At 59.2% G+C, this 50,761-nt stretch carries 42 protein-coding genes (1 of these 42 running past the window's edge); 14 read left to right on the forward strand and 28 right to left on the reverse strand.

The features are described 5' to 3' along the window. The 5 genes from lon to cmoB all read left to right on the forward strand — a co-directional run. Positions 1–2,377: the 3' portion of an endopeptidase La gene (lon, locus tag ACIF4X_RS09185; RefSeq protein WP_397481865.1), read on the forward strand. The gene continues 41 nt to the left of window position 1, outside the view; 2,377 of the gene's 2,418 nt are visible here — the last part of the coding sequence; its start codon lies beyond the left edge, outside the window; it ends in the stop codon at positions 2,375–2,377. Between the two features lie 217 nt (positions 2,378–2,594). Continuing rightward, complete coding sequence (locus ACIF4X_RS09190) at positions 2,595–2,987, forward strand: protease inhibitor I42 family protein (RefSeq protein ID WP_007916811.1); 393 nt, start codon at positions 2,595–2,597, stop codon at positions 2,985–2,987. 2 nt (positions 2,988–2,989) lie between these two features. Next, positions 2,990–3,625 carry a lysoplasmalogenase gene (locus ACIF4X_RS09195; RefSeq protein WP_397481866.1) on the forward strand — a complete coding sequence of 212 codons (636 nt, stop codon included), beginning with the start codon at positions 2,990–2,992 and terminating at the stop codon, positions 3,623–3,625. A 155-nt stretch (positions 3,626–3,780) separates the two neighbouring features. Next, positions 3,781–4,560, forward strand: coding sequence for a carboxy-S-adenosyl-L-methionine synthase CmoA (gene cmoA / locus ACIF4X_RS09200; protein WP_397481867.1), 780 nt, complete (start codon positions 3,781–3,783; stop codon positions 4,558–4,560). Continuing rightward, positions 4,557–5,513, forward strand: coding sequence for a tRNA 5-methoxyuridine(34)/uridine 5-oxyacetic acid(34) synthase CmoB (cmoB, locus tag ACIF4X_RS09205; RefSeq protein ID WP_397481868.1), 957 nt, complete (start codon positions 4,557–4,559; stop codon positions 5,511–5,513). Before cmoA ends, cmoB begins: the two co-directional genes overlap by 4 nt. Positions 5,514–5,768: 255 nt before the next feature. On the opposite strand, the gene tadA is transcribed toward cmoB, so the two are convergent. From tadA to treP, 7 genes are all read right to left on the reverse strand, one after another. Continuing rightward, the gene (tadA, locus tag ACIF4X_RS09210; RefSeq protein ID WP_397481869.1) at positions 5,769–6,269 is read right to left on the reverse strand and encodes a tRNA adenosine(34) deaminase TadA; all 501 of its coding nucleotides are present in this window, start codon (positions 6,267–6,269) and stop codon (positions 5,769–5,771) included. Beyond that, positions 6,269–7,645, reverse strand: coding sequence for a multicopper oxidase family protein (locus ACIF4X_RS09215; RefSeq protein WP_397481870.1), 1,377 nt, complete (start codon positions 7,643–7,645; stop codon positions 6,269–6,271). Before ACIF4X_RS09215 ends, tadA begins: the two co-directional genes overlap by 1 nt. A 117-nt stretch (positions 7,646–7,762) precedes the next feature. Further along, positions 7,763–8,053, reverse strand: coding sequence for a PTS glucose transporter subunit IIB (locus tag ACIF4X_RS09220; RefSeq protein ID WP_397481871.1), 291 nt, complete (start codon positions 8,051–8,053; stop codon positions 7,763–7,765). Between the two features lie 2 nt (positions 8,054–8,055). Beyond that, positions 8,056–10,584 carry a phosphoenolpyruvate--protein phosphotransferase gene (gene ptsP, locus ACIF4X_RS09225; protein WP_397481872.1) on the reverse strand — a complete coding sequence of 843 codons (2,529 nt, stop codon included), beginning with the start codon at positions 10,582–10,584 and terminating at the stop codon, positions 8,056–8,058. 62 nt (positions 10,585–10,646) lie between these two features. Further along, a complete protein-coding gene (locus tag ACIF4X_RS09230) occupies positions 10,647–11,870 on the reverse strand; it encodes a maltoporin (RefSeq protein ID WP_397481873.1) in 1,224 nt (407 codons plus the stop codon). A 106-nt stretch (positions 11,871–11,976) separates the two neighbouring features. Next, on the reverse strand, positions 11,977–13,626 hold the full coding sequence (treC, locus tag ACIF4X_RS09235; RefSeq protein WP_397481874.1) for an alpha,alpha-phosphotrehalase: 1,650 nt from the start codon (positions 13,624–13,626) through the stop codon (positions 11,977–11,979). Positions 13,627–13,647: 21 nt separating this feature from the next. Beyond that, the gene (gene treP, locus ACIF4X_RS09240) at positions 13,648–15,090 is read right to left on the reverse strand and encodes a PTS system trehalose-specific EIIBC component (protein ID WP_397481875.1); all 1,443 of its coding nucleotides are present in this window, start codon (positions 15,088–15,090) and stop codon (positions 13,648–13,650) included. 235 nt (positions 15,091–15,325) lie between these two features. On the opposite strand from treP, the gene treR reads away from it, so the two are divergent. The 5 genes from treR to ACIF4X_RS09265 all read left to right on the forward strand — a co-directional run bounded on the left by treR (position 15,326) and on the right by ACIF4X_RS09265 (position 25,119). Beyond that, entirely contained in the window at positions 15,326–16,030 is a 705-nt protein-coding gene (gene treR, locus ACIF4X_RS09245) for a trehalose operon repressor (protein WP_397481876.1), read from the forward strand. Between the two features lie 101 nt (positions 16,031–16,131). Further along, positions 16,132–19,227, forward strand: coding sequence for a membrane-targeted effector domain-containing toxin (locus tag ACIF4X_RS09250; RefSeq protein ID WP_397481877.1), 3,096 nt, complete (start codon positions 16,132–16,134; stop codon positions 19,225–19,227). A 310-nt stretch (positions 19,228–19,537) separates the two neighbouring features. Next, the gene (locus tag ACIF4X_RS09255; protein ID WP_397481878.1) at positions 19,538–20,269 is read left to right on the forward strand and encodes a hypothetical protein; all 732 of its coding nucleotides are present in this window, start codon (positions 19,538–19,540) and stop codon (positions 20,267–20,269) included. A 5-nt stretch (positions 20,270–20,274) separates the two neighbouring features. Continuing rightward, positions 20,275–21,903: a hypothetical protein gene (locus ACIF4X_RS09260; protein WP_397481879.1), complete on the forward strand. Its 1,629-nt coding sequence runs from the start codon at positions 20,275–20,277 to the stop codon at positions 21,901–21,903. A gap of 84 nt (positions 21,904–21,987) precedes the next feature. Continuing rightward, the gene (locus ACIF4X_RS09265; protein ID WP_397481880.1) at positions 21,988–25,119 is read left to right on the forward strand and encodes a membrane-targeted effector domain-containing toxin; all 3,132 of its coding nucleotides are present in this window, start codon (positions 21,988–21,990) and stop codon (positions 25,117–25,119) included. A 75-nt stretch (positions 25,120–25,194) separates the two neighbouring features. Here ACIF4X_RS09265 and guaA read toward each other — a convergent pair whose 3' ends face one another. The 4 genes from guaA to ACIF4X_RS09285 all read right to left on the reverse strand — a co-directional run bounded on the left by guaA (position 25,195) and on the right by ACIF4X_RS09285 (position 29,958). Next, positions 25,195–26,772 (reverse strand): glutamine-hydrolyzing GMP synthase, encoded by a 1,578-nt coding sequence (gene guaA, locus ACIF4X_RS09270; RefSeq protein ID WP_397481881.1) that lies wholly within the window; start codon positions 26,770–26,772, stop codon positions 25,195–25,197. Positions 26,773–26,871: 99 nt separating this feature from the next. After that, positions 26,872–28,341 carry an IMP dehydrogenase gene (gene guaB, locus ACIF4X_RS09275; RefSeq protein ID WP_064118939.1) on the reverse strand — a complete coding sequence of 490 codons (1,470 nt, stop codon included), beginning with the start codon at positions 28,339–28,341 and terminating at the stop codon, positions 26,872–26,874. 116 nt (positions 28,342–28,457) lie between these two features. Continuing rightward, a complete protein-coding gene (locus ACIF4X_RS09280; protein ID WP_397481882.1) occupies positions 28,458–29,006 on the reverse strand; it encodes a sugar ABC transporter ATPase in 549 nt (182 codons plus the stop codon). A 184-nt stretch (positions 29,007–29,190) separates the two neighbouring features. Next, complete coding sequence (locus ACIF4X_RS09285; RefSeq protein WP_397481883.1) at positions 29,191–29,958, reverse strand: sulfite exporter TauE/SafE family protein; 768 nt, start codon at positions 29,956–29,958, stop codon at positions 29,191–29,193. Positions 29,959–30,059: 101 nt separating this feature from the next. Between ACIF4X_RS09285 and ACIF4X_RS09290 the strand changes: the two genes are divergently transcribed. The 4 genes from ACIF4X_RS09290 (at position 30,060) to leuA (ending at position 35,435) form a co-directional block, all read left to right on the forward strand. Continuing rightward, positions 30,060–30,998, forward strand: coding sequence for a LysR family transcriptional regulator (locus tag ACIF4X_RS09290; RefSeq protein WP_397481884.1), 939 nt, complete (start codon positions 30,060–30,062; stop codon positions 30,996–30,998). Positions 30,999–31,087: 89 nt separating this feature from the next. Further along, positions 31,088–32,467, forward strand: coding sequence for an exodeoxyribonuclease VII large subunit (gene xseA, locus ACIF4X_RS09295; RefSeq protein ID WP_397481885.1), 1,380 nt, complete (start codon positions 31,088–31,090; stop codon positions 32,465–32,467). Between the two features lie 3 nt (positions 32,468–32,470). After that, complete coding sequence (locus tag ACIF4X_RS09300; RefSeq protein WP_397481886.1) at positions 32,471–33,292, forward strand: peptidoglycan DD-metalloendopeptidase family protein; 822 nt, start codon at positions 32,471–32,473, stop codon at positions 33,290–33,292. 463 nt (positions 33,293–33,755) lie between these two features. Then, positions 33,756–35,435: a 2-isopropylmalate synthase gene (leuA, locus tag ACIF4X_RS09305; protein ID WP_008082522.1), complete on the forward strand. Its 1,680-nt coding sequence runs from the start codon at positions 33,756–33,758 to the stop codon at positions 35,433–35,435. Between the two features lie 144 nt (positions 35,436–35,579). Here leuA and ACIF4X_RS09310 read toward each other — a convergent pair whose 3' ends face one another. The 17 genes from ACIF4X_RS09310 to iscU form a co-directional block, all read right to left on the reverse strand. Continuing rightward, on the reverse strand, positions 35,580–36,371 hold the full coding sequence (locus tag ACIF4X_RS09310; RefSeq protein ID WP_397481887.1) for an amidohydrolase: 792 nt from the start codon (positions 36,369–36,371) through the stop codon (positions 35,580–35,582). After that, positions 36,359–37,507, reverse strand: a complete 1,149-nt coding sequence (locus ACIF4X_RS09315; RefSeq protein ID WP_397481888.1) for a pyridoxal phosphate-dependent aminotransferase — start codon at positions 37,505–37,507, stop codon at positions 36,359–36,361. The genes ACIF4X_RS09310 and ACIF4X_RS09315 overlap by 13 nt, the downstream gene beginning before the upstream one ends. Before the next feature lie 154 nt (positions 37,508–37,661). After that, positions 37,662–39,131, reverse strand: a complete 1,470-nt coding sequence (gene der / locus ACIF4X_RS09320; RefSeq protein ID WP_008084638.1) for a ribosome biogenesis GTPase Der — start codon at positions 39,129–39,131, stop codon at positions 37,662–37,664. Between the two features lie 139 nt (positions 39,132–39,270). Next, entirely contained in the window at positions 39,271–40,422 is a 1,152-nt protein-coding gene (gene bamB, locus ACIF4X_RS09325; protein ID WP_141128386.1) for an outer membrane protein assembly factor BamB, read from the reverse strand. Continuing rightward, positions 40,415–41,056 (reverse strand): tetratricopeptide repeat protein, encoded by a 642-nt coding sequence (locus ACIF4X_RS09330; RefSeq protein WP_122599078.1) that lies wholly within the window; start codon positions 41,054–41,056, stop codon positions 40,415–40,417. The genes bamB and ACIF4X_RS09330 overlap by 8 nt, the downstream gene beginning before the upstream one ends. Before the next feature lie 41 nt (positions 41,057–41,097). Continuing rightward, complete coding sequence (gene hisS, locus ACIF4X_RS09335) at positions 41,098–42,387, reverse strand: histidine--tRNA ligase (protein WP_397481889.1); 1,290 nt, start codon at positions 42,385–42,387, stop codon at positions 41,098–41,100. A 36-nt stretch (positions 42,388–42,423) separates the two neighbouring features. Then, complete coding sequence (ispG, locus tag ACIF4X_RS09340; protein WP_397481890.1) at positions 42,424–43,533, reverse strand: flavodoxin-dependent (E)-4-hydroxy-3-methylbut-2-enyl-diphosphate synthase; 1,110 nt, start codon at positions 43,531–43,533, stop codon at positions 42,424–42,426. A gap of 3 nt (positions 43,534–43,536) precedes the next feature. Beyond that, positions 43,537–44,568, reverse strand: a complete 1,032-nt coding sequence (locus ACIF4X_RS09345; protein WP_397481891.1) for a RodZ domain-containing protein — start codon at positions 44,566–44,568, stop codon at positions 43,537–43,539. Continuing rightward, a complete protein-coding gene (gene pilW, locus ACIF4X_RS09350; protein WP_397481892.1) occupies positions 44,568–45,326 on the reverse strand; it encodes a type IV pilus biogenesis/stability protein PilW in 759 nt (252 codons plus the stop codon). The genes ACIF4X_RS09345 and pilW overlap by 1 nt, the downstream gene beginning before the upstream one ends. Before the next feature lie 12 nt (positions 45,327–45,338). Continuing rightward, positions 45,339–46,487, reverse strand: a complete 1,149-nt coding sequence (rlmN, locus tag ACIF4X_RS09355) for a 23S rRNA (adenine(2503)-C(2))-methyltransferase RlmN (RefSeq protein WP_397481893.1) — start codon at positions 46,485–46,487, stop codon at positions 45,339–45,341. Between the two features lie 28 nt (positions 46,488–46,515). Next, a complete protein-coding gene (gene ndk / locus ACIF4X_RS09360; RefSeq protein WP_007916882.1) occupies positions 46,516–46,941 on the reverse strand; it encodes a nucleoside-diphosphate kinase in 426 nt (141 codons plus the stop codon). 88 nt (positions 46,942–47,029) lie between these two features. Continuing rightward, positions 47,030–47,230 carry a Fe-S cluster assembly protein IscX gene (gene iscX / locus ACIF4X_RS09365; protein ID WP_008084655.1) on the reverse strand — a complete coding sequence of 67 codons (201 nt, stop codon included), beginning with the start codon at positions 47,228–47,230 and terminating at the stop codon, positions 47,030–47,032. Between the two features lie 14 nt (positions 47,231–47,244). Further along, a complete protein-coding gene (gene fdx / locus ACIF4X_RS09370; protein ID WP_007916885.1) occupies positions 47,245–47,586 on the reverse strand; it encodes an ISC system 2Fe-2S type ferredoxin in 342 nt (113 codons plus the stop codon). After that, complete coding sequence (gene hscA / locus ACIF4X_RS09375) at positions 47,586–49,451, reverse strand: Fe-S protein assembly chaperone HscA (protein WP_397481894.1); 1,866 nt, start codon at positions 49,449–49,451, stop codon at positions 47,586–47,588. Before hscA ends, fdx begins: the two co-directional genes overlap by 1 nt. A 50-nt stretch (positions 49,452–49,501) precedes the next feature. After that, complete coding sequence (gene hscB / locus ACIF4X_RS09380) at positions 49,502–50,023, reverse strand: co-chaperone HscB (RefSeq protein ID WP_053123537.1); 522 nt, start codon at positions 50,021–50,023, stop codon at positions 49,502–49,504. Between the two features lie 8 nt (positions 50,024–50,031). Then, entirely contained in the window at positions 50,032–50,355 is a 324-nt protein-coding gene (iscA, locus tag ACIF4X_RS09385; RefSeq protein ID WP_397481895.1) for an iron-sulfur cluster assembly protein IscA, read from the reverse strand. Positions 50,356–50,389: 34 nt separating this feature from the next. Then, the coding region (gene iscU, locus ACIF4X_RS09390) for a Fe-S cluster assembly scaffold IscU (RefSeq protein ID WP_397481896.1) at positions 50,390–50,761 on the reverse strand (372 nt) is incomplete at its 5' end.

Here is a 50,761-nt window from a genome sequence, read left to right on the forward strand (position 1 = left end):
CACCGAAGCCGAACACATCGAACACACCTCCTCCGGCAAAGGCCTCGCCCTGCCCGGCCAGAACCTGCCGGACAAGGTTTACATCATCCCGATCCACAACCGCCCGTTCTTCCCGGCCCAGGTCCTGCCGGTCATCGTCAACGAAGAACCCTGGGCCGAAACCCTCGAACTGGTCAGCAAATCCGAACACCACTCCCTGGCCCTGTTCTTCATGGACACGCCCCAGGAAGACCCGCGCCACTTCGATACCGGCGCCCTGCCGCAATACGGCACCCTGGTCAAAGTCCACCACGCCAGTCGCGAAAACGGCAAACTGCAATTCGTCGCCCAAGGCCTCAGCCGCGTACGCATCAAAACCTGGCTGAAACACCACCGCCCACCATACCTGGTCGAAGTCGAATACCCGCACCAGCCCACCGAGCCGACCGACGAGGTCAAGGCCTACGGCATGGCACTGATCAACGCGATCAAAGAGCTGCTGCCGCTCAACCCGCTGTACAGCGAAGAGCTGAAAAACTACCTCAACCGCTTCAGCCCCAACGACCCGTCGCCACTGACCGACTTCGCCGCCGCCCTGACCTCCGCCACCGGCCCCGAGCTGCAAGGCGTGCTCGACTGCGTGCCGATGCTCAAGCGCATGGAAAAAGTCCTGCCGATGCTGCGCAAGGAAGTCGAAGTCGCGCGCCTGCAAAAAGAGATTTCTGCGGAAGTTAACCGCAAGATCGGCGAGCATCAACGCGAGTTCTTCCTTAAAGAGCAACTCAAGGTCATCCAGCAGGAACTCGGCCTGACCAAGGACGACCGCAGCGCCGACCTCGAACAGTTCGAACAACGCCTGGAAGGCAAAGTCCTGCCGGCGCAGGTGCAGAAACGCCTCGATGAGGAAATGAACAAACTGTCGATCCTCGAGACCGGCTCGCCGGAGTACGCGGTCACCCGCAACTACCTCGACTGGGCGACGTCGGTGCCGTGGGGCGTGTATGGCGAGGACAAACTCGACCTCAAGCACGCGCGCAAAATCCTCGACAAACACCACGCCGGCCTCGATGACATCAAGGATCGCATCCTCGAATTCCTCGCCGTCGGTGCTTATAAAGGTGAGATCAGCGGTTCCATCGTGCTGTTGGTCGGCCCGCCGGGCGTGGGTAAAACCAGCGTCGGCAAATCCATCGCCGAATCCCTCGGCCGGCCGTTCTATCGCTTTAGTCTCGGCGGCATGCGCGACGAAGCCGAGATCAAGGGCCACCGCCGCACCTACATCGGCGCGCAGCCGGGCAAACTCGTGCAGGCGTTGAAAGATGTCGAGGTGATGAACCCGGTGATCATGCTCGACGAGATCGACAAAATGGGCCAAAGCTACCAGGGCGACCCGGCCTCGGCGCTGCTGGAAACCCTCGATCCAGAGCAGAACGTCGAATTCCTCGACCACTACCTCGACCTGCGCATGGACTTGTCGAAAGTCCTGTTCGTCTGCACCGCCAACACACTCGATTCGATCCCGGGCCCACTGCTGGACCGGATGGAAGTGATTCGCCTGTCGGGCTATATCACTGAAGAAAAAGTCGCCATCGCCAAGCGCCACCTGTGGCCGAAACTGCTGGAAAAGGCCGGTGTGTCCAAGGGCAGCCTGAGCATCAGCGACAGCGCGCTCAAAGCCCTGATCGACGGTTATGCCCGTGAAGCCGGCGTGCGCCAGCTGGAAAAACAGATGGGTAAACTGGTGCGCAAAGCGGTGATGAAGCTGATCGACGAGCCGAAAGCGCTGATCAAACTCGGGCCGAAAGACCTCGAAGCGTCACTGGGTCATCCGGTATTCCGCAACGAGCAAGTGCTCTCCGGTACCGGCGTCATCACCGGTCTGGCCTGGACCAGCATGGGCGGCGCGACTCTGCCGATCGAAGCGACGCGAATCCACACGCTCAATCGCGGTTTCAAACTCACCGGGCAACTTGGCGATGTGATGAAGGAATCGGCGGAGATCGCCTACAGCTACGTCAGCTCGCACCTGAAACAATTCGGCGGCGATGCGAAGTTCTTCGACGAAGCCTTCGTCCACCTGCACGTACCGGAAGGCGCGACACCGAAGGACGGCCCGAGCGCCGGCGTGACCATGGCCAGCGCCCTGCTCTCGCTCGCACGTAATCAGCCGCCGAAAAAAGGCGTGGCGATGACCGGCGAGCTGACGCTGACCGGGCATGTGCTGCCGATTGGCGGGGTGCGCGAGAAGGTGATAGCGGCAAGACGGCAGAAGATTTTCGAGCTGATTTTGCCGGAGCCGAATCGGGGTAACTTCGAGGAATTGCCGGATTATCTGAAGGAAGGGATTACTGTGCACTTTGCCAAGAAGTTTGCGGATGTGGCGAAAGTGCTCTTCTAACAATCATGTAGTGCCTGCTGTACCGCAATCGCTGGCAAGCCAGCTCCCACAGTGTCCGATGTGTTCACAAATCCTGTGATCACCACAGAACCTTGTGGGAGCTGGCTTGCCAGCGATGGCGTCAGTGCCGACAACACTGGACTCCCTGACTGTCACACTTTGTCTCATCTTCAGTTATGCTCGCCGTTCGTCGTGAACACCCGGAGCCGCTGACCTTATGTCCCCCACTCGCCTGTTTCTCCCCCTCGCCCTTTCGTTGCTGGCCGCGTGTGCCACGCAACCAAAACACAACGTGACCGTGGAAAAACAAAGCGAATGCCCCGTCCGGCTCACGAACGGGCAAAACCTCATCATCATGCTGCCAAGCAACCCGACCACGGGTTATCGCTGGGCCATTCAGGATTCCGCTGGCGGCGTACTCCGCGCACTCAGCCCCGAGGTCTACAGCAATCCGGAAGATGCCGGCGTGGTCGGCGCAGCGGGTTTGTCGACCTGGCGCTTTCAGGCCTTTGCCCCCGGCACCGGGCGCCTGCGTCTGACTTCGCAACAGCCGTGGGCACCGGAAGTGTTGCCAGTGGAAACCTTTGACTGCGCCATTTCGGTGAATTGATCGTGGGCTGGCTGATTCTGGCGCTGATGGGCGCGGTGACGTTTCTCTACGGCGTCAGCACGCATGCGGCGCTGCTGTGCTTGTTGGTTAAGCCGTTGCCGGTGCTCGCGTTGCTTGGCTGGCTGCATGATGCGCCACCCAGCGAATACCGGCGCTGGATCAGTCTCGGGCTGATTTTCTCGCTGCTGGGTGATGTGTTGCTGGCGTGGCCGGGCGACCTGTTTGTATTCGGCCTCGGCGCGTTTCTGGTCGCACATCTGGCTTATCTGAAGGCTTATCTGAGTGACTGCAAGCGTCTGGCGATATTGCCGCTGGTGCTTGCCCTCGCCGTCGGTGCGGTGCTGCTGGGGCTGCTGATATCCAGCGGTCTGGGGCCGTTGCTGGTGCCAGTGATCGTCTACGGCACGGCCATCAGCGCGATGCTCTGGCGCGCACTCGCACGCCTCGGCACCGACGTGCCCAAGCGTTCGGCGTTGCTGGCGGCGGGCGGTGCGCTGGCATTCGTGTTCTCTGACAGCGTGATCGGCATTGATCGCTTTGTATCGCCATTCCACGCCGCACCGTACGTCATCATTCTCAGCTACTGGCTAGGCCAGTGGGGCATCGCCGCCTCCGCGTTCTCCCAGACCAAACGCTAACCCTTGTGGCGAGGGAGCTCGCTCCCACAAGGACACCGCGATCACCTGTGGGAGCGAGCCTGCTCGCGAAAGCAATATCCCTGACAGCGATGATTCCAGCACCGTTGCGCCGCTTTATCTGACAACCCGCGCATCCCCGCGCCACTTTGGCTAAAATGCCGGCCTTTTCCACCGACACCGCCGGAACCGCCGTGAGCAAAGAACCCGATCGCATTTTCGCCAAGCCTTTGGCCCAGGTACCCGACTTCGCCTTCAACGAAGACGTGGTGCGGGTGTTCCCGGACATGATCAAGCGCTCGGTGCCGGGTTACCCGACCATCGTCGAAAACCTCGGCGTGCTCGCCGCGCAGTTCGCTCAGCCGAACAGCGTGCTCTACGATCTTGGCTCATCCTTGGGCGCGGTGACTCAAGCGTTGCGCCGTCACGTGCGCACCGACGGCTGCCGGGTGATCGCTGTGGATAACTCTGCTGCGATGGTCGAGCGCTGCCGCGAATACCTCAACGGTCAGGACTCGATGTCCCAGGAGTTGCTGCCGGTGGACGTGATCGAAGGCGACATCCTTGCCCTTGAGTTTCAGCCAGCCTCGGTGGTGGCGCTGAACTTCACCCTGCAATTCATCGCCCCGGATCAGCGCACCGCGTTGCTCGCGCGCATTCGCCAATCGCTGCTGCCGGGCGGCGCGCTGATTCTGTCGGAGAAGCTGCGCTTCAACGATGCCGAAGAACACGAATTGCTCACCGACCTGCACGTCGCCTTCAAACGCGCCAACGGCTACAGCGAACTGGAAATCGCCCAGAAGCGCAGCGCCATCGAAAACGTCATGAAGCCCGACAGCCTCGAAGAACACCGCGAACGCCTGTTGGCCGCCGGGTTCTCGAAAGTCGTGCCGTGGTTCCAGTGTCTTAACTTTGCCTCGTTGATTGCCTTGCCATGATTGATCTGTCCCCCCTCGCCCGCCGTCTGGCCGGCACACCGCTGGCCGAATGGGCCAATACCCTGCAGCGTCAACTCGACAAGAAAATGGAGAAGGGCCACGGCGATCTGGAGCGCTGGCAAAGTGCGCTCGACGCGCTGCCGAAGATCCAGCCGAGCGAAGTCGACCTGCTCAATGGCCTGAAACTCGACACCGAGTGCGACGATGAAACCCGCGCGCAGATGCACACCGCGTTGATGGGCCTGTCGCCGTGGCGCAAAGGTCCGTTCGATCTGTTTGGCGTGCACGTTGACACCGAATGGCGTTCGGACTGGAAATGGTCGCGCGTCGCTCCGCATCTGGATCTGAAGGGCAAACGCATCCTCGATGTCGGCTGCGGCAACGGTTACTACATGTGGCGCATGCTCGGTGCCGGCGCGAACAGCGTGATTGGCGTTGATCCAAACTGGCTGTTTTTCTGCCAGTTCCAGGCGGTACAGCGTTATCTGTCAGAGCCGAACGCGTGGCATTTGCCATTCCCGTTTGAAGACCTGCCGCCGAATCTGGAAGGGTTCGACACGGTGTTTTCCATGGGCGTGTTCTATCACCGTCGCTCGCCGATCGAACATTTGCTGGCGCTGAAGGATTGCCTGGTCAAGGGCGGTGAACTGGTGCTGGAAACGCTGGTGGTGGAAGGCGACAAGCATCAGGTGCTGGTGCCGGAAGATCGTTATGCGCAGATGCGTAACGTGTGGTTCCTGCCGTCGGTGCCGGCGCTGGAATTGTGGTTGCGTCGTGCGGGGTTCAGCGATATTCGTTGCGTGGATGTGAGCACAACCACGGTTGAAGAGCAGCGTGGTACGGAGTGGATGAAGTATCAGTCGCTGAGCGACTTTCTTGATCCCGAGGATCACAGCAAAACCATCGAAGGATTGCCAGCGCCGATGCGCGCGGTGATTGTCGCCAGAAAGTAATCCAGCCTCGCAGGCATCGCGGTGAGGCCACCCCTCACCCCGGCCCTCTCCCCAGGGAGAGGGAGCTGATCTTTGGGCTTTTCAAAACTTGAGTTCGGCTCGATATCCTGGTCGCCACATCACCTCCGTCAGTCCCCTTTCGCAGGGATGAGAGCCGATCTTTGGGCTTTTCTAAACTTGAGTTCAACTCGATAACTCAGGTCGGCGGACCTCGCCCATCCAATCCGGTCAGTCCCCTCTCCCTTTGGGAGAGGGTTAGGGTGAGGGGCTTTTCGCTCTTCGGGCGCGGAAGAATTCGGTCAACACCGCGCCACACTCCTCCGCCAACACCCCGCCTTCATACAACACCCGGTGATTCAAAAAGCCCTGGGTAAAAAACTGCCCCTGACTCTGCACAATCCCCGCTTTGGGCTCCAACGCGCCATAAACCACCCGCGCCACCCGCGAATGCACGATCAAGCCCGCGCACATGCTGCACGGTTCCAGCGTCACATACAGCGTGCTGCCCGGCAGCCGATAGTTATCCACCGCCTGCGCCGCCGCGCGAATGGCGACCATTTCTGCATGAGCACTCGGGTCGCTGGTACTGATCGGGCAATTGAAGCCACGACCGATGATCTCGCCGTCCTGCACCAGCACTGCGCCCACCGGCACTTCGCCGAGCGCTGCGCCTTGTGCGGCGAGTGTCAGGGCTTCAAGCATGAAGTCGCGGTCTCGGCTGCGATCAATGATTGCCGCGGGGCGAATCTGGCGCATCACTTCACCTCGATGGCGGCCATCAGGCCGGTTTCCATGTGGTCGATCACGTGGCAGTGGAACATCCACACCCCCGGATTATCGGCCACCAGCGCCACTTGCGCGCGCTCGTTCTTGCCCAGCAGATAGGTGTCGGTGAAGTACGGAATGATCTTGTGCCGGTTCGACGCGATCACCTTGAAGCTCATGCCGTGCAAATGGATCGGGTGCTGATACTGGGTCATGTTCTTCAATTCGAAGATGTAGCTCTGCCCCAGTTTCAGACTGGCAATCGGTCGGTCGGCGCAAGTCTTGTCGGTGATGTCCCAGGCCTTGCCGTTGATCTGCCACAGGCTCGGCGGCCTGCCGTTGTCGACGTTGACCGACACCGAGCCGACCCATTCGAAATTGAAGTTGAGTTTCTCGGCATTGGCCAGATCCGGCTCGGCCACCGGGTTCGCGGGTAAGGCTTTCGGCCAGTCGGTCGGTGCATCGTTGTTGGCCACCGAACGCAGCGTGCCGAGACGTACCGGGCCATTGCGCAGCGACAATTCTTCGCCCGCCGCCGGTGCCTTGATCGCCAGACAAATGCGCATGCCCGGGCCGAGCCAGTATTCCTTGCCCAGCGGCCGTGGCTCGACCGGATTGCCGTCCAGCGCATAGATCTGCGCTTCGACGCCGGGAATGTTAATGCGGTAAGTCAGCGTGTTGTCGAGGTTGAGCAACCGTACCCGGGTGATCTGCCCAGCCGGCAATTCGATCACTGGCGATGGCACGCCGTTGATGGTCGACAACCGCCCCACCGTGCCGCCACGCGCTGCTTCACGGGGAATGCTGAACTCGACGAAATTGCCTTCGTCATCGATGTGCCAGTTTTTCAGGCTCAAGGTTTTTTCGTACTTGAAACCGGTGGGCTCGCGCTCTTCGATGATCAGCGGCCCGACCAGCCCGCGCCCGAGTTCTTCGCTGCTGCTGACGTGCGGGTGATACCAATAGCTGCCGGCGTCCGGCACGCGGAATTTGTAATCGAAGTATTCACCCGGCAACACCGGCAATTGCGAGACGTACGGCACGCCGTCCATTTCCAACGGCAGACGAATGCCGTGCCAGTGAATGGTCGTTGCAACCGGCAAGTGGTTGATGAAGCGCACCCGCAGCCATTCGCCCTGGCGCACACGCAACTCGGTGCCCGGCGCCGACGGGCCGAAGGCCCAGGCCTCGGTCTTGTGCCCCGGCACCAGCTCGACGTCCAGTGGTGCGGCGATCAGTTCATAGTCGTGACCCGCCTCGGCGTCGGCCATTTTTCCAAGCCAATAACGCGACGCGCCCCCCGCCCCGACACCAACGACAACAAGACCGGCCAGGCCACCGAGGATTTGGCGACGGGTAAAGGACATGAACTCAACTACCTCACGTATCAGCGGCAGGCCCTGAAGGCCTGCAAAAGGCGAATACGATACACCTGCGGTTGAGAAACAGTAAGGGCGACCTGAGGCCGCACGCCACCTGTCGGCTTAAGGCCGCAGCCCGATAATCAAGTGCACCACACCCTCCGCCAAGGGCATCACACCCGCGACACCGGCGGCGCTCAACGCGTGTTGGTCCAGGTGCGACACATCACGCAACACTACCCGCACCCTCGTCAATGCCAGCGGTTGCTGGGACTCGAGGTTATCCACACCTCCCAGTGCCGCGACAATTTCGCCGCTCAATCCGTTGGTCGGCTCGGCCGCTGCTGCGGGAGTATCCACCACCAGATCCGGAGTCAGGGCCTTCCAGAATGCCTTCTGCAATTGATCGAACATGTTCAGTTCTCCAGAACCCGTAAAGTATCGACGGTGGCCTCATGAAAGCGCTGCAACGCCTCACGCACCTGCCCGGCGCTTTCCAGACCAAGTACCTGTTGCGCGATGCGCTGACAATCCGCCAGCGCCAGTTCGCGCACCGTTGCCTTGACCGGCGCAATCATCGGCACGCTCACCGACAGTTCATCCACGCCCAACCCCAACAACAGCGGCACCGCCAGACGTTCAGAGGCCATCGCCCCGCACACGCCAACCCATTTGCCATGGGCGTGCGCGGCCTTCACGGTCATGGCGATCAGGCGCAATACCGAGGGATGAAAACTGTCCGCCTGACTGGCCAGGCGCGGGTGATCGCGATCCATCGCCAGGGTGTACTGCGTCAGGTCATTGGTGCCAATCGAGAAGAAATCCACCAGCGGCGCAAACAGATCCGCCATCAACGCCGCCGCCGGCACTTCGATCATGATCCCCAGTTTCGGCCGTTGCGTTAGCCCCTGCGCGAGGATTTCCTCGTCGAGCATCTGCCGCGCCAGACGCAGCTCCGACAGCTGCGTGACCATCGGCAACATGATGTGCAAACGCGTCAGATCACAGCAGCCGAGCATGGCCCGGAACTGCTCACGCAACAGCTGCGGACGCTCCAGGCACAAACGAATGCCGCGCACGCCAAGGAACGGGTTGGTTTCGCTGTCCATCGGCACGTAGGCCAGCGGTTTGTCGCCGCCGACATCGAGGGTGCGCACCACCAGATTGTGCGCAGGTCCGACACAGCGAGCGATGGCGCTGTAAGTGGCGACCTGTTCGTCATGGCTCGGCGCGTGGTTGCGGCCCAGGTAGAGAAATTCTGAACGCAGCAAGCCGACGCCCGCGCCCCCCGAAGCCATGGCCTGCTCCGTTTCAGACAAAGAGGCGACGTTGGCCGACACCTCGACGTGATGGCCGTCACGGGTGCGCGCCGCGAGCGTTGCGTTGGCCAGGTCATGTTCATGGCGTTGGCGCTGTTGCGCGTGGCGAGCCTGCCACTGGCCGACGGCCGCAGGGTCGGGATGTACATGCAACTCCCCCTTGTCGGCATCGAGCAATATTGGAGTGCCGTTGCTCAGTGCGAGCATCTGCACCGGCACCCCGCAGATCGACGGCAGACCACAGGCACGGGCGAGTATCGCCACGTGACTGGTCGCGCCGCCCCCGACCGTAGCGAAGCCCAGCACCTTGCTGGTATCGATGCCGGCGGTCTGCGACGGCGTCAGTTGATCGGCGATCAGAATGCATCCATGCGGCAACTCCAGCGCGTGCTCGCCAATACCCAGCAGCAGTTTGAGGACGCGACGCCCGACATCGGTCAGATCCGCCGCCCGTTCAGCCAGAAGCGTACTGCCCAGTTGCCGAAACATCGTCGCTGTTTCTTCAGTCGCCGCACGCCAGGCGAACGCCGCGCTTTTGCCCTCGTCGATCAACGCTTGAGCCTGATCGAGCAGTCCCGGATCTTCGAGCAGTTGCTGATGGGCCTTGAAGATCTCGGCTTCGGCCTCGCCAACGGCGGTATCACACAAATGCTGCAAGGCCAGATCGGCTTCGATCAGGGCATTGGCGAGAGCTTCGCGCTCGACGTCCGCTGCGCCGCCGAATTCGCTGACGTCGAAGACCGGCTCGCTGATCTGCAGCACTTGGCCCAACGCCGAACCGGGTGATGCACAGATGCCCCGCAGAAGCGTCAGCGCCTCCGTGACGACGACCTCGGCGGGCGCTACTGCCGTAACCGTTTCACCGCAGCCCTCGGTTAACAACCGGGTCAGTGCGTCGATTGCAGCGTCAGCGTCTTCGCCCACCGCACTGAGCTGCACACTGTCGCCAAACGCGGTCTGCAACGCCATGATCGCCACCAGGGATTTGGCGTTGGCTTGAGTCTGCTGTTTATGCAGGTAAATCTTTGCCGAGAAACCCTTCGCCGCTTGCGCGAACACTGCCGCCGGGCGCGCGTGCAGACCATTGGGGTTAGGCAGTTTCAACGATCGTGAGAAAATGACCTGACCTTCTGCCGCGACGGCTTCCTCGCTGAATGCCTGCGCGCTGGCGAGTTCAAGCAACGGCTGGCCGCGTTCGACCCGTCCGCTCGACGCGACCAGCCAGGTAAACGGCTCACCGCTGACCACCAACATCAACGTCATCAGGCTGCGCGCATGTCGGGCAATGTAATCGGCGTCGAACTCGATCAGCGCCTGACCGGCGGCAACCCGCTGCCCCTCTTCGATCAGAGGAGTGAAACCTTGCCCGCCGAGGTTCACCGTATCGAGGCCGATGTGCATCAACAGCTGCACGCCATTGTCATCGGTGATACTCACGGCATGCCCGCTGGCCTGCACGTTACTGATGACCCCGGCCAAAGGCGCGCATAAGGTCGACGAGGTCGGGTCGATGCACAGACCGTCGCCGATCACGCGCCCGGAAAACACCGGATCGGGCACCTCGTCCAGCGCCATCAGGACACCGGACAAGGGAGCCAGCAGTTGCAAGGGTTGGGGTGTGGCCATGATGTCACCTGCAGTTTTATGCTTTGAAGTGCCCATGGAGCGCGACGCTCCATCAGCATCGCTTATTTCCACCAGTATTCGACCTGCAATCCGACATTCGCACCGTGGCGAGCGGTGCCGAATGCACCGGTATCGGAAAGAGCCGAGCCTTTGGCCAATTGGTTGGCCGCACGTTTGGCCGCTTCGTTCCAGGTGGCGTACGTGTAATACAGACGCACTTCGGGACGCGCCCAGAACTCGGGGCCTTTAGGCGACCAGGTCGGGGCAAACGTGAACTTGCTCAGCTTGCGCGTGCCGCCCGGCGCTTCGACTTGATCGTGACCCAGTTCGGTGACCAGTTTGAAGTGTTCGCTGAGCGCGTAGGCAGGCCGCACTCCCAACGAGATCCAGTTCTGATCGGCACCGTCCGGGCGAATGTCTTTCTGATACACCGCCTCGACCTGACCGCCAAAGCGCGGCGTCACCTGCCAGTCGAAAAACTCGACGATCCGGTAACTTTTATTGCTGTCGTCCAGTTTGACGTTACCGGTATAACCCAGCCCAGTGCCCGGCCCTTCACCGTATTGCAGCGCCAGTTTGTTCTTGCCGCCGAGAAAATCCTTTTGCACATGTTGCGTGGTGATCGCCCAGCCACGGTGAGCATCGCGGCTGTCGGGTTTGTCGATGTAGCTCAAACCGAACTCCAGCTCACCGCCAGGGTTGGTCTTGAACCCGGCGACGTTGAAGTCATGCCGATTGATGTAGTCCTTCTGGTACAGGTTGTCCTTGCGCGAAAAGGCGTAGCTGTACTTCAGGTCGCCGATCAATACGTCTTCGACCCCGCCACCGGTGGCGCTCTGGTTCCAGTAATAGAAATCGGAAATATGGATGTCGTTACGTTTGTAGTAACGACGCCCGGCCCACAGAGAGCCACCATTGAGCGCGGGCATCGCCGACCACTGTGCGTAGGCTTGCGGCAAGCGAATCGAACCATTGTCGTCTTTGAACGTGGGGCTGCGGTCGTAGCGGTTATACAGCGAGGCCATGCCATCGACACTCAGGACGGAACCGTCGTCGAGGGTGTACAGGTCTTGACGCAACTCCAGCTCACCGTACTGCTCGCATTCGTTACCCAAGCGATATTTGGTCTGGGCGCCGGGTAACTGGAAGCACGACTGACCGCTGCTGTTGACCGACGTGCCGACACCGCTGCGCAAGTAGCCGGCAAACTCCAGCGCTTGGGACGTTGGCGGCAAGGCCAGGCAAAAACCTGCGACTGCAAGGCTGCGATTTATTGTTGTTTTCATAAGCCACCCCATTGTTTTTATTGTCTGGTTGCATGAATTCGGCGCGCAAAAATCCCCCGCGCAGTGCTCTGCGTGTTTTTTAAAAGCTGGTTTTTCTAGTTAAAGGTCAGGGATCGATCAGGTGCAGAACGAATGACTCGTAAGGCCGCAACGTCACCTGCCACGTGCGCAACGGACCTTCCGGATAATTGCTGATCAACTGGCGCTGGCGCATCGACTCGCTGATGACCGTCGAAGGCAATTCCACCTCACAGCTTGTCCCGTAGAAGTTGTTCACCACCAACAAACGCTCGGCGACACCTTCACGCACATACGCCCAGACCTGCGGATGTTCGGGCAGCAATTGTCGGTACAACCCTTCGGTGATCAGCGACTCGCGGCGACGCAATGCGATCAGACTGCGATAGTGATGCAGCACCGAGTCCGGGTCGTCGAACTGCTTGGCGACGTTGATCTGCGCGGCATTGGCCGGCACTCCGATCCACGGTTCGACGCTGCTGAAACCGGCGTTCGGTCCAGCGTCCCAATGCATCGGTGTGCGGCCGTTATCACGGGATTTCTGCATGATTGCCGCCATGTTGTCGGCATCACTGCTGCCGGCTTCGCGCTTGAGGCGAAAGATGTTCAGCGTCTCGACATCGCGATAATGCTCGATCGATTCGAACCCCGGATTGGTCATGCCCAACTCTTCACCCTGATACACGAACGGCGTGCCCTGCAGAAAATGCAGCGCAGTGCCGAGCATCTTCGCCGAGCGTTCGCGATACTCGCCGTCGTTGCCGAAGCGCGAGACCACGCGCGGTTGATCGTGGTTACACCAGAACAGCGCGTTCCAGCCGCCACCGGCCTGCATGCCGGTCTGCCAGTCGGACAGGATTTTCTTGAGCTGAAGGAAATCGAAGTCGGCGCGCACCCACTTCTGCAGGTTCGGATAATCGACTTTCAGGTGATGAAAGTTGAAGGTCATCGACAGTTCTTTCGACTGCGGATTGGAATAGCGAATGCAGTGTTCGAGGCTGGTCGATGACATCTCGCCGACATTGATCAGGTCGTGCCCTTCGAAGACTTCGCGGTGCATCTGCTGCAAGTACGCGTGGACATTCGGCCCATCGGTATAAAAGCGTCGGCCATCGCTGCTGTCTTCGGGAAAGTCCTCTGGCTTGGAGATCAGATTGATCACGTCCAGACGAAAACCACCCACGCCCTTGTCCCGCCAGAACTGCATCATCCGGAACACTTCGGCGCGTACCTCGGGATTGTCCCAATTCAGGTCAGCCTGAGTGTGGTCGAACAGGTGCAGGTAATACTGACCGGTCTGGGCTTCGTACTCCCAGGCGGAACCGCCAAACTTGGATTCCCAGTTGTTCGGCTGATCTCGCCAGATGTAGAAGTCACGGTAAGGGTTGTCGAGGCTGCTGCGCGCCTGCTGGAACCATACGTGTTCGATCGAGGTGTGATTGACCACGATGTCGAGCATCAGCTTGATTCCGCGCTTGCCCGCTTCGGCGATCAACAGTTCGCAGTCGGCCATGCTGCCGTAGCTCGGGTCGATGGCGTAGTAATCGCTGATGTCATAGCCGTTGTCGCGTTGCGGCGATCGCAGGAATGGCGTGATCCACAAGCAGTCGACACCTAGCCATTGCAAGTAGTCGAGCTTGGCGACAATACCGAGCAGATCACCTGTCGGGTTGCCGGCGTGGCTATGAAAGCTCTTCGGATAGACCTGGTAGATCACCGAACGTTGCCAGTCTTGCATGGCACAACTCCTTCAATAATGTCAGGCAACCCGATAACCGGGCCGGACAATCTTCATGCTCAATGCACAGGTCAGAACAAACGGCACGAGCATGGCAATCAGCATCCCCAGCACAAACATCGGGATGTACTGCGGAATAATCGAGATAAACCCTGGCAGGCCACCGACGCCGATGGCCGAGGCCTGAACCTTGTTCAACGACAGGAACACACAGCCCAGCGCCGAGCCAGTCAGCGCGGCATAGAACGGAAACTTGTAACGCAGGTTGACGCCGAACATCGCCGGCTCGGTGATACCGAAGTAGGCGGAAATCGCCGAGGTCGACGCCATGCTCTTGTCCCGCGCATTACGGGTCATCCAGAACACCGCCAAAGCAGCACTGCCCTGAGCGAGGTTGGACATGACGATCATCGGCCAGATGAAGGTGCCGCCCTGGGTCGAGATCAATTGCAGGTCGACGGCGAGAAACATGTGATGCATCCCGGTGATCACCAGCGGCGCATAGAGCAGACCGAAAATCGCGCCACCCACCATCGGTGCCAGATCAAACAGCATGACCAGCCCTTCGGTAATGAAGATGCCGATGTGGCGGGTCACCGGCCCGATCACCGCCAGCGCCAGCACGCCCGTAACGACGATGGTGGTGATCGGCACCACAAGCAATTGAATGGCGTTGGGCACGCGCGCCCGCAGCCATTTTTCGATGACGCTCATCACATAGGCGGCCAGCAGAATCGGCAGGATCTGCCCCTGATAACCGACCTTTTCCACCTGGAACAACCCGAGAATGTCGAAGTACGGCAGATGCTGCCCGTCCAGCCCGGCCACGGCCTTGCCGTAGTTCCAGGCGTTGAGCAGATCGGGGTGCACCAGCATCAGGCCGAGCACGATGCCGAGGATCTCGCTGCCGCCAAAGCGTTTGGCCGCCGACCAGCCCACCAGTGCAGGCAGAAACACGAACGAGGTGTTGGCCATCAGATTGATCAGGCTCCAGAGCCCGTCGAGTTTCGGGTAAGCATCGAGCAGGGTCTGCCCGTCAATGAACATGCCTTTGGCACCCAGCAGATTGTTGATGCCCATTAGCAGGCCGGCAATGATCAGCGCGGGCAGGATCGGCATGAACACATCGGAAAACACTCGCACCAGACGCTGCATGGCGTTGATCTTTTCGGCGCTTTTCTGTTTGACGTCAGCGATGGTCGACGCCGCCAGACCGGTCTGGCGACGCAATTCGGCATAGACCTTTTCCACCTCGCCCGGACCGATCACCACCTGATACAGACCGCCGGTGAAAAACGAGCCTTTGACCAGGTCGATCTGGTTCAGCGTGGCGCTGTCGACCAGGCTTGGGTCCTTCAGGGCCAGCCGCAACCGCGTGACGCAATGGGCGGCCTGTTCGAGGTTGTCACTGCCGCCGAGGCTTTGCAGCAACTGCCTCGCGATATTCGGATAGTCGTGGCTCATGCTAGTTCTTCCGCTATGGATTGTTGTTATTGGCAGCACGCCGAAGCGAAAAATACTCGTCTGTACGAGTTAATGCAACAACTCGTACAGACGAGTTTGTTTATGTATATTCCCGCCAGACCGAAGACGAATTTTCCTACCCTGCCTTAGGGTGATTTCCATCGTCCACATGGACAAAGCCCTACCCTGGCCTTAAGGTTCGAAGCTTTGAGCACAGTCGGCACCGAGCCTACCCATGAGCAAATACAACCAGATCTATAGCGATCTGCTGGCCAGCATCACGACTGAGCGCCTGGAGCGCGGCGCCCGCCTGCCTTCCGAAACCGAACTGATGGACAGCTATCAGGCCAGCCGCGGCACGGTGCGCAAGGCGATCGAACTGCTTCAGGAACGCGGCTTTGCACAGAAGGTCCACGGTAAAGGCACCTTCGTGCTTTCCACCAATCCGATCGAGTTTCAGCTCGGCGGCATCGTCAGTTTCCAGGAGACCTACCCGCGCCTGGGCAACGACGTCAGCACCGAAGTGGTCGAACTGAGCGAGATCCCGCTCGAAGGCGCCCTGCTCGAGCACATCCATGCCGAACCCGGCAGCCTTATCACGCGAATCAAGCGCGTGCGGCGGATCGACGGCAAACGGGTCATCCTCGACATCAACCACTTCGTCAGCGAAGTGATTCCCGGGCTGTCCCTCGATATCGCCGAGCAATCGATCTATGCGCATATCGAACAGACCCTGCAATTACAGATTGCCTACGCCCAACGCACCATCGAAGCGGTGCCGCGCAGCAAGGACGATCAACTGCACCTGGACCTCGACGGGCAGAGCCATGTGATCGTGGTCAGCAACCAGACCTTCCTTCAGGACGGTCGTCAGTTCGAGTACACCGAATCGCGGCACACCCTCGACAAGTTCTACTTTTCCGACGTGGCACGGCGCTGACCCCGGCACATTTCCAACGATCATGTGCGGTACATATGTAGTGCACTCCCCTTGAGCGAATCGGCCATGCTCGGCCTTCATTTCTCAAGGATGGAGAAAGCATGTACGCCACCCAACCAAGCCCTCTACCGAACGCGGCAGACAAGGCGGCTCTGAAACGAATCGCCTATACCGTCGTGCAGAACTGCCCCGGCCTGCAGGACGCAGCACGTGAAGCAGCCCGTGATCTGCTGGAAGCCAAAGGCCTGTCGAGCCTCGACCCGGACCAGGTTTATTTCCATCGCTTCAAGACCGCCCAGAGCAGCACTCGCTCGTTTACTGGCTGGGAGCACATCCGCGAAAAACCCTACGAATCGATGACTCTGACACAGTTGGTGATTCATCGTTTCCGTGCCACCGACCAGGACAACGCCGATCTTCTCGATCTGTACGGCGGCTTCTACAGCGAAGGTCCGCAGGGAGAGAATTTCGACGAAAAAAACCAGGTGCGCCTGCATGGCGATGAAGTCTTGAAGGCGTTCTGGAACCTCGATTTCAGCGGGCACTACACCGCGATCCTGACGGATTTCTGGAACAGCCACGCCGACGATTTCCGCACATTGGCCAAATGCAATTTCCTCAGCCGTGCGGTGCAGGCTCTGGACCTTGGGCAACTCACCGGCCGCGACTTCCAATGGCTGGTGAACTCGGTGGTGGGGCCTGTCAGCTGGCCGATCACCCTGAGCACGCTGCAAGCGAGTCACACGCCAACGGGGGATGTTTGCGCCTTCGACATTGACGGGCATGTCGCCACCCAACTGCTACGCATCGTCGACCCCGGCGGTCGACAGATTGTCTATATACCCACTGAAACCAATGCGTTCGTGATCAAGGAAACCGCAGCCGACCTGCATTGGTGGCTGCTGGATCAAATGAATGATGCGAAACGCCGCCAAGCCTTTATGGATCATTTTTCCCTCGCCGATCGTCAGCACATGACTGAGAACATCACTGATCTGATGAATCGGCTGGTGGGCACCTGGGGCCGGGCCGACCATCACCTGATCAATCGTACGAACCTGGTGCTGACTGATGATGCATTCAGTTGGCTGCGCGACTCGACACGTCAGGCGATGTTCGCAGAAGCTCACCTGTTCCTGACGTCCAATGGCGATCTGCGTAAAAAACTCTGGATCGGCTATCTGAGTGCGGGTCTCAAGGTGTTTGGCCCGATGGCCACGGTCGGTTGGCCACTGGCGTTGCCGGTGATTGGCGCCACCGTTGCGAGCATGGGGCTGAATATCGATCAGGCACAAAACGGCAAGAGCAACGCCGAACGCAAGGCCGGCGTGCTGGGTGCGGTCTTGAGTGGCATCAACCTGTTATTCAACCTTCCATTGCTGATCGGCACCGGGCCGATGCTGGAGATTGGCGCCGAGGTCGAGGCGGCAGAGGCCGCAGAAATGGCCGAGTACAGCGAAGCCTTGAGTTCTGACGCCGAGGCCGACAACCCACTGCAGATCATGGTGCCGGACGATATCGACATCACCGTACCGAATCTTGATGAAACAATGCTGGTTCCAGCGCAGAACACCCCACCGCCACCGGTGCCCGAACGTTATCAATGCAACGAGCTGCTCGATGGCACGGCACTCGGCGAGGAGTCCGGGAGGTTCCAGGGTATCTACCGTCTCGACGCTGACCCGCCCTACGCCGTTCTGATGAATGACGCGCCGTACTACGTGCGCTACTTCGCCAACGCTCGCGGCAGTGGCGACTGGGCAATCGTTGACCCCGAGCGTCCCAACCAGCTCGTCCACGCCTTGCCGATCCGCCTCAATGGCGAAGGTGAATGGGAGCGAATGCCCGCACTGGGCCTCAAGGGAGGCGGCCAGTGCATAGGGAAGCAATGCGCACCGGATATCGAACTCGACACCTTCGAACCTGCATCACCCGAGACACCCGCTGAGCCGGCGGACGAACCGCAACCGTCGACATCGCGGCCCCCGCGTCCGGTGACCAGCGCCTACGACATCGATCCGCCCGTGCGGCGTTCGATTAAAAGCTGGGCGTTGAACCTCAACGAAACCCATGCCCAGTTGCAGCCCGACGGTGCCGGCGGTTTTGGCATGGACGACCCGTTCGAGTTGTATGCCGCCGTTAAGCGCCAACTCCTGCAGATTTCGGCCCGGGGCTTTTTCAAGAACCTGCCGTGGGTCATCCAGCCCGCGCGTCCGGCAATGCCCGAAATCAGCCGTTTGATGCCACTGACCGATCTCGTCGATGGGATTTTCGAAAGTGCCTCAGGGCTGGTGGTGGGAGAAACCCTTGATCGCATCGCCAGCCTGCGTTTTCTGATTGAAAGCATGCCGGCGCTCGCCCGCCACGCGAAAACCCTCTACATGCGCGGGCTGCTCAGTGACTTCGCTCAGGTTGAACTGAACCGTTACTTCACCAGCGGCAATATGACCGTGGATTTACGCACTTATCTGACCAGTCTCGGCACCGATCCTGGCGGTCGATTCAACCCTCTGGAACTGGTCCAGGTTGCGCGAGCGAACGGGGTTCGGGTCCAGGCGATCGACTGCGCCGCGAGCTATAAAATGCGAACGCCGCTGCCCTCCGTCGACGAACAGATGATGAGCACCTATCTGACAAACGACATCATGACCGGTGACGTCTACCTCAACAGCCCGCAGAAATGGATCGTCGTGACGGATGCTCATAACACCAACACCTTCAGAGGACTGCTGGGTCTCAGTGAGTTGAAGGGAGGAATCGGCCTGCGAATCGATGAAGTCGGCGCCGGTGCAGAGCTGGGGGTGGATGTCGATCCGGGCATTGAAGTCCCACGCGGCAGCTCCCCCGGTGGCACTGTCAGGCAAGGAAACCCGGACCTTCTGCGCGCCGACTTGCGTTTGAAAGTTCAGGCCCCCGAAGTGACCTGGACCGAGGATACGCTGGAGAATCTTTTGTACAGGCGTGGCATGTATCTGTTTGAAAAAGCGGGCGACAGCTACACGCTGATCCACCGCAGCAAACAGGGCATGCTCCAGCGCACTCCGATCATTCGATTGAGTGACGGCAAGGTCTCCCTTCACCGACCGGCATGGCAGCGGGTGAATGACATCGAGTTCGCCAACCTGAAGGATATGTCTCAACGTTTGTCCGATACCGGGCTGATATTGCGTAGCCGGATCCCTGATGGCCGATCATAGATGAACGCCGCAAACACAAATCTGAGCGGTTCAGCAATGAACACTACCGAACCAGGGACGACTTACGCACCAATGTGCTTGACTACATCGAAATGTGTCTACAATTCCAGACGCTGACAATCAACTACCGGCTATATTTCCCCAGTGCAGTTTGCACAATCAAGATGCGCCCAAGGGAAGTGCCCTTGGGCGTAGGTGAAGGTATAAAGTTATCGTTGCTGTTTTTTAGTGAATCGCACGCTACGCATGTATGTCTGAAGCGCGCTGGTCAACGCTAAAAATATATTTCCACTTCGACCGGTAGGGCACGATGCTGATCCTCCGTACAGAACAGATGGACGCTTTCTCCCAGCGCATGCTCACCTCGTTCGAGAACGAGATGCTAGCAAACAGCCAGCAATACTATCCCGAATTATGCGAGAACGTGGGAGAACACCAGCTGCGGCTGTTCGTGCGTTCAGCGATGGAACGTGCCGGCAACTTTGGCCTCAGCGCGCGCGGCCCCGTGCGCCTGTTCATCGAAATGAGTTTGTTGTGCGGATCGTCTTTCGATACAGATCCGCAATACCCGTGGGCTGGAGCGATTTTGCGCAATGGCAAACCGCAAATGGAGCGTGCCGACGCACTGTATTGGGCTATCGTCGATTATCAGAAACACCTGCCTCCGCCGGATGGCACGCGACTGGGAGCATCATTGAAGCAAGCGCAAATGCAGATGCTGACGAGTTTCGGAACCGACCTTGAGCAGGGCACGTCATGCCTGAGTACAGCGATTCGGCACGTGTGGCCGGAGAAGGTCGCCTATGTGGGCACAAGCAACCTCAATGTACTGATTCGAGCCATGCTCAACACTGCACGTACCAGGTCCATTGTCGACGCCGACGCTCATTTGCTACTGCTTACCCTGATGCTGGTTTGTGGCCATGGATGCTTCGATGATCCGCTGTATCCATGGTTATCCAAAGCATTGTGCCCTGCTGCTCTGCAGGACGCCGCGCTCACTTGGTTTGACGACGTTCTCTCCGCACAGCTAGCCGGATAACACCGATGCCACCGAAAAAACAACACAAGCACCCGACCGAACAGTGCGGCAGTAAAAAGATCGTCGCTACCGTCGCGCCCTGCTCGGCTCCGCTCTACTGTTTCCGCGACGCCGATGAAATGGAAAGGGCGCGCAAATTCGGCATCTTTCACAAGAGAATGAAGGACTGGATCGTCCAGGAGCTCGATGAGCTGATGCAAACAATCGACAACGCCACCACCAATATTGAGGCGATTCGTCTGCTTGCATCTGTTGAAAACGCCGTGACGGACGATGCCATCCACGCTATTGCAAAGACAACCCACGCCTTCATACAGACTGAGCATCTGCAGATGTTCACACTGGACGCAAATCGCGTCTGCGTAAGATCGGACTACCCGTGTGCTGAATATTGGGCAAGGAAATATGGATATCACCTGACCAAGGCGGACAACCTGGCTGGAATTGCCCAGGCGGGCCTGAGCCCCAAAGCCGGTGCTTCCGACCGTGGCAGCGTTGCAATGAGTACAGCCAGTCAACTGAATGGGTCGATCCAAACGTCGACCAATGTCATAGCGTACGGTTTGTGCCCCGGGGTGTTCCGGACCTACATCAACCAATTTGCCGATCGGCGGCAGATGATTTCCGGCGCTCCAGCCGGATTGCGACCAGTAATGTTGCGTTTTCGGATGAGTGAAGAGGTCGTAGAAAAATCCGACTATGACTTCATGGATGGCAAAGCACTCAATACCACAGCCTCAATCCCGCCCGCAGATATCGAAGTGCTGACTGACAACGGCTGGCTGCGCATCGATAAATTTTGCGCGCACGAAAATATGACACCCGAATTGCGGCAGGAAGAAACAAGGCCTGCGCTGGCATGGAAAGAGCCCACTGCCATTTTCACGTACGAACAAATGGAAGACGCTGGTATCAATATTTTCGACAACCCGATTCATCTTGCCACCTACATATCGGATGTGCGCCACCTAACCCGTCTCATCGGCGTGTACAACAAAAATTCCGCCGATCTGAAGTACACCTTTCGCGGCGCAACCCTACAAACTTCCGGCCACCGCAAAGAGTGGGAATACGCTTTCAGTTACCAGCCAATCAATGGGAAAGCCACCTCGAAGCCTTGGTTAGACAGCCGGACGCTTGCGTACCAAACCCGCTTCTTCGCGCCTGCCCAACCCAAAGCGACCCAGGAATTTGAACGACCGAGCGCGAAGGTGCCGAGCATAGATAAGGTGCAGAGGGAGACCCTAGAGGGTTTTGATGAAGGCACGGCGTCGGGAGAGGGTAACAACTGTCTTTTATCGACCCTGTACCAGCTGTTCCACAATACACGCGTCGAAAATGAGCAAGCGGTCGCCACCATGCGCCAGGGACTGGTGAGCGTTGGTCATGCCGCGGACGGGAATATGATCGATATTTATGGGGGGGCGGGACAACAATTGGCAAACGACCTGGGCCTCCGGATCCGGGTGATCCAAAAATTGGATAACGGCCAACTGATCTCCCATCCCCTCCTGGGTCAGCAAGGCCGAATAGTATGGATCTCACATAACCAAAATCACTTCACGCCATTATGGCCAAAAGAGATACACGAAATTGTTTCACCAGGAAGTGGCGATCAGAAAGAGGCTCAATAGGGGCAATCTGCGGTAGCCGGCTACTGCACTGCCCTTGAGCGAATCGGTCATGCTCGGTCTTTGTTTCTCAAGGATGAAGAACCCATGACCTCTCCCGAACGACGTCTCCTGCCAAACGCGGCGGACAAAACCGCCCTCAAAGCCATTGCCACGACTATCGTGCAGACCTGCCCGAGTCTGGACGACGCAGCCCGTCAAGTCGCCAACGAAATCCTGGCGGACAAAGGACTGTCCGACCTCGATCCCGACCGGGTTTATTTCCACCGTTTCAAAACGGCGCAGAGCAGTACGCTGACCTTCACGGGTTGGGAACATTCGCTGGAAAAACCTTACGAAACGCTGACCCTCACGCAGTTGGTAATCCATCGCTTTCGCGCGACCGATCAGGACAACGCAGATCTGCTTGGCCTTTACTGTGGCTTCTACTCGGATGGCCCGGAGGCGGAAAACTTCAATCAGCGCAATGAAGTGCGGTTGCTTGGCAGCGATGTGCTGAACGCATTCTGGGACGTCGACTTCAGTACGCGCTACACAGGTCAGCTGACGACATTCTGGCAAACCTCGTCGGATAACTTCCGCGCCCTGGCAAAGTGCAACTTTCTCAGTCTGGCGGTGCAGGCGCTGCAACAGGGGGACCTTGATGGCACTGATTTTCAGCGCATTGTCGGCTCGGTAATCGGGGCCGTCACCTGGCCCGTTACCCTGCAAATGCTGCAAGCGTTACACCCGGTCGGTGCTGAAGTGCGAGCGCTGGATCTCGACGGCCACGTAGCTTCCAATGTGCTGCGTCTGGTGGAAGGCAGTGGCCGCCAGACTTTGTACTTGCCGGGCGAAGCCCAGGCATTCCTCTTGATGGACAATGAAGCGGATCTGCATTGGTGGCTGCTTGAGCAGATGAATTCAGACGACAAGCGTACGGCGTTTCTCAAGCATTTCCCGTTGGCTGACCGCCATCACCTGACCGAAAACCTCACCGATCTGATGAACCGCCTGGTGAGCACCTGGGGCCACAGCGATCACCGAATGATCAATCGCAGCAACGTCGCGATCAGCGGTGACGCATTCACTTGGTTGAGCGAGTCGACACGCAGGCGGATGGTTGCCGAAGCGAACCTGGTGCTCACGTCCAACAGTGACCTGCGCAAAAAACTCTGGATCGGTTATTTGAGTGCCGGTCTGAAAGTATTCGGACCGATGGCAGCGGTGGGCTGGCCTGTGGCGTTGCCTTTGATTGGCGCCAGCATCGCGAACATGGGATTGAACATCGATCAGGCCATCAACGGCACTACGCCAACCGAACGCAAAGCCGGGGTCACCGGCGCGGTGCTCAATGCGATCGACATTGTCTTCAACATTCCGTTTCTGATCAGCACTGGCGCGCAACTTGAAGTGGGCCCGCAGGTGGAGTTTGCCGAAGCTGAAGAAATGCGCGGGTTGATCGAGTTCACTTCGCCTGACGCGCAGTTCTTGCCGCTTCAGGATCAACCGCCAGTCACGGCGGTTGATCCTGAAGCGTCCGTTGAGCTGGCAAACGAAATCCCCACCGAGACGCCCATCGCATCCACCCGGCAGTTGGCCACGGCTACAGCGGGCCAAGGTTCGTCCTTTCCAAGTATTCCTGGCAAATATCGATGCAACGAGTTACTTGCCCACCGTCCTGTAGAGGCAGCGCCAGGCAAATATGAGGGCGTCTATCGCTTGGACAAGGAGCCAGGCTACGCCATCGAAATGGAGGATGCGGCGTACTACGTGCGCTACTTTGCCGACTCCGAAGACGCTGGCAACTGGGCCATCGTCGATCCCGAGCGACCCAATCAGTTTGCGTACTCGTTGCCAGTACGCTTCAGTAGCAGCGGCAAGTGGGAACGCATACCCGCGCTGCGTCTCAGGGGAGGCGGCCAATGCGTGGGCAAGGCCTGCTTCCTGGACCCCGCCCCGTCCTCGGCCCCGGCGTCATCAACCCCGTCAGCGGAGCTTCCCCTCGTCGAACCGGTTTCACCGGTTGCGCGACCGCTGCGTCTGATTACACAACTCAACGACATCGCCGGAATGGACATGGCGAAAATGAAAAGGTGGGCTATGAATCTGCCCGAGACTTTCGCAGAACTCTCCAGTGCAAACCGCAGTAAACCATCAACTGCCGACACGTATGCGGCCTATTTCCGCGACAGACGCACGTCTCTGATGAACGAGGCCAAAGAGTATTACTCAGAGCTGAACTGGACCAACCTGCCCCCCCGGCCAGTCATCCCGCCAATCGATCCCGAGATGCAGACGGCTGAGTTGATTGATCGCATCTTCGCCAATACCGATGGGCTGGTCGTCGGCGAAACCCTTGATCGCATCGCCAGCATGCGTTTCATGATCGACAACATGCCGGCGTTCGCACGGCATATCGACACACTCTACGTACGGGGCTTGCTGAGTGATTTTGCCCAGGCAGATCTCAACGACTTTTACCTGTCGGGAGAGATGTCAGAGGATCTTCGAGGCTACTTGTCCAGCCTCGGTACCGACCCTGATGACCGATTCAACATCCTCGAACTGATCAAGACGGCCCAGGCCAATGGCATCCGCACCCAAGGTCTTGAACTCGCGCACAGTTACAAACTGAAGGTACCGCTGACTTCGATCGAAGAGCAGATGATCCACGCCCGGCTCGCCTCGCAAATCATGTGGGGTGACGAGCTCCTCAACAGACCAGGTAAATGGGTTGCCCTGGTCGAGGCAACGAACACCAATACCTTCAGAAATCTGCCAGGCATCAGCGAACTCAGGGGCGCCATCGGTTTGCGGATCGAAGAAGCGGTGTCCACCGAAGTGGCCGGCATCGGAATTGACCCGGGTCTGGAAGTCGCTCGGGGCCCGTTTGATAACGGGGCAACGACGCGCAACTCATCCGACTTTCTATTCGCGGATCTGCGCGTGCAGATCGAAACACCTGTGCCGCAGTGGACTGAAGCAACGGTGAATACACTGCTGAATCGCAACGGCATGTTCATGTTCGAAAAAACCCAGAATGCCTACACGCTCCTGCGGCGCGACAGCTCCAGCAATATTGTGCGAACAGTGGTGAATTGCAGAAGGGATGGTCAGGTTTACATCTGGGCACAGTCGATGCCGCGGATCAGCGGCATTATGTTCCGTGACATCGGCGCGTTATCCCAGCGCCTGATAGAGATCGGCTTGACCCTGCAAAGTCGCTTGCCCAGCTAACTGTTTTCAGGGCATGAAACGAAAAAACCCTTGGCTTCAGGCCAAGGGTTTTTCGTTAAGCAACTGGCAGCGGGATCACTCCCACTCAATGGTCGCCGGCGGCTTGCTCGACACGTCGTAGGTGACGCGAGAGATGCCTTCGATTTCATTGATGATGCGGCCGGAGACGGTTTCCAGCAGTTCGTAAGGCAGGTGAGCCCAACGCGCGGTCATGAAGTCGATGGTTTCTACGGCACGCAGGGCAACCACCCAGGCGTAACGACGGCCATCGCCCACCACGCCAACCGACTTCACTGGCTGGAACACGACGAAAGCCTGGCTGACTTTGTGGTACCAGTCGGCTTTGCGCAGTTCTTCGATGAAGATGTGGTCGGCACGACGCAGCAGGTCGGCGTATTCCTTTTTCACTTCACCGAGGATGCGCACGCCCAGGCCCGGGCCCGGGAACGGGTGACGGTAGACCATGTCGTACGGCAGGCCCAGTTCCAGGCCCAGACGACGGACTTCGTCCTTGAACAGTTCGCGCAGTGGCTCGACCAGTTTCAGGTTCATCTCTTCCGGCAGGCCGCCCACGTTGTGGTGCGACTTGATCACATGAGCCTTGCCGCTTTTCGCGCCAGCCGACTCGATCACGTCCGGGTAGATGGTGCCCTGAGCGAGGTATTTGATGTTGTCCAGTTTATTGGACTGGGCATCGAAGACGTCGATAAAGGTGCGACCGATGATCTTGCGCTTCTTCTCCGGGTCGGCTTCACCGGCCAGGTTGTTGAGGAACTGATCTTCAGCGTTGGCGCGGATCACTTTGACGCCCATGTTCTCGGCGAACATGGCCATCACTTGCTCGCCTTCGTGCAGACGCAGCAGGCCGTTGTCGACGAAGACGCAGGTCAGTTGGTCGCCGATGGCTTTGTGCAGCAGCGCGGCAACGACCGAGGAGTCAACGCCGCCGGACAGACCCAGCAGCACGTTGTCGGTGCCGACTTGTGCGCGGATGTTGGCGATGGCGTCTTCAGCGATCTTCGACGGCGTCCACAGGGCTTCACAGCCGCAGATGTCGAGAACGAAGCGCGACAGGATGCGACCGCCCTGTTTGGTGTGGGTCACTTCCGGGTGGAACTGCACGCCGTAGTAGCCACGGTCGTCGTTGAACATACCGGCAATCGGGCAGCTCGGGGTGCTGGCGAGGATATGGAAGTCTTCCGGCATCCTGGTGACTTTGTCACCGTGGCTCATCCATACGTCGAGGCCGAACAGGCCGTCAGCGTCGATGTGGTCTTCGATGCCGTCGAGCAGGCGGCTCTTGCCGACCACGTCAACGCGGGCGTAACCGAACTCACGCAGTTCGGAACCTTCAACCTTGCCGCCCAGTTGCTCGGCCATGGTCTGCATGCCGTAGCAGATACCGAAGACCGGTACGCCCAGATCGAACACTGCCTGTGGGCAACGCGGGCTGTCGGCGACGTGCACGGACTCGGGGCCGCCGGCGAGAATTACGCCTTTAGGCGCGAATTCGCGGATCGCATCTTCGTCCATGTCGAACGGGTGCAGTTCGCAGTACACACCGATCTCGCGCACGCGGCGGGCAATCAGTTGGGTGTATTGCGAACCGAAGTCGAGGATCAGGATGCGGTGAGCGTGAATATCGAGGGCCATGATTCAGTCTCGTCTAAGTCATTCAGAAACAGTCGTGATTCAGAAACAACTCGGGGCTGAATCAAACAGCCCCGGTTGCTTACTTTATTGCTTGAAGGCTCAACCTACGCGGTAGTTTGGCGCTTCTTTGGTGATCTGCACGTCGTGAACGTGGGATTCGGCCATGCCGGCACCGGTGATCCGCACGAACTCAGGCTTGGTGCGCATTTCTTCGATGTTGGCGCTACCGGTGTAGCCCATCGAGGAACGCAGGCCGCCCATCAGTTGGTGAATAATCGCGCTCAGGGTGCCTTTGTAAGGCACACGGCCTTCGATGCCTTCCGGAACGAGTTTCTCGGCGCCTGCCGAGGAGTCCTGGAAGTAACGGTCGGAGGAGCCTTGAGCCTGGGACATGGCGCCCAGCGAACCCATGCCGCGATAAGCCTTGTACGAACGACCCTGGAACAGTTCGATTTCGCCCGGCGCTTCTTCAGTACCGGCGAACATCGAGCCCATCATCACGCAGGAAGCACCGGCAACGATGGCCTTGGACAGGTCACCGGAGAAACGGATGCCGCCGTCGGCGATCAACGGAACGCCGGTGCCTTCGAGGGCAGCGGCGACGTTGGCGATGGCACTGATTTGCGGGACGCCGACACCGGCGACGATACGGGTGGTGCAGATCGAGCCAGGGCCGATACCGACCTTGACGGCGTCAGCGCCTGCTTCGGCCAGCGCCTTGGCAGCGGCGCCGGTGGCGATGTTGCCGCCAATCACCTGCACTTCAGGGAAGTTCTGTTTGACCCAACGAACGCGGTCGATCACGCCTTTGGAGTGACCGTGTGCGGTGTCGACCACCACCACGTCCACACCGGCATTGACCAGAGCGGCGACGCGGTCACCGGTGTCTTTACCGGTACCGACAGCAGCGCCCACGCGCAGACGACCTTGATCGTCCTTGCTGGCCAGCGGGTAGGCTTTGGCTTTTTCGATGTCGTTGACGGTCATCATGCCTTTGAGGGCGAATTTGTCGTCAACGATCAGAACGCGTTCGATGCGGTTTTTGTGCAGCAACTCGCGAACGTCGTTCTTGTCGGCGCCTTCCTTGACCGTGACCAGACGCTCTTTAGGCGTCATCACTTCACGGACAGTGGCTTCCAGACGGTTTTCGAAACGCACGTCACGGGAAGTGACGATGCCGACCAGGTCGCCATCGTGCAGGACCGGAACGCCGGAAATGTTGTGCAGACGGGTCAGTTCGAACAGTTCACGCACCGTGGCATCAGCCTCGATGGTGATCGGATCCTTGACTACACCGGCTTCGTAACGCTTGACCTTGCGAACTTCGGCAGCTTGCTGCTCGATGGTCATGTTCTTGTGGATAATGCCGATGCCACCTTCCTGAGCCATGGCGATTGCCAGACGGGCTTCAGTGACGGTGTCCATTGCGGCAGAAACCAGAGGAATATTCAGCTCGATGCCACGGGTTAGGCGGGTCTTGAGACTGACTTCGTTAGGAAGCACCTCGGAATAACCAGGCACTAGGAGAATGTCGTCGAATGTCAGAGCTTCTTGGCTGATACGCAGCATCGCGGGGGCTCCCGAGCGGGAAAATGGAAGCGCGCCATTATAGTCAGACACCCCCTGCTGTTCAATGTAAAACTCAGCTTAATATCAATGTTGCTGATATACGGAGATCCCCGGCGCTACAGCTCCACCTTGACCCAAGAGACAGGTTGGTCAAGCCAATCGGCAAACTCATCGATAAAGCTTTGCTTGAAGCCCGCTTCCAGCCAGTTATTGAAGATGAAACCAAGATTGGAAAACCCGCACGCCTGCAGATACAGGAAGCCATTGATGTCGTCTTCGTGACCGCATTCCGGGCAAGTGAAATTGTCAGTGCGTCCGGGCATCCAGTCTTCGAGGCTTTCGAACAGCGCCTCGCCGATCTCGCGACGGCACTCGGCGCAACCGGCTTCTTCGAGAAAGCCCTTGGCCGGCGTGTAGATGCAGCGCTTGGTGACGATCTCCAGCCCGTTGATCGGCTCACCGAACGGCAAAGCCTGCGGGTGCAGGACCACGGCGCGGGCGCCATCGGCAATCGCGTAAGCCATGCGGTTGCCGGTGCGGCCACAGGTCGTCAGCTCTTCCTTGATGATGTTCTTGCGCACCAGCCAGCGCACGATCGCCCGGGCCCGGGGTTCGTGGACCGGCAGGGTGGAGATTTTCGGGACGATGATGCTTTGCGAATTCATGGTGCAGCCTGCGACGTCAAATGGAAGTTCTGCGGTGCTCACTCCGCCGCCATCGCGGGCAAGCCCGCTCCCACAGGGATCTCGGCCGGTCACAAATGTTGTGTACACCAGAGAAACCTGTGGGAGCGGGCTTGCCCGCGATGGCGTCAGTGCGGCCGGCAGCTTAATCCCTGACAAAATCCGGTCAAGTGCTGAGGTAACGCCAGATCAACGCCAGCCCGCTCGCCAGCACCAGCCACGTCACCAGTCGCACAAACGCTTCGCGCGACAACTTCATGGTCAGCCGCCGCCCGATCCACAGCCCCAGCGCCATGGCCGGCAACAGACACAGCGCCAGCATCAACAAGGGTAGCTCGGCATATACACCGGCGATGGCAAACAGGCTCAAACGCACCACCGTGCTGCAACTGATCAACGCACTTTGCGTGGCCCGCGCCGCGTCTTTCGGCAGCCGGCTATTGAGATAAATCGCATAGAGAAAGCCGCCACTGCCGAACAGCGCACCGAACAACCCGCCCACCGTCCCCATCGGCACTGCCCAGCCCGCCGACAATTGCGTTGGCCGCGCTTTCACCCACAAGCTGTAAATCGCATAGGCGCTGATAAACAGCCCCATCAACAACAGCAACACATCGGATTTGAGGTTGAGCAGGAAAATCACCCCCAGCGTACAACCGACTGCCATACACGGCAGCAGCCGCAGCAACTCGGGCTTGGCCACATCCCGCCGCGACGGCAGCAAATTGCCGAATGCCGCGACAAAATCCAGGAGTACCAGCAACGGCACGATTTTCGACAACGGCATGAACACAATCAGAATCGGCCCCGCCACCAGCGCCGTGCCAAATCCGGCAATCCCGAACACGATGTAAGCCAGCGCGATACCCAACCCAATCACCGCCCAACCACTGACGCCCCACGACCACTCACTCAACAATCCCGCAACACTCATCAATGCGCTTCCTTAAATAAGCCTGAGATGACTTTAGCCAGCGCCGAGGGTTGCGACTAATATCTTCCAAGTCGATTACTCATCTCGAAAAGGCATGACTCGTGCTTTCCACCCGCCAATTGCGTTACTTCGTCGAAATCGCCGACTGCGGCAGTTTCAGTGCGGCGGCTGAACGCCTGTTCATTGCGCAATCGGCGCTGAGCCGGCAGATCAAGGACATGGAAACGCGCCTGCAAACGCCGCTGTTCGAGCGCACTGCACGCCAGCCCCGGCTCACTGCGGCGGGGGAAGCGTTTCTGCCGCGCGCACGAAATCTGCTAAACGAACTGACCAAGGCTAGCGCGATGGCCACCGAAGTCGGCAATGGCAAACTCGGCACCTTGCGCTTGAGCCACTCCAGCACCGTGTCGATCAGCGGCCGCTTGCTCGCTGATATCGGCGCCTATCTGCGGCAACAACCCGGCGTATCGCTGGATATCGGCAAGTTGTCTTCCGAGGCGCAATTGGAAGAGCTGGCCGAGGGACGCCTCGATATCGGCCTGCTGCGCCTGCCCGTGCTTCGTCAGCGCGAAGGCATTCAACTCGTACCGCTGTTTACTGAGCGGTTGCTGTTGGCGGTACCGATGGATCATCGATTGGCCGAAGCTGAGCGTGTCGACCTGGCCCAACTGAAGGACGAAGCGTTCATCTCGATTCCGCATCCACAGCGCGGTGGCCTGAGCTATCTGTGTGCCGATCTGTGCATGCGCCAGGGCTTCTTCCCGAAAGCGGCGCGGGTGATGTCGCGCAAGACCACGCAGTTACAGTTGATTCAGGCCGGCTTCGGCATCGCCCTGTTACCGGAATCGATGCAGGACATCGCCCCGCCTGGCGTGCGTTTTGTACCGCTGACCGATCCCGATTGCCAAAGCACCATCGCCCTCGCCTACCGACAGAACCCCACGCCCCTGATTCAACACTTCATCCAGACTTTTACAAATCCCTGTGGGAGCGAGCTTGCTCGCGAAAGCGGCGTTACAGGCGATTCAGATATCGACTGACACGCCGCCTTCGCGAGCAAGCTCGCTCCCACAGGGGTTTTGTGTTGGGTCATGGTGATTGGCAGGCAAATGCCTTTAAACTGCGCCCCATGATTAAAGATCCCTTTGCAAGACTTGGCCTGGACCGTGAAGTCCTGACCGTCAGCCAGCTCAACGGCCGCGCGCGGGTGTTGCTCGAAGACGTGTTCAGCAACATCTGGGTCGAAGGCGAAATCTCCAACCTCGCCCGCCCGGCGTCCGGCCACATCTATTTCACCCTCAAGGACAGTGGTGCGCAGGTGCGTTGCGCGTTGTTCCGGCAAAACGCCGCGCGTGTGCGTCAGGCGTTGAAGGACGGCCTGGCGGTGAAGGTGCGTGGCAAGGTTTCGCTGTTCGAAGGTCGTGGCGACTATCAGCTGATTCTCGACACCGTCGAACCGGCTGGTGACGGCGCGCTACGCCTTGCGTTCGATGCACTGAAAGAAAAACTCAGTGCCGAAGGCCTGTTCAGTGCCGAACGCAAAGTGCCGTTGCCGGCACATCCGCAGCGCATCGGCATCATCAGTTCGCCAACCGGCGCAGTGATTCGCGACATCATCAGTGTGTTCCGTCGCCGTGCGCCGCAAGTGCAACTGACGTTGATTCCAACCGCCGTGCAAGGCCGCGAAGCCACCGCGCAAATCGTCCGCGCACTGAAAATGGCCGATGCCCGTGGCTTCGACGCGCTGATCCTCGCCCGTGGCGGCGGTTCGCTGGAAGACCTCTGGTGCTTCAACGAAGAAGCCGTGGCCCGCGCCGTTGATGCGTGTGTGACGCCGATTGTCAGCGCCGTTGGCCATGAAACCGATGTGTCGATCAGCGACTTTGTTGCCGACGTTCGCGCGCCAACGCCCTCTGCGGCGGCCGAGTTGCTCGCTCCCGATTCCAGCCATTTGATCCGCCAGATCGAAAGCCTGCATCGGCGCTTGGTGATGCGCATGCGCGACCGCTTGATGCGTGACCGTCTGCGTCTGGAAGGCATGGCCCGTCGCCTGCGTCATCCCGGCGAACGTCTGCGTCAGCAAGCGCAACGCCTGGACGATCTGGACATGCGCATGCGCCGCGCTTTCGAGCGCCATCTCAATACTCGCCGTGAACGCCTGATTCGCCTGGAAACCCGCCTCGCCGGGCAACATCCGGGGCGGCAACTGGCGATGTTGCGCCAGCGTCTCGACAGCCTCGCCGAACGATTGCCCCGCGCCATGCGCGAAGGCCTGAAAAACCGTCGTCTGCAACTGCACAGCCAGATGCAGACACTGCACGCGGTCAGCCCGCTGGCAACGCTTGGCCGGGGTTACAGCATTCTGCTGGATGAGCGCGGCCACGCGATCCGCAACGCTGCGCAAACCCACACCGGCCAGCGTTTGAAAGCCAAGCTGGGCGAAGGCGAACTGCAAGTGCGCGTCGAGGACAATCACCTGACGCCTGTCACCCTTTCTTTACTGGACTGATCCATGCCGCGTTTTCTGGCTCCACTGTTTTTGCTCTGTCTGACCTTCAATGCCCACGCCGACAGTTACATCACCCGGCTGCTGAACAAACCGGTGCCGGGTGGCGTGGCGGTGGTTGATCTGGGCGTGGCCACACAGGCGCCGAAAGCCACCTATCAGGGCAAACCGGTGCTGGTGGTCAAGGAACAGAACAACTGGCTGGCGATTGTCGGCGTGCCGTTGACCGTGAAGCCTGGCGCACAACAGATCAGCAGTGGCGGGCGTAATCTGCCGTTTACCGTGGGCAACAAGAAATACCCGGAACAGCGCATCACCCTGAAGAACAAGCAGCAGGTCAATCCGGATCAATCGAACCTTAAACGCATCGAAGGCGAACTGGCCGAGCAGATCAAGGCCTACCGCAGCTTCAGTCCGAACACACCGAGTAATCTGTTGCTGGATAAACCGGTCAACGGGCCGCTGTCGAGCAAGTTTGGTGTGCGTCGTTTCTTCAATGGTGAAGAACGCAATCCGCATGCCGGCCTCGACTTCGCTGTGCCGGCGGGCACGCCCATCAAGACTCCGGCGGCGGGCAAGGTAATCCTCACTGGCAACTATTTCTTCAACGGCAACACCGTGTTTGTCGACCATGGGCAGGGCTTTATCAGCATGTTCTGCCATATGTCGAAGATAGATGTGAAAGTCGGCGATCAACTGGCCCGTGGTGCGGTGGTCGGCAAGGTTGGCATGACCGGCCGCGCGACCGGCCCGCACATGCACTGGAATGTCAGCCTGAATGATGCGCGGGTGGATCCGGCGATTTTTATTGGCGCATTTCAGCCTTAAGACAATCGATGGGCTGATGGCCCCTTCGCGAGCAAGCTCGCTCCCACAGGGATTTGTGTTGTGAACACAATCCAATGTGGGAGCGAGCTTGCTCGCGAAGGCGGCCTATAAAGCACATCAACACTTACTGAATAGCTATAAACCTCAATTGCGCGCCTATCAAACCTCGCGCAAATATCACAACGATCAGCGATCTCCAGCGCAATAAAATCCCGCAAAAACCCGCTTTCCGAGTATTCCTCTCAATTTTTTCCGACTGCTTGCCATCCTCTCCCCTCGCGGTTAGGGTTGAAGGCATGAAAACCTCTCACACCCTCATTCAGCTTCGCCAGCACCGCAGCTTGTGCCTTGTCAGCGCACGACTGCCAGGCTGAATCGCGGCACCTCGTCCCACGCTTTTCCCAGAACATTCGTAACACCGGCAGGCCGCCTCTTTTCGGCCCAGACAATAAGGAATTTCCCGATGAGCATGCTCAAAGATCCGTCTTCGAAATACCGCGCGTTTCCTGTCATCAACCTGCCGGACCGCACCTGGCCGTCGAAAACCATCGACACCGCGCCGATCTGGTGCAGCTCCGACCTGCGTGACGGTAACCAGTCGCTGATCGAGCCGATGGACGCGGTGAAGAAACTGCGCTTCTGGAAAACCCTCGTTCAGGTCGGTGTGAAAGAGATCGAAGCGTCGTTCCCGGCCGCTTCGCAAACCGACTTCGACTTCGTGCGCACCCTGATCGAAGAAGGCCACATCCCGGACGACACCACCATTCAGGTGCTGACCCAGGGCCGTGAAGACCTGATCGAGCGCACCTTCGAATCCCTGCGCGGGGCGAAGAAAGCCATCGTTCACCTGTACAACGCCACTTCGCCGTCCTTCCGTCGCATCGTCTTCAACCAGGACAAGGACGGCATCAAGGCCATCGCGGTCAATGCGGCCAAGCTGTTCGTCAAATACGCGGCGATGCAACCGGACACCGAGTGGACCTTCGAATACTCGCCGGAAACCTTCAGCGCTACCGAGCTGGAGTTCGCCAAGGAAGTCTGTGATGCGGTGATCGAGGTGTGGAATCCGACACCTGAGCACAAGATGATCCTCAACCTGCCGGCCACCGTTGAATGCGCAACGCCGAACATCTACGCCGACCAGATCGAGTGGTTCGGCCGCAACATCAACCGTCGTGACAGCGTGATCATCAGCCTGCACACCCATAACGACCGTGGCACTGGTGTTGCCGCCACCGAGCTGGGCCTGATGGCGGGCGCCGATCGCGTCGAAGGCTGCCTGTTCGGCAACGGCGAGCGTACCGGTAACGTCGACCTCGTCACCGTCGCCCTGAACATGTACACCCAGGGTCTCGACCCGCAGCTGGATTTCTCCGACATCGACGGCGTGCGCAAAGTGGTCGAGGAGTGCAACCAGATTCAGGTTCACCCTCGCCACCCATACGTTGGCGACCTGGTGCACACCGCATTCTCCGGCTCGCACCAGGATGCGATCCGCAAAGGCTTCTCCCAGCAAAAACCCGATGCGCTTTGGGAAGTCCCGTACTTGCCGATCGACCCGGCCGACATTGGTCGCAGCTACGAGGCGGTGATTCGCGTCAACAGCCAGTCGGGCAAGGGCGGCATCGCTTACTTGCTGGAGCAGGAATACGGCATTAGCCTGCCACGTCGCATGCAGATCGAATTCAGCCAGGTCGTGCAGCGTGAAACCGATCGTCTGGGCCTGGAAATGACCGCCAAGCAGATCCACTCGCTGTTGATCAGCGAATACCTGCAAGCCAACACCCCGTACGCGCTGGTCAGCCATCGCCTGCAGGAAGAAAACGGCAACAGCAATGTTGAAGTGGAAGTGGCGAGCAAAGGTCAGGGCGAAACCAACCTGCACTGGCGCGGCAAGGGCAACGGTGCGCTGGAAGCACTGGTGGCCGGCCTGCCAGTTCCGGTGGAGATCATGGACTACAACGAACACGCGATCGGCGCGGGCACCAACGCCAAGGCAGCGGCGTACATCGAACTGCGTGTGAATGGCGAGCGTGCGGTGCATGGCGTGGGTATCGATGAAAACATCACCACGGCCAGCTTCAAGGCGCTGTTCAGCGCCTTGAACCGCTCGCTGAGCCAGCCTGAGGCGAAAGCGGCGTAATCGACCGCTGAAATGCAAAAGGCCCCGGCGTTTGAACTCCGGGGCCTTTTTGTTGAAGATCAAAAGATCGCAGCCTTCGGCAGCTCCTACATTGTGATGTCGTACGCCATGTAGGAGCTGCCGAAGGCTGCGATCTTTTGCTTTTCAGGTGAACTCAAAGGTGTCAGCGTCAAGATTCGCCGGGAAGCGCTCGCGATACGCCGCGAGCGGAGCCGCTTCCAGCACAGCCTTGAACACACCATCCGCCTCCCCCGCCGCCAGCAAGGTTTCGCCCTGGAAATCCAGCACTTGGCTGTCGCCGGTGTAGGCAAAGCCCTTGCCATCGGTGCCGACGCGGTTCACCGCCGCCACATAACAAAGGTTTTCGATCGCACGCGCCGGCAACAGACGATTCCAGTGCAAACGCCGCGCACCCGGCCAATTGGCGGTGTACAGCAGCAGATCCGTATCCTGCGAATCACGACTCCACACCGGAAAGCGCAGGTCGTAGCAAATCAGCGGGCGGACCCGCCAACCCTTGAGCTCGAACTGCACCTGACGCTCGCCGGGGGTGTAGTGGTTATGCTCACCCGCCATGCGGAACAAGTGACGCTTGTCGTAATGCAAGACTTCGCCGTCCGGCCGCGCCCACAGCAGACGATTGCGATGGCTGCCATCGACGGCCTGAACGATCACACTGCCGGTGATCACCGCGTTAAGTTTGGCCGCCTGAACCCGCAGCCATTTGCTGGTCGGACCATTCTCGGCTTCGGCGAGGGTCTCGGACTCCATGGAAAATCCGGTGGTGAACATTTCCGGCAGGATGATCAGATCAGCCCCCCGCGCCTGCTCCAGCAACACCTCGAAATGCTCGAGGTTGGCCTGCCGGTCATGCCAGGCCAGGCTGGTCTGGATCAGTGCCAGGTTAAGATCGGGTAACGCACTTAGATCACGCATAGTTTCGCCGCCGCTTCACGCAGCGTCTCCTCGCGTTTGGCGAAGCACAAGCGCACCAGGCGCTGGCCTTCAGGTGGATTCTGGTAGAACACCGATACCGGGATACTCGCCACGCCGTGTTCGCGGGTCATCCACATGGCCATCTCGACGTCATTCAGGTCAGGACGGATCTGTGAGTAATCGACCAGCTGAAAATAGGTGCCGGTGACACGAGTAAAGCTGAAGCGCGAAGGTGCCAGCAGATCGCAGAACAGATCGCGTTTGGCCTGATAGAAACCCGGCAGCTCTTCGACATGTTCCGGATGCTCGGCCATGTAATCCGCCAGTGCATATTGCAACGGCGTGACGCCGCAGAAACTGACGTACTGGTGCACCTTGCGCAATTCAGCCGTCAGCGCTGGCGGTGCGACGACGTAACCGGTTTTCCAGCCGGTGACGTGATAAGTCTTGCCGAACGAGCTGACCACGAAGGCGCGTTGATACAGCTCTTCGTGGGCGAGCACGCTGATGTGCGGCACGCCGTCGAACACCAGGTGCTCATAGACTTCGTCGCTGATCAGGTAGATGTCGCGGTCACGGATGAGCGCTGCCAATTGATCCAGCTCGGCACGACTGATCAGCGCGCCGCTCGGGTTGTGCGGGGTGTTGATGACGATCATTTTCGTACGCGGGCTGAGGGCCGCGGCGAGTTGGTCGAAATCGATGGAGAAATCGTCCGGGTTCAGTTGCACATGCACGCAACGACCGCCCGCCAACTCCGTCGCCGGTTCGTAGCTGTCGTAGCACGGATCGAACACGATGACTTCGTCGCCGCTGTGGATAACCGCCTGAATCGCGCAGAAGATCGCCTGGGTGGCGCCTGGCGTGACCGTCACTTCGCTGTCGGCATTGACCTGCACGCCATAGCTGCGGGAGATTTTCGCCGCAATCTGCTCGCGCAAAGCCGGCAAACCGGTCATCGGTGAATATTGGTTATGGCCACTGGCGATGTGCCGACCGACTGCATCGCGCAGTGATTGCGGGCCGTCGAAATCCGGAAAACCCTGGGACAGGTTGATCGCGCCGGTTTGCGCCGCGAGCTGAGACATCTGCGTGAAAATAGTGATGCCGACATTCGGCAGCTTGCTGGTGATCATCGGGGTTCCCTGCTCAACACCCGGCTCTGACGACGGCGCGGGAGAGCCCGAGGATAGCCCATCCGGCGCCCATAAAAAAAGGGCGCCGGAGGCACCCTTCTCTCATGTTGATCGTTCCCACGCGGAGCATGGGAACGATCAACAGCCAGCGACCTTATTTCTTGTCGCGGCGCTTTTTGTCGGCTTTCTTGCTGTGCGACATCATCCGACGCTTCCTGTTGACCTGGCGGTCGGTCAGCGTGTTTTTGTTGCCTTCGTACGGGTTCTCGCCGCCCTTGAACTCGATGCGGATCGGCGTACCGACCAGCTTCAGCACACGACGGTAAGTGTTCTCCAGATAGCGCACGTACGACTTCGGCACTTTCTCGATCTGGTTACCGTGGATCACGATGATCGGCGGGTTAGCCCCACCCAAGTGGGCATAACGCAGCTTGATCCGGCGGTTGTTGACCATCGGTGGCGCGTGCTCGCCCACCGCGTCTTCCAGAATCTGGGTCAGACGGTTGGTCGGCCAACGGGTGACCGCGGACTTGAACGAGTTCTGTACGGACGCGTAGAGGTTGCCCACGCCGGTGCCGTGCAGGGCCGAGATGAAGTGGATGTCGGCGTAATCAACGAAGAACAGACGACGCTGCAGCTCGACCTTGACGAAGTCGCGCTCGCTCGGTGTCATGCCGTCCCACTTGTTGATCGCGATCACCAGCGCACGACCCGACTCGATGGCGAAGCCCAGCAGGTTGAGGTCGTGATCGACCACACCTTCGCGGGCGTCCATCACAAAGATCACCACGTTGGCGTCTTTGATCGCTTGCAGGGTTTTGACCACGGAGAACTTTTCGACTTCTTCGTGGATCTTGCCGCGCTTGCGCACACCAGCGGTGTCGATCAGCGTGTACTTCTCTTCATTGCGTTCGAACGGGATGTAGATACTGTCGCGGGTGGTGCCGGGTTGGTCATAAACGATGACCCGGTCTTCACCGAGCATGCGGTTGACCAGCGTCGACTTGCCGACGTTCGGACGGCCGATGATGGCGATCTTGATGCCGTCTTTTTCGCTTGGGCCAGGAATGCGCTTGGCTTCCTCGCCTTCGGCGACGATCTCTTCCTCACCGTCCTCTGGCTCTTCTTCGTCTTTCGGGAAATCACCCAGGGCGATTTCCAGCATCTGCGTGATGCCACGGCCGTGAGCACCGGCGATAGGAATCGCGTGGCCCATGCCCAATGGAGCGAATTCGGCGCGGGCCATTTCCGGGTCGATGTTGTCGACCTTGTTGGCAACCACGTAGGAACGCTTGTTACGTTTGCGCAGGTGTTCGGCAATCATCTGGTCGGCGGCGGTGAAACCAGCCTTGGCATCTACCAGGAACAGCACAACGTCTGCTTCTTCAATGGCCAGCAGCGACTGCTCGGCCATTTTTTCGTCCATACCGTGCTCGTCACCGGAGATACCACCGGTGTCGACCAGAATGTAGGAACGCCCTTGCCACTTGGCCTCACCGTACTGGCGATCACGGGTCAGACCGGACAAGTCGCCGACAATGGCGTCGCGAGTCCTGGTCAGGCGGTTGAACAAGGTGGACTTGCCGACGTTCGGTCGGCCCACCAGGGCGATTACGGGAACCATGCGGCTCTCCACTTCGTTATTTCAGAAAATACAAAAGCCGCTGCGAGGCAGCGGCTGGTGCTCGGGGCAACACTGTGGGAGTGAACAGGTTCACTTCCACTAGTGAAGCTGCCTGGGGTGTTATCCCCAAGCATAGTTGTTACTTGATGGTCAGGGCTTCCAGTTTGCCGCTGTTGCCATACACATAAATCGTGTCACCCACCACCAGCGGACGGGCACGCAGGCCGTCGCTGTCGATGCGCTCACGGCCGACGAAACGACCGTCAACCTGACTCAACAGGTGCAGATAACCTTCCAGGTCACCCACTGCTACATAGCTGGAGAACACTTCCGGTGCCGACAGTTGACGGCGAGCCAGCGAATCGTTGCTCCACAAGGCTGTGGTGGAACGTTCGTCGACGCCTTCAACGGTGCCCGAGGACAGGCTCACGTAAACGCTGCCGAAACCCTGAGCGATACCGGCGTAGCTCGACGCATCGCGCTGCCAGAGTTGACGACCGCTTTCCAGGTCCAGTGCCGCGACGCGACCCTGATAGCTGGCAACGTACAGGGTGCCGCCAGACAACAGCAGACCGCCGTCGATGTCGACCACGCGCTCCAGTTCCGAACGACCTTGTGGAATCGCGATGCGTTGTTCCCACACCGGCACGCCGTTGGAAATGTCCAGCGCGACCACTTTACCGGTCGACAGGCCAGCCACCGCGAGGCGGTTGGTGACCAGCGGGGCACTGGTGCCGCGCAGGGTCAATACAGCCGGAGTGCTGTCATACACCCAGCGTTGCGTACCGGTGGAGGCATCCAGACCGATCAGACGATCGTCCTGAGTCTGCACAACCACAACGTCACCGTTGTTGGCCGGCGGCGCGAGAACTTCACTGGTCACGCGAGCACGCCACTTCTCTTCACCATTGCTGGTATCCAGAGCGACGACTTCGCCACGCAGCGTACCGATCAGCACCAGACCGTAACCCACGCCAACGGCGCCGGAGACAGGCAGGTCAAGATCCTGCTTCCACTTCACGTCGCCGTTGCTGCGATCCATGGCCATCACCACGCCGGTCACATCGGCCGCGTAGATGGTGTCACCGTCGATCGCCGGCACTAGCATGTTGTAGGTTTCGCCCTGACCGTCACCGATCGAACGGCTCCACTGCTTGTGCAGAACCACTTCTTCTTTGAAGTCGGTCAGTTCAGCCGGTGGCAATTCTTTTTTACTGTTGCTGCTGCAACCCGCGGCCAGAAGGGCCAGAGCCAGCAATGCTGCATGCTTCCAACGGATCACGTCACGCATCCCCTTTGGCCAGGTCGTCGAGCTTGATTTGAAGGCCACCGACCGCCGCTTCATCCGACAGTGCCGCCTTGGCTTTTTGATACGCCTTGTTCGCGTCATCGGTACGGCCCAGCTGTACCAGCAGGTCGCCCTTGAGTTCTTCGCGAGTGGCCAGGAACGCTTTGTCGGCATCGCCGTCGAGCAGTTTCAGGGCGTCGTCAGCCTTGTTCTGCGCGCCAAGTACCTGCGCCAGACGCTGACGGGCGATCTCGCCCAACGCCGGGTTGGCCGGTTTGTCGACAATGGCTTTGAGCTCGGTAGCCGCATCGTCCAGCTTGCCGCTGTCAACCGCCACTTTAGCCACGAACAGGCTGCCGTACTGCGCGTAGGCAGAACCGCCGAACTCGCTGTTGAGCTTGCCGGCCAGATCCGCAACACGGGCCGCATCAGGCTTGCCATCAGGTGTCAGCGTGGTTTCCAGCAATTGCTGATAGAGCACCGAGGCGCCTTGCGACTGGTTGCTCTGGTATTTGTGATAAGCCTGCCAGCCGAACACGATAACCAGCGCCAACAGGCCGCCGGTGACCAGAGGTTTGCCGTTGCGTGTCCACCAGTCCTTCAAATCCGCCAACTGTTCGTCTTCGGTACTCGACACCCCAATACTCCTTAATCGCTAAATCGGCTGTTTGGACAGCTTCAACCCTGCACGACGCAGGTGGCCAGGTGAGCGGCGAGCGCATCCCAGGCAATGCTGTGGTGTTCGCCCTGGCCACGCAGGGGTTTGAAACCTACCACTTGCTGGGCCATTTCGTCGTCACCGAGGATCAGTGCGTACAGCGCACCGCTCTTGTCGGCCTTCTTGAACTGGCTTTTGAAGCTGCCGGCGCCAGCATTGACTTGCAGGCGCAGGTTTGGAAGTTGATCGCGAACACGTTCAGCCAGGGCCAGGCCTGCCAGCTCCGCCTCTTCACCGAAGGCGCAGAGGTAGACATCGACCTGCCGGGAGATTTCTTCCGGGATCTGCTCCAGGGTTTCAAGCATCAACACCAGACGCTCGATGCCCATGGCGAAACCGACGCCGGTGGTTGGCTTGCCGCCCATCTGCTCGACCAGACCGTCATAACGGCCGCCCGCGCAAACAGTGCCCTGGGCGCCGAGCTTGTCGGTGACCCATTCAAAAACGGTTTTGCTGTAGTAATCGAGGCCGCGTACCAGCTTCGGGTTGAGGACGTAAGGAATGCCCACGGCATCCAGACGCGATTTCAAACCTTCGAAGTGCGCACGGGATTCGTCATCGAGGTAGTCGGCCATCTTCGGCGCATCGACCAGCACCGCTTGAGTGTCGGCATTTTTTGTGTCGAGCACGCGCAGCGGGTTGGTTTTCAGGCGACGCTGGCTGTCTTCGTCGAGCTTGTCGTGGTGCGCCGAGAGGTACTCGACCAGCGCCTCACGATAACGACCACGGGACTCGCTGGTGCCGAGGCTGTTGAGTTCGAGTTTGACCGCATCACGAATGCCCAGCTCGCCCCACAGGCGCCAGGTCATGGTGATCAGCTCGGCGTCGATGTCCGGACCGTCGAGGTTGAACACCTCCAGACCGATCTGGTGAAACTGACGATAACGGCCCTTCTGCGGACGCTCGTGACGGAACATCGGGCCGATGTACCAGAGTTTCTGTACCTGGCCACCGCCGGTGATACCGTGCTCGAGTACGGCACGCACGCACGCCGCAGTGCCTTCCGGACGCAGGGTCAGGGAGTCACCGTTGCGGTCTTCGAAGGTGTACATCTCTTTTTCGACGATGTCGGTCACTTCACCGATCGAGCGCTTGAACAGCTCGGTGAACTCGACGATCGGCATGCGGATCTGCTTGTAACCGTAGTTATCCAGCAGGCGCGCAACAGTGCCCTCGAAATAACGCCACAGCGGGGTCTGTTCGGGCAGGATGTCGTTCATGCCACGAATGGCTTGCAGAGACTTGCTCACTTTAAATCCTTAAATTCGTTCGGCGTTCAGTCAGGCTCAGCCGCGCGCGATAACCGCAGCGTCAGCTTCGACCTTTTCGGCCGCTTTCTGGCGGATCAGCTTTTCCAGCTCGTCCACCAGATTGTCATTCGTCAGTTTCTGCGACGGCTTGCCGTCGATGTAAATCAGGTTTGGCGTGCCGCCGGTCAAGCCGATATGGGCTTCCTTGGCTTCGCCGGGGCCGTTGACCACACAACCGATCACCGCGACATCCAGCGGCACCAGCAGGTCTTCTAGGCGCCCTTCCAGCTCGGTCATGGTTTTAACCACATCGAAGTTCTGCCGCGAGCAACTCGGGCAGGCGATGAAGTTGATGCCACGGGAACGCAGATGCAAAGACTTGAGAATGTCGTAACCGACTTTCACTTCTTCGACCGGATCGGCCGCCAGCGAGATGCGGATAGTATCGCCAATCCCTTCGGCGAGCAGCATACCTAGGCCCACGGCGGATTTCACTGTGCCCGAACGCAATCCACCGGCTTCGGTGATGCCCAGGTGCAGCGGCTGGACGATTTCTTTCGCCAGCAAACGGTAGGCTTCGACGGCCATGAACACGTCGGAAGCCTTCACGCTGACCTTGAAGTCCTGGAAATTCAGGCGTTCGAGGTGTTCAACGTGACGCAGGGCGGACTCAACCAGCGCGGCCGGGGTCGGCTCGCCATATTTCTTTTGCAGGTCTTTTTCCAGAGAGCCGGCGTTAACACCGATGCGGATCGGAATGCCGCGATCACGTGCCGCATCGACCACCGCACGAACACGGTCTTCGCGACCGATGTTGCCCGGGTTGATGCGCAGGCAGTCCACACCCAGTTCGGCCACGCGCAGAGCGATCTTGTAGTCGAAGTGAATGTCGGCAACCAGAGGGACTTTGACCAGTTGCTTGATCTTGCCGAACGCCTCGGCGGCGTCCATGTCCGGCACCGATATGCGGACGATGTCGACACCAGCGGCTTCCAGACGATTGATTTGCGCAACAGTGGCGGCCACGTCATTGGTGTCGCTGTTGGTCATGCTCTGCACCGCGATCGGCGCATCGCCGCCCACCGGTACGTTGCCGACCCAGATCTTGCGCGAAACGCGACGTTTGATTGGAGATTCGCCGTGCATGACTTATTGACCCAACTTCAGGCGAGCAGTCTCGCCACTGGTGAACGGAGCAACATCGACCGGCTGGCCGTTGTAGCTGACCTGCGCGCCACGGGCATAGCCCAGGCGTACCGCAAATGGCGGCTTGCCGGCAACGGCCAGGCTGTCGCCTTTGCGCTTGAGACCACTGAACAATACTTTACCGCTGCCATCGCTGACTTGCGTCCAGCAGTCGGCGACAAATTGCACCGATACCTGGCCTTGGCCAGCGACCGGGGCTGCAGCAGGCGCGACCGGAGCTACCGGGGCAGTCACGGCCGGAGCGGGCGTGCTCGGCACAGCAGGCGCCGGGGCAGGCGTGGCAACCACGGGGGCAGGCGTATGAGCGGGAGCGGTTGGCGCTGCCGCCGGAGCAACTGGCACAGCAGGCGCAGACTCGGTGGCTGGAACGGCAGGCTCCGCACCCGTCGATTCAGCAGTGGTTTCGGCTTGCGGCAGTGCGAGAGCGGTCGAGCCCTCGGTCTGGTTTTCCGCAACAGCCTGGTCTTCCGGCTCGTCGATCGGGTGAATCTGGGTGGTACCGTCAGCCCCTTCGACTTCGACGTGCTCAGGCGCCAGAGAAGTGAGGTCCTTGGTGCGCAGCGACGTCTGATCCTGCCACCAGACGAAACCGCCGCCGATGACCGCGATCAGCAACAGCAGGCTGACGATACGCAAAATGGTGTGGGAAACCCGCACAGGCTCTTCGATACGGCCCAGGGCGTGAACATTGCTGCCTTGGGAGTCGGTGCCGGTGGACTGGTCGAACTGCTGAACCAGGACGGTCTGGTCCATGCCAAGCAATTTGGCATAGGCGCGAATGTAACCGCGAGCGAAGGTATGCCCCGGCAGCTTGTCGAAAGCGCCGGCTTCAAGATTGCTCAGGGAAGTCACGGTGAGGTTGAGCTTGAGGGCCACTTCGGCCAGCGACCAGCCATTGCTTTCGCGGGCCTGGCGCAGGGTCTCACCGGGGTTAACGCGATTCGCTGCTACAACTTCGGGATGCGCCGCTTTCATCATTGCTCCGACAGGTATTGCTGATATTCCGGCGTACCGGGATAGAGTCGTTTTAATTGCAGGCCATAACTGGCGGCCTTGTCGCGATCTTCAAACACTTTTGCCAGCCGAACGCCGAGCAATAGACTACGTGCATTTTGTTCGGTCAGCAGGCTGAAACGGTCGTAATAGTCACGCGCGGGCACATAATGCCTGTCTTCGAAGGACAACTCAGCCATTTCCAGCAATGCACGCGGTTGTTGGCGGTTCAAACGCAGCGCCTTTTCCAGTTGCTGCTGCGCCAGATCACGCTGACCGAGCTTTGCGGCCGTCATGCCGAGGTTTTCGAACACACGCGAACGCTCAGGATACAGGGTATCGGCGGCGGCCTGTTCAAAACGCTCGTAGGCTTCCTTATAACGCTGCTCTTCGTAGAGAAAACTGCCATAGTTGTTGAGGATGCGCGCATCGGCAGGACGGGAGGACAAAGCCTTGCGGAAGTGTTCGTCGGCCAGCTGCGGTTCCATTTCGGACTGAAACACCAACCCGAGGGCAGCGTTGGCGTCAGGATCGGAACCGTCGATTTCCAGCGCCTTCTTCAGCGGCACCTTGGCCCGCTCGGTCATGCCTTGCTGCAAGTATCCCAGCCCCAACTGCACGTAGGCAGCCCGCGCTTCATCGCGGCCCTTGCTGGTCTTCATCGGGTTGTAGTCACCCGAAAGGACACAACCAGCACACAGGCTGGCCAACAGCAACAGCAGCGCAAAGCGCAGGGACATAGAGATCCTCTCTTAGTTAGTGTTCGCGGCGTTCTGTGCCAGATCGCTGTCGGCGTTCAACTCACGCACGGCGATGTAACGTTCGCTGCGACGGGTGCGATCCAGCACCTGCCCTACCAGTTGACCACATGCTGCGTCGATGTCTTCACCACGGGTGGTGCGGACAGTGACGTTGAAACCGGCCTGATGCAACTGATCCTGGAACCGACGGATCGCGTTGTTGCTCGGACGCTCGTACCCGGAGTGCGGGAACGGGTTGAACGGAATCAGGTTGATCTTGCACGGAATGTTTTTCAGCAGCTCGACCATCTCGACGGCGTGTTCAACCTTGTCGTTGATGTCCTTGAGCAAGGTGTACTCGATGGTCAGCACACGTTTTTCGCCCAGGGACGACATGTAGCGCTGGCACGACTCGAGCAACATCTTAAGCGGATACTTCTTGTTGATCGGCACCAATTGGTTACGCAATGCGTCATTCGGTGCGTGCAGGGACAACGCCAGGGACACGTCGATGTGCTTGGCCAGCTCATCGATCATCGGCACCACGCCCGAAGTGGACAGGGTCACGCGGCGCTTGGAAATCCCGTAGCCGAGGTCATCCATCATCAGATGCATGGCGGCGACGACGTTGTCGAAGTTCAGCAGTGGCTCACCCATGCCCATCATCACCACGTTGGTGATGGCACGGTCGACGGTTGCCGGGACACTGCCGAAAGATTTGTTGGCAATCCACACCTGACCTATAACTTCGGCGGCAGTGAGGTTGCTATTGAAGCCTTGCTTGCCGGTGGAGCAGAAACTGCAATCCAGGGCACAGCCTGCCTGGGACGAAACGCACAAAGTGCCGCGTTTGCCCTGGGGAATGTACACGGTCTCGACGCAGCTGCCGGACGCCACGCGCACCACCCACTTGCGGGTGCCGTCGCTGGAGATGTCCTCGCTGACCACTTCCGGACCACGGACCTCAGCAATAACCTTGAGCTTGTCGCGCAAGGCCTTGCTGACGTTCGTCATGGCGTCGAAATCATCGACACCAAAGTGGTGAATCCATTTCATTACCTGACCGGCACGGAAACGCTTCTCCCCGATTGAGTCGAAGAATTTTTCCATTTCCTGTTGAGTCAGACCCAGCAGGTTGGTTTTTACAGTCGATGTAGTCATGGATTCACCTTCACTCTTAAGCCAATGCTTAGCGAGTGGTTACTTCAGTAGCTGCGAAGAAGTACGAGATTTCACGAGCAGCTGCGGCTTCGGAGTCCGAACCGTGAACAGCGTTGGCGTCGATGGAATCAGCGAAGTCAGCGCGGATGGTGCCGGCAGCAGCTTCTTTAGGGTTGGTAGCGCCCATCAGCTCACGGTTCAGAGCGATAGCGTTTTCGCCTTCCAGAACCTGAACAACAACAGGACCGGAGATCATGAAAGCAACCAGGTCGCCGAAGAAACCACGAGCGCTGTGCTCAGCGTAGAAGCCTTCAGCTTCAGCTTTGGACAGTTGCTTCAGTTTCGAAGCTACAACGCGCAGGCCGGCTTTTTCGAAACGAGTGGTGATTTCGCCGATGACGTTTTTTGCAACAGCGTCAGGCTTGATGATGGAGAAAGTGCGTTGAACAGCCATGGTGTAACTCCAGAAACGGTAATTTGCGAAAAATTAAACCCGCGAATTATACGCGGGTTCTTGGGTATTGCCTAACCTGCGAGGACGATCAGTCCAATTCTTCAGCCCAGAGCGTCTGAACCGCTTCCAACACCTTCTCGCCAACTCGACCAGAGGTATTGTCAAAATCAGGCAGCTCTTTGATCCATTGCTGCAGATCGACGAAATTGACAGAAAACGGATCTACACCCGGCTTGGCCTCGGCCAACTCTTCTGCAATGCGTTGAACATCATTCCAACCGTAGCTCATGACAGTCTTACCAGTCAGTGCGGCGCTTCAGCCGCATGGTTAAGCGAATATTTCGGAATCTCGACGGTGATGTCTTCTTCACCGACGATGGCCTGACAGGCCAGACGCGATTGCGCTTCCAGACCCCAGGCACGATCGAGGAAGTCTTCTTCCAGCTCGTCCGCCTCTTCCATCGAGTCGAAACCCTCGCGGATGATGCAGTGGCAGGTGGTGCAAGCGCAGACGCCGCCACAGGCGCTTTCCATCTCGATGTGGTGTTCGTGGGCCAGTTCGAGAATCGAGGTGCCGGGCGCAGCCTCGACCACCATGCCTTCAGGGCAGAACTTCTCGTGGGGCAGAAAAATGACCTGCGGCATCAGATATCCTCGATTTCATTCAGATTGCGCCCCGACAGAGCGGCTTTCACCGTCAGATCCATGCGGCGGGCAGCAAAAGCATCGGTCACTTGCGACAGACGCTTGGTCTGCTGCTCGATGGCGTAACCATCGGTACCTTTCATCAGTTCAGCCAGTTCCTGCAACTGCAGGTCGATAACCATGCGCTCTTCGGCGTCGAGCAAACGCTCGCCATCGGCTTCCAGAGCGCCCTGCACCGCTTCGATCAGGCGCTGGGCATCAACTTGCTGCTCGCGCAGAACGCGGGCGACCTTGTCGTCATTGGCGTGCTGGAACGAATCCTTGAGCATCTTGGCGATTTCGCCGTCGGTCAGACCGTAGGACGGCTTGACCTGAATGCTCGCCTCAACGCCCGAACCCAGTTCACGGGCAGAAACGCTGAGCAGACCGTCGGCATCGACCTGGAAGGTCACGCGAATCTTCGCCGCACCGGCGACCATCGCCGGAATGCCGCGCAATTCGAAGCGCGCCAGCGACCGGCAGTCGCTGATCAGCTCGCGCTCACCCTGCAATACATGAATCGCCATGGCCGACTGGCCGTCTTTGTACGTAGTGAAATCTTGTGCGCGAGCGACGGGGATGGTGGTGTTCCGTGGAATCACCTTCTCCATCAGGCCGCCCATGGTTTCCAGCCCAAGGGACAGCGGAATCACGTCGAGCAGCAGCAACTCGCCGCCATCGCGCTTGTTGCCAGCCAGCGTATCGGCCTGGATCGCGGCACCGATAGCCACCACTTGATCCGGATCGATTTCAGTCAGCGGCTGACGACCGAAGGCTTCGGCAACGGCTTCGCGAACACGCGGAACGCGCGTCGAACCGCCGACCATGACCACGGCGTGCACGTCTTCCAGCTCAATACCGGAATCGCGAACGGCGCGGCGGCAGGCTTTCAGGCTGCGCGCGACCATTGGCTCGATCAACGCATCGAAGGCTTCGCGGGTCAGCGGCGCTTTCCAGTCGCCGTAGGCCACTTCAACACTGGCTGCATCGGTCAGGGCCTCTTTGGCCGCACAAGCGGTTTGCAGCAGATTACGTTGTGCGCCCGGATCGAGATCGGCGGACAGGCCGGCGCTCTCGATGATCCAGCCGGCAATCGCGTGATCGAAATCATCGCCACCCAGCGCGCTGTCGCCGCCAGTGGCCAGAACCTCGAAAACACCGCCGGTCAGACGCAGAATCGAAATATCGAAAGTACCGCCGCCCAGGTCATAAATGGCGACCAGGCCTTCAGCATGCTGATCCAGACCGTACGCCACAGCGGCTGCGGTCGGCTCGTTGAGCAGGCGCAGCACGTTCAGACCGGCGAGTTTCGCCGCATCCTTGGTGGCTTGACGCTGAGCATCGTCGAAGTAAGCAGGAACGGTAATCACCGCGCCAACCAGTTCGCCGCCCAAGGTCGCTTCAGCACGCTGACGCAAAACCTTGAGGATATCGGCGGAAACTTCGACCGGGCTCTTCGGGCCCTGCACGGTGTCGATGAACGGCATGTGCGACTCGCCACCGACAAAGCGATATGGCAGTTGCTCGCCCAATTGCTTGACGTCGGACAGACCACGACCCATCAAGCGCTTGACCGACAGCACGGTGTTCAAGGGATCGGAGGCGGCAGCCAGTTTGGCCGACTCGCCGACTTCGACGCGATCGGCGTGGTAACGCACAGCGGACGGCAGGATGACCTGCCCGCTTGCGTCGGCCAACGGTTCGGAAAGACCACTGCGCAACGCAGCGACCAGCGAATTGGTAGTGCCCAAGTCGATCCCCACAGCCAGACGACGCTGGTGCGGTTGAGGACTTTGGCCGGGTTCGGCGATCTGCAGTAGGGCCATCGTGATCAGGACTATCTGTATATCAGGCGTGCGACCGGAGCGGCACTGGGTTAATCGTCGAGGCGCTCTTCTAACTGGCGCACTTCGTAGGTGAGCTTGTCGAGGAACTGCATGCGCCGCATCAGGCGCTCGGCCTGCTCGCGTTGCGCCGCATCATCCCAACAGGCTGCGAAGCTTTCGTTGAGTTCTTCCTGAGCCACTTTCAAGCGCCGCTTGAACACCGCGACACCGTCGAGATCGGCACTGTCCTGAAGGTCTTCGAGTTCTTCGCGCCATTGCATCTGCTGCAGAAGAAACTCGGGATCATGGACAGTGACTTCCATCGGCACTTCATGCCCGCTGATGGTCAGCAGGTAGCGTGCGCGCTGGGCCGGACTCTTGAGCGTCTGATAGGCGTCGTTGAGCCGGGCAGACTGCTCGAGTGCCGTCCGCTGCTCACGTTCGGAAGCGTCGGCAAAGCGGTCAGGATGAACGCCGCGCGCCAACTCACGATAGCGCGTGGCCAACTGCTCGAGATCCAGACGGAAGCTCGGTTGCAGCTCGAATAAAGCGAAATGACAAGGAATACCCACGACAAGCCTCAGATGTTGAAGCTTTCGCCGCAGCCACATTCACCGCGTACGTTGGGGTTGTTGAACTTGAAGCCTTCGTTCAACCCTTCCTTGACGAAATCGAGCTCGGTGCCGTCCAGGTAGGCCAGGCTTTTCGGGTCGATGATCACTTTTTCGCCGTGACTCTCGAACACCTGATCCTCTGCAACCACCTCGTCGACAAACTCCAGCACGTAGGCAAGGCCGGAACAGCCTGTGGTGCGAACACCCAGACGAATCCCTTCACCTTTGCCGCGCCCGACGAGGGAGCGCCGCACGTGTCGAGCAGCCGCTTCTGTCATGCTGATAGCCATCGGTGACTCCTTACTCGTCGCCAAATCCAGAAAGTCAGATCAAGCCTTTCTTCTGCTTGTAATCGCGAACAGCCGCTTTGATAGCGTCTTCAGCCAGTACCGAGCAGTGAATCTTCACTGGCGGCAGGGCCAGTTCTTCGGCCAGCTGAGTGTTCTTGATGGTTTCTGCTTCGTCCAGGGTCTTGCCCTTCATCCACTCGGTGGCGAGGGAGCTGGAAGCGATAGCCGAACCGCAGCCGTAGGTCTTGAATTTGGCATCTTCGATGATGCCGGCTTCGTTGACCTTGATTTGCAGACGCATCACGTCGCCGCACGCCGGAGCGCCGACCATGCCGGTGCCGACATCAGGATCTTCCGCGTTCATCTTGCCGACGTTGCGCGGGTTTTCGTAGTGGTCGATGACCTT

The sequence above is a fragment of the Pseudomonas sp. NPDC085632 genome (genome assembly GCF_044541255.1).
Lineage (GTDB): Bacteria > Pseudomonadota > Gammaproteobacteria > Pseudomonadales > Pseudomonadaceae > Aquipseudomonas.

Excerpts from the sequence above, each read along its gene's own strand:
- ACIF4X_RS09190 (WP_007916811.1), top strand. The coding sequence starts at position 2,595 with ATGTCCCCCACTCGCCTGTTTCTCCCCCTCGCCCTTTCGTTGCTGGCC.
- cmoA (WP_397481867.1), top strand. The coding sequence starts at position 3,781 with ATGCCGGCCTTTTCCACCGACACCGCCGGAACCGCCGTGAGCAAAGAA.
- cmoB (WP_397481868.1), top strand. The coding sequence starts at position 4,557 with ATGATTGATCTGTCCCCCCTCGCCCGCCGTCTGGCCGGCACACCGCTG.
- tadA (WP_397481869.1), bottom strand. The coding sequence starts at position 6,269 with ATGCGCCAGATTCGCCCCGCGGCAATCATTGATCGCAGCCGAGACCGC.
- ACIF4X_RS09215 (WP_397481870.1), bottom strand. The coding sequence starts at position 7,645 with ATGTCCTTTACCCGTCGCCAAATCCTCGGTGGCCTGGCCGGTCTTGTT.
- ACIF4X_RS09220 (WP_397481871.1), bottom strand. The coding sequence starts at position 8,053 with ATGTTCGATCAATTGCAGAAGGCATTCTGGAAGGCCCTGACTCCGGAT.
- ptsP (WP_397481872.1), bottom strand. The coding sequence starts at position 10,584 with ATGGCCACACCCCAACCCTTGCAACTGCTGGCTCCCTTGTCCGGTGTC.
- ACIF4X_RS09230 (WP_397481873.1), bottom strand. The coding sequence starts at position 11,870 with ATGAAAACAACAATAAATCGCAGCCTTGCAGTCGCAGGTTTTTGCCTG.
- treC (WP_397481874.1), bottom strand. The coding sequence starts at position 13,626 with ATGCAAGACTGGCAACGTTCGGTGATCTACCAGGTCTATCCGAAGAGC.
- treP (WP_397481875.1), bottom strand. The coding sequence starts at position 15,090 with ATGAGCCACGACTATCCGAATATCGCGAGGCAGTTGCTGCAAAGCCTC.
- treR (WP_397481876.1), top strand. The coding sequence starts at position 15,326 with ATGAGCAAATACAACCAGATCTATAGCGATCTGCTGGCCAGCATCACG.
- ACIF4X_RS09250 (WP_397481877.1), top strand. The coding sequence starts at position 16,132 with ATGTACGCCACCCAACCAAGCCCTCTACCGAACGCGGCAGACAAGGCG.
- ACIF4X_RS09255 (WP_397481878.1), top strand. The coding sequence starts at position 19,538 with ATGCTGATCCTCCGTACAGAACAGATGGACGCTTTCTCCCAGCGCATG.
- ACIF4X_RS09260 (WP_397481879.1), top strand. The coding sequence starts at position 20,275 with ATGCCACCGAAAAAACAACACAAGCACCCGACCGAACAGTGCGGCAGT.
- ACIF4X_RS09265 (WP_397481880.1), top strand. The coding sequence starts at position 21,988 with ATGACCTCTCCCGAACGACGTCTCCTGCCAAACGCGGCGGACAAAACC.
- guaA (WP_397481881.1), bottom strand. The coding sequence starts at position 26,772 with ATGGCCCTCGATATTCACGCTCACCGCATCCTGATCCTCGACTTCGGT.
- guaB (WP_064118939.1), bottom strand. The coding sequence starts at position 28,341 with ATGCTGCGTATCAGCCAAGAAGCTCTGACATTCGACGACATTCTCCTA.
- ACIF4X_RS09280 (WP_397481882.1), bottom strand. The coding sequence starts at position 29,006 with ATGAATTCGCAAAGCATCATCGTCCCGAAAATCTCCACCCTGCCGGTC.
- ACIF4X_RS09285 (WP_397481883.1), bottom strand. The coding sequence starts at position 29,958 with ATGAGTGTTGCGGGATTGTTGAGTGAGTGGTCGTGGGGCGTCAGTGGT.
- xseA (WP_397481885.1), top strand. The coding sequence starts at position 31,088 with ATGATTAAAGATCCCTTTGCAAGACTTGGCCTGGACCGTGAAGTCCTG.
- ACIF4X_RS09300 (WP_397481886.1), top strand. The coding sequence starts at position 32,471 with ATGCCGCGTTTTCTGGCTCCACTGTTTTTGCTCTGTCTGACCTTCAAT.
- leuA (WP_008082522.1), top strand. The coding sequence starts at position 33,756 with ATGAGCATGCTCAAAGATCCGTCTTCGAAATACCGCGCGTTTCCTGTC.
- ACIF4X_RS09310 (WP_397481887.1), bottom strand. The coding sequence starts at position 36,371 with ATGCGTGATCTAAGTGCGTTACCCGATCTTAACCTGGCACTGATCCAG.
- ACIF4X_RS09315 (WP_397481888.1), bottom strand. The coding sequence starts at position 37,507 with ATGATCACCAGCAAGCTGCCGAATGTCGGCATCACTATTTTCACGCAG.
- der (WP_008084638.1), bottom strand. The coding sequence starts at position 39,131 with ATGGTTCCCGTAATCGCCCTGGTGGGCCGACCGAACGTCGGCAAGTCC.
- bamB (WP_141128386.1), bottom strand. The coding sequence starts at position 40,422 with ATGCGTGACGTGATCCGTTGGAAGCATGCAGCATTGCTGGCTCTGGCC.
- ispG (WP_397481890.1), bottom strand. The coding sequence starts at position 43,533 with ATGCACGGCGAATCTCCAATCAAACGTCGCGTTTCGCGCAAGATCTGG.
- ACIF4X_RS09345 (WP_397481891.1), bottom strand. The coding sequence starts at position 44,568 with ATGAAAGCGGCGCATCCCGAAGTTGTAGCAGCGAATCGCGTTAACCCC.
- pilW (WP_397481892.1), bottom strand. The coding sequence starts at position 45,326 with ATGTCCCTGCGCTTTGCGCTGCTGTTGCTGTTGGCCAGCCTGTGTGCT.
- rlmN (WP_397481893.1), bottom strand. The coding sequence starts at position 46,487 with ATGACTACATCGACTGTAAAAACCAACCTGCTGGGTCTGACTCAACAG.
- ndk (WP_007916882.1), bottom strand. The coding sequence starts at position 46,941 with ATGGCTGTTCAACGCACTTTCTCCATCATCAAGCCTGACGCTGTTGCA.
- iscX (WP_008084655.1), bottom strand. The coding sequence starts at position 47,230 with ATGAGCTACGGTTGGAATGATGTTCAACGCATTGCAGAAGAGTTGGCC.
- fdx (WP_007916885.1), bottom strand. The coding sequence starts at position 47,586 with ATGCCGCAGGTCATTTTTCTGCCCCACGAGAAGTTCTGCCCTGAAGGC.
- hscA (WP_397481894.1), bottom strand. The coding sequence starts at position 49,451 with ATGGCCCTACTGCAGATCGCCGAACCCGGCCAAAGTCCTCAACCGCAC.
- iscA (WP_397481895.1), bottom strand. The coding sequence starts at position 50,355 with ATGGCTATCAGCATGACAGAAGCGGCTGCTCGACACGTGCGGCGCTCC.